At 44.3% G+C, this 57,671-nt stretch carries 50 protein-coding genes, 1 other RNA gene and 2 pseudogenes (1 of these 53 running past the window's edge); 25 read left to right on the top strand and 28 right to left on the bottom strand.

Going from position 1 to position 57,671, the window contains the following annotated elements:
- Together lgt and L2717_RS09220 are read right to left on the bottom strand one after the other, a co-directional pair.
- Positions 1 to 662 carry the 5' portion of a prolipoprotein diacylglyceryl transferase gene (gene lgt / locus L2717_RS09225; protein ID WP_220773865.1) on the bottom strand. 118 nt of this gene lie to the left of the window's left edge, so only the first 662 of its 780 coding nucleotides appear in the window; the start codon lies at positions 660 to 662; the stop codon falls past the left edge of the window.
- Between the two features lie 198 nt (positions 663 to 860).
- Positions 861 to 1,346, bottom strand: coding sequence for a cupin domain-containing protein (locus L2717_RS09220; RefSeq protein ID WP_220773872.1), 486 nt, complete (start codon positions 1,344 to 1,346; stop codon positions 861 to 863).
- A gap of 320 nt (positions 1,347 to 1,666) precedes the next feature.
- Here L2717_RS09220 and L2717_RS09215 point away from each other — a divergent pair, with 320 nt between their 5' ends.
- Entirely contained in the window at positions 1,667 to 2,575 is a 909-nt protein-coding gene (locus L2717_RS09215) for a GGDEF domain-containing protein (protein WP_220773864.1), read from the top strand.
- 133 nt (positions 2,576 to 2,708) lie between these two features.
- On the opposite strand, the gene L2717_RS09210 is transcribed toward L2717_RS09215, so the two are convergent.
- A complete protein-coding gene (locus L2717_RS09210) occupies positions 2,709 to 4,898 on the bottom strand; it encodes an OsmC domain/YcaO domain-containing protein (protein WP_220773863.1) in 2,190 nt (729 codons plus the stop codon).
- A 508-nt stretch (positions 4,899 to 5,406) separates the two neighbouring features.
- Here L2717_RS09210 and L2717_RS09205 point away from each other — a divergent pair.
- Entirely contained in the window at positions 5,407 to 5,592 is a 186-nt protein-coding gene (locus L2717_RS09205; RefSeq protein WP_076498836.1) for a DUF6435 family protein, read from the top strand.
- A 57-nt stretch (positions 5,593 to 5,649) separates the two neighbouring features.
- Here the strand turns inward: L2717_RS09205 and L2717_RS09200 are convergent, their stop codons facing one another.
- Together L2717_RS09200 and L2717_RS09195 are read right to left on the bottom strand one after the other, a co-directional pair.
- Complete coding sequence (locus L2717_RS09200; protein WP_220773862.1) at positions 5,650 to 6,816, bottom strand: methyl-accepting chemotaxis protein; 1,167 nt, start codon at positions 6,814 to 6,816, stop codon at positions 5,650 to 5,652.
- Between the two features lie 489 nt (positions 6,817 to 7,305).
- On the bottom strand, positions 7,306 to 7,536 hold the full coding sequence (locus L2717_RS09195; RefSeq protein ID WP_076498840.1) for a hypothetical protein: 231 nt from the start codon (positions 7,534 to 7,536) through the stop codon (positions 7,306 to 7,308).
- Positions 7,537 to 8,085: 549 nt separating this feature from the next.
- Here L2717_RS09195 and L2717_RS09190 point away from each other — a divergent pair.
- Positions 8,086 to 8,892 carry a sulfite exporter TauE/SafE family protein gene (locus L2717_RS09190; RefSeq protein WP_107883879.1) on the top strand — a complete coding sequence of 269 codons (807 nt, stop codon included), beginning with the start codon at positions 8,086 to 8,088 and terminating at the stop codon, positions 8,890 to 8,892.
- Positions 8,893 to 9,042: 150 nt separating this feature from the next.
- Here L2717_RS09190 and L2717_RS09185 read toward each other — a convergent pair whose 3' ends face one another.
- Entirely contained in the window at positions 9,043 to 9,450 is a 408-nt protein-coding gene (locus L2717_RS09185) for a ribosome recycling factor family protein (RefSeq protein WP_076498845.1), read from the bottom strand.
- Positions 9,451 to 9,656: 206 nt separating this feature from the next.
- On the opposite strand from L2717_RS09185, the gene L2717_RS09180 reads away from it, so the two are divergent.
- Positions 9,657 to 9,902, top strand: a complete 246-nt coding sequence (locus L2717_RS09180; RefSeq protein WP_076498848.1) for a DUF3297 family protein — start codon at positions 9,657 to 9,659, stop codon at positions 9,900 to 9,902.
- Between the two features lie 174 nt (positions 9,903 to 10,076).
- Here the strand turns inward: L2717_RS09180 and L2717_RS09175 are convergent, their stop codons facing one another.
- The 3 genes from L2717_RS09175 to L2717_RS09165 form a co-directional block, all read right to left on the bottom strand.
- Positions 10,077 to 10,268, bottom strand: a complete 192-nt coding sequence (locus L2717_RS09175) for a CsbD family protein (RefSeq protein ID WP_107883881.1) — start codon at positions 10,266 to 10,268, stop codon at positions 10,077 to 10,079.
- 690 nt (positions 10,269 to 10,958) lie between these two features.
- A complete protein-coding gene (locus tag L2717_RS09170) occupies positions 10,959 to 12,008 on the bottom strand; it encodes an NAD(P)-dependent alcohol dehydrogenase (RefSeq protein ID WP_220774750.1) in 1,050 nt (349 codons plus the stop codon).
- Positions 12,009 to 12,023: 15 nt separating this feature from the next.
- Positions 12,024 to 13,256, bottom strand: coding sequence for an MFS transporter (locus tag L2717_RS09165; RefSeq protein ID WP_220774751.1), 1,233 nt, complete (start codon positions 13,254 to 13,256; stop codon positions 12,024 to 12,026).
- Positions 13,257 to 13,394: 138 nt separating this feature from the next.
- Here L2717_RS09165 and L2717_RS09160 point away from each other — a divergent pair, with 138 nt between their 5' ends.
- A complete protein-coding gene (locus L2717_RS09160) occupies positions 13,395 to 14,285 on the top strand; it encodes a LysR family transcriptional regulator (RefSeq protein WP_220774752.1) in 891 nt (296 codons plus the stop codon).
- 1,053 nt (positions 14,286 to 15,338) lie between these two features.
- Complete coding sequence (locus L2717_RS09155; RefSeq protein WP_246611792.1) at positions 15,339 to 15,899, top strand: nuclease-related domain-containing protein; 561 nt, start codon at positions 15,339 to 15,341, stop codon at positions 15,897 to 15,899.
- Here L2717_RS09155 and L2717_RS09150 read toward each other — a convergent pair.
- Positions 15,896 to 17,055, bottom strand: a protein-coding gene (locus L2717_RS09150) for an IS3 family transposase (RefSeq protein WP_220774753.1) whose coding sequence is annotated in 2 segments (ribosomal slippage) — positions 15,896 to 16,794 and positions 16,794 to 17,055 — 1,161 coding nt in all. Because the reading frame shifts where the segments join, the coding sequence is not laid out codon by codon here. The genes L2717_RS09155 and L2717_RS09150 overlap by 4 nt on opposite strands.
- 67 nt (positions 17,056 to 17,122) lie before the next feature.
- On the opposite strand from L2717_RS09150, the pseudogene L2717_RS09145 reads away from it, so the two are divergent.
- Positions 17,123 to 17,512: pseudogene (locus tag L2717_RS09145) on the top strand (nuclease-related domain-containing protein); the annotation flags it as partial.
- A 95-nt stretch (positions 17,513 to 17,607) separates the two neighbouring features.
- Positions 17,608 to 19,533: an NACHT domain-containing protein gene (locus L2717_RS09140; protein ID WP_248938034.1), complete on the top strand. Its 1,926-nt coding sequence runs from the start codon at positions 17,608 to 17,610 to the stop codon at positions 19,531 to 19,533.
- Positions 19,534 to 19,993: 460 nt separating this feature from the next.
- Here L2717_RS09140 and gcvP read toward each other — a convergent pair whose 3' ends face one another.
- From gcvP to L2717_RS09110, 6 genes are all read right to left on the bottom strand, one after another.
- Complete coding sequence (gene gcvP, locus L2717_RS09135; RefSeq protein ID WP_220773815.1) at positions 19,994 to 22,882, bottom strand: aminomethyl-transferring glycine dehydrogenase; 2,889 nt, start codon at positions 22,880 to 22,882, stop codon at positions 19,994 to 19,996.
- Positions 22,883 to 23,004: 122 nt separating this feature from the next.
- Positions 23,005 to 23,394: a glycine cleavage system protein GcvH gene (gene gcvH / locus L2717_RS09130; protein ID WP_076498877.1), complete on the bottom strand. Its 390-nt coding sequence runs from the start codon at positions 23,392 to 23,394 to the stop codon at positions 23,005 to 23,007.
- A gap of 25 nt (positions 23,395 to 23,419) precedes the next feature.
- Entirely contained in the window at positions 23,420 to 24,514 is a 1,095-nt protein-coding gene (gcvT, locus tag L2717_RS09125; RefSeq protein WP_220773814.1) for a glycine cleavage system aminomethyltransferase GcvT, read from the bottom strand.
- Positions 24,515 to 24,767: 253 nt separating this feature from the next.
- Positions 24,768 to 25,991 carry an FAD-dependent oxidoreductase gene (locus L2717_RS09120; protein ID WP_220773813.1) on the bottom strand — a complete coding sequence of 408 codons (1,224 nt, stop codon included), beginning with the start codon at positions 25,989 to 25,991 and terminating at the stop codon, positions 24,768 to 24,770.
- 99 nt (positions 25,992 to 26,090) lie between these two features.
- Positions 26,091 to 27,350 carry a 2-octaprenyl-6-methoxyphenyl hydroxylase gene (gene ubiH, locus L2717_RS09115; RefSeq protein WP_220773812.1) on the bottom strand — a complete coding sequence of 420 codons (1,260 nt, stop codon included), beginning with the start codon at positions 27,348 to 27,350 and terminating at the stop codon, positions 26,091 to 26,093.
- A gap of 179 nt (positions 27,351 to 27,529) precedes the next feature.
- Positions 27,530 to 28,105 (bottom strand): UPF0149 family protein, encoded by a 576-nt coding sequence (locus L2717_RS09110; RefSeq protein ID WP_076499054.1) that lies wholly within the window; start codon positions 28,103 to 28,105, stop codon positions 27,530 to 27,532.
- 234 nt (positions 28,106 to 28,339) lie between these two features.
- On the opposite strand from L2717_RS09110, the gene L2717_RS09105 reads away from it, so the two are divergent.
- From L2717_RS09105 to L2717_RS09095, 3 genes are all read left to right on the top strand, one after another.
- Complete coding sequence (locus L2717_RS09105) at positions 28,340 to 28,642, top strand: cell division protein ZapA (RefSeq protein ID WP_076498889.1); 303 nt, start codon at positions 28,340 to 28,342, stop codon at positions 28,640 to 28,642.
- A gap of 128 nt (positions 28,643 to 28,770) precedes the next feature.
- Positions 28,771 to 28,952: non-coding RNA, 6S RNA (ssrS, locus tag L2717_RS09100), on the top strand.
- A gap of 8 nt (positions 28,953 to 28,960) precedes the next feature.
- A complete protein-coding gene (locus L2717_RS09095) occupies positions 28,961 to 29,623 on the top strand; it encodes a 5-formyltetrahydrofolate cyclo-ligase (RefSeq protein WP_220773811.1) in 663 nt (220 codons plus the stop codon).
- Positions 29,624 to 29,648: 25 nt separating this feature from the next.
- On the opposite strand, the gene folM is transcribed toward L2717_RS09095, so the two are convergent.
- Complete coding sequence (folM, locus tag L2717_RS09090; RefSeq protein WP_220773810.1) at positions 29,649 to 30,395, bottom strand: dihydromonapterin reductase; 747 nt, start codon at positions 30,393 to 30,395, stop codon at positions 29,649 to 29,651.
- 272 nt (positions 30,396 to 30,667) lie between these two features.
- Here folM and L2717_RS09085 point away from each other — a divergent pair, with 272 nt between their 5' ends.
- Positions 30,668 to 31,066, top strand: coding sequence for a thiol-disulfide oxidoreductase DCC family protein (locus tag L2717_RS09085; RefSeq protein WP_076498897.1), 399 nt, complete (start codon positions 30,668 to 30,670; stop codon positions 31,064 to 31,066).
- 95 nt (positions 31,067 to 31,161) lie between these two features.
- On the opposite strand, the gene mdh is transcribed toward L2717_RS09085, so the two are convergent.
- Entirely contained in the window at positions 31,162 to 32,097 is a 936-nt protein-coding gene (mdh, locus tag L2717_RS09080) for a malate dehydrogenase (RefSeq protein WP_076498899.1), read from the bottom strand.
- Positions 32,098 to 32,391: 294 nt separating this feature from the next.
- Here mdh and argR point away from each other — a divergent pair, with 294 nt between their 5' ends.
- The gene (gene argR / locus L2717_RS09075) at positions 32,392 to 32,862 is read left to right on the top strand and encodes a transcriptional regulator ArgR (RefSeq protein ID WP_076498902.1); all 471 of its coding nucleotides are present in this window, start codon (positions 32,392 to 32,394) and stop codon (positions 32,860 to 32,862) included.
- Positions 32,863 to 32,952: 90 nt separating this feature from the next.
- Here argR and L2717_RS09070 read toward each other — a convergent pair whose 3' ends face one another.
- Positions 32,953 to 33,888 carry a Dyp-type peroxidase gene (locus L2717_RS09070; protein ID WP_107884190.1) on the bottom strand — a complete coding sequence of 312 codons (936 nt, stop codon included), beginning with the start codon at positions 33,886 to 33,888 and terminating at the stop codon, positions 32,953 to 32,955.
- A gap of 228 nt (positions 33,889 to 34,116) precedes the next feature.
- Positions 34,117 to 35,829, bottom strand: coding sequence for a gamma-glutamyltransferase (ggt, locus tag L2717_RS09065; RefSeq protein WP_220773809.1), 1,713 nt, complete (start codon positions 35,827 to 35,829; stop codon positions 34,117 to 34,119).
- Between the two features lie 238 nt (positions 35,830 to 36,067).
- Here ggt and prmA point away from each other — a divergent pair, with 238 nt between their 5' ends.
- The 6 genes and pseudogenes from prmA to L2717_RS09035 all read left to right on the top strand — a co-directional run bounded on the left by prmA (position 36,068) and on the right by L2717_RS09035 (position 42,106).
- Positions 36,068 to 36,949 carry a 50S ribosomal protein L11 methyltransferase gene (gene prmA, locus L2717_RS09060; protein WP_115406812.1) on the top strand — a complete coding sequence of 294 codons (882 nt, stop codon included), beginning with the start codon at positions 36,068 to 36,070 and terminating at the stop codon, positions 36,947 to 36,949.
- A gap of 173 nt (positions 36,950 to 37,122) precedes the next feature.
- Complete coding sequence (gene dusB / locus L2717_RS09055; RefSeq protein WP_076498907.1) at positions 37,123 to 38,091, top strand: tRNA dihydrouridine synthase DusB; 969 nt, start codon at positions 37,123 to 37,125, stop codon at positions 38,089 to 38,091.
- A 16-nt stretch (positions 38,092 to 38,107) separates the two neighbouring features.
- Positions 38,108 to 38,413, top strand: a complete 306-nt coding sequence (fis, locus tag L2717_RS09050) for a DNA-binding transcriptional regulator Fis (RefSeq protein WP_006083371.1) — start codon at positions 38,108 to 38,110, stop codon at positions 38,411 to 38,413.
- Between the two features lie 416 nt (positions 38,414 to 38,829).
- Positions 38,830 to 39,573, top strand: coding sequence for an iron-sulfur cluster repair di-iron protein (gene ric / locus L2717_RS09045; protein ID WP_107883917.1), 744 nt, complete (start codon positions 38,830 to 38,832; stop codon positions 39,571 to 39,573).
- 728 nt (positions 39,574 to 40,301) lie between these two features.
- Positions 40,302 to 41,354: pseudogene (locus L2717_RS09040) on the top strand (FHIPEP family type III secretion protein); the annotation flags it as partial.
- 248 nt (positions 41,355 to 41,602) lie between these two features.
- Complete coding sequence (locus tag L2717_RS09035) at positions 41,603 to 42,106, top strand: AlbA family DNA-binding domain-containing protein (RefSeq protein WP_107883950.1); 504 nt, start codon at positions 41,603 to 41,605, stop codon at positions 42,104 to 42,106.
- Positions 42,107 to 42,178: 72 nt separating this feature from the next.
- Here the strand turns inward: L2717_RS09035 and L2717_RS09030 are convergent, their stop codons facing one another.
- From L2717_RS09030 to lptM, 7 genes are all read right to left on the bottom strand, one after another.
- Positions 42,179 to 42,757: a HupE/UreJ family protein gene (locus tag L2717_RS09030; RefSeq protein ID WP_076499014.1), complete on the bottom strand. Its 579-nt coding sequence runs from the start codon at positions 42,755 to 42,757 to the stop codon at positions 42,179 to 42,181.
- A gap of 189 nt (positions 42,758 to 42,946) precedes the next feature.
- A complete protein-coding gene (locus L2717_RS09025; protein WP_220772204.1) occupies positions 42,947 to 43,678 on the bottom strand; it encodes an HAD-IA family hydrolase in 732 nt (243 codons plus the stop codon).
- A complete protein-coding gene (gene xerC, locus L2717_RS09020) occupies positions 43,678 to 44,598 on the bottom strand; it encodes a tyrosine recombinase XerC (protein ID WP_220772202.1) in 921 nt (306 codons plus the stop codon). Before xerC ends, L2717_RS09025 begins: the two co-directional genes overlap by 1 nt.
- A gap of 59 nt (positions 44,599 to 44,657) precedes the next feature.
- Positions 44,658 to 45,287, bottom strand: a complete 630-nt coding sequence (locus tag L2717_RS09015) for a DUF484 family protein (RefSeq protein ID WP_076499023.1) — start codon at positions 45,285 to 45,287, stop codon at positions 44,658 to 44,660.
- The gene (gene dapF / locus L2717_RS09010; protein ID WP_107883959.1) at positions 45,284 to 46,111 is read right to left on the bottom strand and encodes a diaminopimelate epimerase; all 828 of its coding nucleotides are present in this window, start codon (positions 46,109 to 46,111) and stop codon (positions 45,284 to 45,286) included. The genes L2717_RS09015 and dapF overlap by 4 nt, the downstream gene beginning before the upstream one ends.
- 75 nt (positions 46,112 to 46,186) lie before the next feature.
- Complete coding sequence (gene lysA / locus L2717_RS09005; protein ID WP_076499029.1) at positions 46,187 to 47,431, bottom strand: diaminopimelate decarboxylase; 1,245 nt, start codon at positions 47,429 to 47,431, stop codon at positions 46,187 to 46,189.
- Between the two features lie 42 nt (positions 47,432 to 47,473).
- Positions 47,474 to 47,665 carry an LPS translocon maturation chaperone LptM gene (gene lptM, locus L2717_RS09000; RefSeq protein ID WP_248938033.1) on the bottom strand — a complete coding sequence of 64 codons (192 nt, stop codon included), beginning with the start codon at positions 47,663 to 47,665 and terminating at the stop codon, positions 47,474 to 47,476.
- Positions 47,666 to 47,744: 79 nt separating this feature from the next.
- On the opposite strand from lptM, the gene cyaY reads away from it, so the two are divergent.
- A complete protein-coding gene (cyaY, locus tag L2717_RS08995) occupies positions 47,745 to 48,074 on the top strand; it encodes an iron donor protein CyaY (RefSeq protein WP_076499034.1) in 330 nt (109 codons plus the stop codon).
- A 107-nt stretch (positions 48,075 to 48,181) separates the two neighbouring features.
- Here cyaY and L2717_RS08990 read toward each other — a convergent pair whose 3' ends face one another.
- Positions 48,182 to 50,593, bottom strand: a complete 2,412-nt coding sequence (locus L2717_RS08990; RefSeq protein ID WP_220772201.1) for a class I adenylate cyclase — start codon at positions 50,591 to 50,593, stop codon at positions 48,182 to 48,184.
- Positions 50,594 to 50,788: 195 nt separating this feature from the next.
- Between L2717_RS08990 and hemC the strand changes: the two genes are divergently transcribed.
- The 5 genes from hemC to L2717_RS08965 all read left to right on the top strand — a co-directional run.
- Positions 50,789 to 51,721 (top strand): hydroxymethylbilane synthase, encoded by a 933-nt coding sequence (hemC, locus tag L2717_RS08985; RefSeq protein WP_076499039.1) that lies wholly within the window; start codon positions 50,789 to 50,791, stop codon positions 51,719 to 51,721.
- A gap of 4 nt (positions 51,722 to 51,725) precedes the next feature.
- Positions 51,726 to 52,466, top strand: a complete 741-nt coding sequence (locus L2717_RS08980; protein ID WP_220772199.1) for a uroporphyrinogen-III synthase — start codon at positions 51,726 to 51,728, stop codon at positions 52,464 to 52,466.
- A gap of 60 nt (positions 52,467 to 52,526) precedes the next feature.
- Positions 52,527 to 53,711 carry a uroporphyrinogen-III C-methyltransferase gene (locus L2717_RS08975; RefSeq protein WP_220772197.1) on the top strand — a complete coding sequence of 395 codons (1,185 nt, stop codon included), beginning with the start codon at positions 52,527 to 52,529 and terminating at the stop codon, positions 53,709 to 53,711.
- Positions 53,708 to 54,874 (top strand): heme biosynthesis HemY N-terminal domain-containing protein, encoded by a 1,167-nt coding sequence (locus L2717_RS08970; RefSeq protein ID WP_220772195.1) that lies wholly within the window; start codon positions 53,708 to 53,710, stop codon positions 54,872 to 54,874. The genes L2717_RS08975 and L2717_RS08970 overlap by 4 nt, the downstream gene beginning before the upstream one ends.
- 428 nt (positions 54,875 to 55,302) lie before the next feature.
- Positions 55,303 to 57,671: retention module-containing protein (locus L2717_RS08965; RefSeq protein ID WP_248938032.1), on the top strand; the 2,369-nt coding region annotated here is incomplete at its 3' end.

The following is a 57,671-nucleotide window of genomic DNA, read 5'->3' as shown; positions in this document are numbered from 1 at the left end:
TTAATCGACTCAATCGCAATGCGCGCACTAAATACCAGCACCAAAAACAAGCCAAAAATCGCCCCATGCCGTTGTTTAATTTGGGTATATTGATACAGAGCATACAGACCAATAAAGATAGCCAAATAGGTAAACGCCTCATAGAGCTGTGCCGGATGTCTTGGCAACATATCAACACGGGCAAATATAATGCCCCAAGGTTGAGTCGTTGGGTCGCCTAAAATCTCTGAGTTGGCAAAGTTCGCCATCCGTACAAAAAAGCCAAAAATGGCGGTGGCAATCGCCAGTCTATCCAACAAAAATAAGAAGGGTAGCTTCACTTTACGTTGGTAATAATACAGCGCAAGAATCGCACCTAGACCACCACCGTGACTCGCTAATCCCCCTTCCCAAATCGCCAAAATCTTCAGCGGGTGGGCAAAGTAATAATCCGGATCGTAAAAAATACAATGGGCCAAACGGGCACCGACGATAATGCCGACAACACAATAAATCAGTAGATTATCGAGTGACTCAACATCAAGATTTTCTTTAGTATAAATTCGCTTCATCACCTGAAAACCCGCGGTGATAGCGACAGCAAATAATACGCCATACCAATGTATTTTGAGCCCCATAAACGAGACTAATACAGGATCGAGTTGCCACACTAAGTGTTCCAAATTCAATTACTCCATAACACTGGGTACATGAGCTACGCCAAAAAATATGTTTTACGTGGTTAATACCGATTAAACAAGGCCTGTCGTGCAGAACACTTTACATCGAGCACAATTGCTTAAATTTAAAGCGTTTTCAGTGCGATTGACGCCATCGATATTGCATTGCGTTATCGGCTAATCCTGCAGACGTTAATAAAATTAAACCTCGGTTTGTTTTCGGCTTAATCGTTGGATAATATCGCTATGCTGCGGATATTGTGCTAACAGTGACTCTTGGCTAAATAACTCAAAATCGTCGAAGGTAAAACCAGGCGATACCATGCAGCCCACTAATGAAAAGCCTGCTTGGTTTAGCGCTGAGCCAAAAATACAGCCCTTAGGCACTAAAAATTGTGGCCGCTCACCGGCTGCTAAATCGAGCCCTAACTGCGCGGTGGTTAATACTCCTTCAGGATCAATCATATAAATCGTTAGGGATTGTCCAGCTTGGAAATACCACATCTCGTCGGCAGTCAAGCGGTGGAAATGAGAAACCTCATCTGTGCGCAGCAAAAAATAAATGCTGCTCCATAACACCCGAGTTGAGTCAAAAGACGCCTCAGAGCGGTAAGAAGATCGATAGTAACCACCTTCAACATGCGGCTCTAGTGCTAAATGTTCAATAAAATCATCGGCGGTTTGCATAGTAAGAATACCTGTATCAGTCAATTGGCTTCGCAATTCAAGCCTGTGAGTGTACTCGAAAAACAGTCACTCTCTAAGTGCGCTGATAGCATTTTATGATTTAGGCCACTACGGCAATATGACTAATACAGACTTAGTGCAGATTAAATCAACACAGCTACGATTTTATTTACTAACATAAACAGTAAGATAAAAGTGCTGGCTATAACTCAAAATCACTAAATTAATCTGCATTAGTAAGATTTATTTGTCGCTATCACTGATGGCAACTAAGATACACACACTGCTGGATAAGCTGAGTTTCCACAGGGAACCTATAAATGATCAACATTGAACAGATGGCGTTAGTACTTGATGCATTGCCAGACCCTACTTTTGTATTGTCAAAAAGTGGAAAATATATCGCCGTATTTGGCGGTAAAGATGGGCGTTATTACCATGATGGCAGCGGCTTAATCGGCTTATACCTTGCTGATGTGTTAAAAACAGACAAACTCAATTACTTTTTAACGACGATCGAGATGGCATTGAGCAGCCATAAATTGTTGATTGAGGAATATGAACTCAGTAGCAAAGATGTCAAAGGCTTACCCGATACCGGGCCAGAACACCCCATTTGGTTTGAAGGTCGAATTCAAGCGCTGGATTTTCTTGTTGATAACGAGCCCGTTGTACTTTGGGTCGCGAGTAATATCTCACAACGACACGAACTTGAAATCCAACTACGCCAGTTTAGCGATACTGACCAACTGACCGGATTATTTAACCGCCGCAGATTAGATCAAGATTTAACCGAACAATTTGAGACCTATCAGCACAATCATACTTCGGCCTCCATTTTGGTCCTCGATCTCGATCATTTAAAAGCCATTAACGACAATTTAGGCCACCATATCGGTGATCAAGTAATTATTGCAGTGGCTGATACCTGCCGAAAACAGCTAACAGCAATAGACAACGCCTATCGTTTTGGCGGCGATGAGTTTGTTATTACCCTTCCAGGGCAACAACTTGAGCAGGCTTTGGCCTTTGCAGAGCACCTCTGCCAATGTTTATACATTGAATTACAAAAGCATATCGTTGATGGGGTATTTGCGACGATGAGCATAGGTGTAGCGAGTATCAATCCGCGCGATAAATCCTATGAAGAAACATTAAAACGCGCCGACGCCGCTCTCTATCAAGCCAAACGTAGCGGCAAAAACCGAGTGATAGCAAAACATATTTAAATACTGCCTGCTAATACCCAAGATAAAACGTTAATATTTGCGTTAAAAAATAGAATAATGCCGAATAAAAAAGCGAGCCATAAGGCTCGCTATTAAAGTGGTTCGATTACATCAAGCTATTAAATTAACATTATCACTTCGTTTCAGCAGCGGCTTTACGGGCTTGATGCAATTTTTTATAGCTTTCAATTAATCTTAAATGCGGCTCAATCCCCTCAAGCTGCATGCTAGTCTTCGTTAGACCGTAAAAACGAACTTTACCTGTAACTGAACCAACAACATTCTCCATCACTTCGACGCCAAACATGCGGTTGAAGTTGTGCATAAAGTCATCCAGCACTAACTCGTCATCTAAGGTGATTTCAAGCACAGCATTAACTGCTTGATAAAACAAAACACGCTTCACAGTGTTGTCGTTAAATTGCAGGAACTCACCGACCAACTCTATTGCATCTTCATGTGCGCCTAATGCCAAATAAATCAAAATCTTAAGTTCAATGATCGTTAGCTTACCCCACACAGTATTTTCATCAAATACAATGCCAATCAGGGTGCGGATATCCGTGTAATTATCGAGCTGGCTTTCTTCTAAGCGATTGACCAAGTTGACTAACTGCTTTGTGCTCAACGAGTGTAGATTTAAAATATCTTCACGATAGATAAGTGACTTATTGGTGTTGTCCCAAATCAAATCATCAACCGGATAAACCTCAGAGTAATCAGGTACTAAAATTCGGCATGCCGATGCACCTAAAGAGGTAAATTCAGCAATATACACCTCTTTACCTAGCGTTTCTAAAATACCAAACAGGCCGCTGGCTTCTTGCTCGGTTGTACCAGAGAAATCCCATTCACAGAATTCATAATCGAATTTACAGCTAAAGAAACGCCATGAAATCACCCCTGTTGAATCAATAAAATGCTCAACAAAGTTTTCAGGCTCACTCACCGCCATGCTGTTAAAGGTTGGCTTTGGCACATCGTTTAAGCCTTCAAAACTGCGGCCTTGCAGTAACTCAGTTAAGCTACGCTCTAATGCCACTTCAAAGCTTGGATGCGCGCCAAAGGAGGCAAATACACCGCCCGTTTTCGGGTTCATCAAGGTTACGCACATCACGGGGAATTGACCGCCGAGTGAAGCGTCTTTTATCACCACAGGGAAACCTTGTTCTTCTAAGCCCTTAATACCGGCAAGAATGCTTGGATACTTTTCCAACACCTGCATAGGTACATCTGGCAGCACAATTTCTTGCTCGATGATTTGACGCTTCACCGCGCGCTCAAAAATTTCTGACAGACACTGCACATGCGCTTCTTGCAAATTATTGCCCGCACTCATGCCGTTACTTAAAAATAAGTTTTCAATCAGGTTCGATGGGAAGTAAACCGTTTCACCGTCGGATTTACGCGTATAAGGGATGGCGCAAATACCGCGAGCTTTGTTACCTGAGTTGGTATCTATCAAGTGCGAGCCACATAGCTCATCGTCTGGGTTATAAATCTCTAAACAATAGTCATCTAACATACCCGCTGGCAGGGCATCGTCTTCTTCTAACGCAAACCACTTTTCATTGGGATAATGCACAAATTTGCTATTGGCGATTTCAGTCCCAAAGAATTGATCATTATAGAAAAAGTTGTTATTTAAACGCTCAATAAACTCACCGAGCGCCGAGCACAGCGCACTTTCTTTAGTCGCACCTTTACCGTTGGTAAAACACATTGGCGAAGCGGCGTCACGAATATGCAGTGACCAAACATTGGGTACGATATTGCGCCATGAGGAGATTTCAATCTTCATCCCAAGGTCAGCCAACATACTCGTCATATTGGCAATCGTTTGCTCTAGCGGTAAATCTTTACCCAAAATAAAGGTGCTAGAGGCATCCAACGGCTGCCCCATCAACATCGCATTGGCATCTGCATCGAGGTTTTCAACGGTTTCAATCTTAAATTCTGGCCCAGTTTGTACCACTTTTTTAACGGTACAACGGTCAATTGAGCGCAAAATACCTTCGCGATCTTTAGCCGAAATATCATCGGGTAGCTCAACCTGAATCTGAAAAATCTGGTTGTAGCGATCTTCTGGATCGACAATATTATTTTGCGACAGCCTGATATTATCCGTTGGAATATCGCGAGCTTTGCAATAGACCTTCACAAAATAGGCCGCGCAAAGTGCTGATGATGCTAAAAAATAATCGAACGGACTAGGGGCAGAACCGTCACCTTTATAGCGGATCGGTTGATCGGCGGTAACGGTAAAATCATCAAACTTGGCTTCAAGTCTAAGATTGTCGAGAAAATTAACTTTGATTTCCATTGAATATGATTTCCACTAAATAGGCGAGTCTGTAGCCGCCCAGTTACCAAGGCACGTCATTGGTAATGAGTCGTTAGGGGGGAATTATCGGTGTTTTTAGCCCATTAGTCTTGGGTTAATTATGTTAACAACGACAATGTTGGCATTTGTAGCGCAAGTTATGCTTTTAGTCAGCACCTTAGTAAACCAAAAAACGCGCAACAACGTATCATACCAATCGTATTAACTATCTGTTCATTCAGCGGGAGTTCAACGCGCTTTAGACAAGGCGAAGGATTGAAGACATAGTGGTGCTCTGTCGAAAGCCTTAAACGCAGTATAAAGCGCGTTGAAACCCGCCCTTCGGGAGCCTCACAGGCATCTCACTCCTGTGTTGCATTGACTTAAAAGGGAATAACCATTTCTGCATCAATGCGCCTCGGATTGAAATACCTGTGAGGCTCTGAACTGATTAGATAGTTAATGTGATTGGTATTACACATAACTAATCAACTGAGTAGAAATTACGATGTTTTCAATATTTAAATCGAACCCGTTAAAAAAGCTCAACCAGCGTTATGCCGCCAAACTTGAACAAGCTATGCACGCACAAAGAAAAGGCGATATTAGAGCTTATTCAATGCTAACAGCTGAAGCGGAGCAAATTGAAAATCAAATAAAGGCAGTAGAATTAACTAATAAATCAGGCAGTTAATACTACCTGATTATTATAGTTACCCTAAACCACGGCTCAGTATTTGATGAGTTGTAATTACTGGGTTTTAAACATGCCGAGTTGCACGACTATTTTTTCTGTTACTTGGCTCAAATGCTGGCCCTGCTGCTCAAGCTCAGCGCAGTCATTTGCATTAGAGCTTGAGAGTTCTTTTAATACCTCAATTTCTTTTGCGACATGGCCAACAAGTTGGTTAATATATTGAATATCAACATTATCATTTTTATTGCCCTGCCCGATAAGCGTTAATATCCCATTGATATTCTCACAGGCTAACGCTAATTCTGACTGACTTTCGGTGGTGTAATCCGACAGTGAAGTGATAGCAATTGATTGCGATCGCATTTGTTCACCGGCATCCAGCACAGCCTCAGTGATGCCAGCAATAATTTGGTTAATCTCATCAAGACTGGCTTGGGTCGATTTAGCCAGATTTCTCACTTCGTCGGCAACCACGGCAAAACCGCGTCCATGCTCACCCGCTCTGGCTGCTTCAATCGCGGCGTTTAAAGCCAGTAAGTTAGTTTGATCAGCGAGATTGTCGATAACTGACACTACGGTTTCAATTGATTTTGTCTGTTCCGACAAGGCATTAAACTTATTTTGCAGCCTATCATTACTCTCAATATATGAGCCTAAATCGGTCACCATTCGGCCCATAGTGTGGTTAGAACGTAGTAAACCCGCTTGGGTTTTTTCAACCTGTGTACGGGTTTCTTCGGCTTTAGATTGTAACGTAATCGACGTTCTATCGAGGTTTTCAACTTGATCGGTTAAAAAGCTGACCCGATTATCTTGCTGCTGAATTCTGCGAGAAATATTTTGAGTCTTAGCTTTAAGTTGAATAGAAATCTCGTCGGAGGCGCTGGCTTGCTGCTGAATATCAATCAGCGCTTTTTTCACATTCTCCCGAAAGGCGTTAATCACGCTCAATACTTTGCCCATCTCACTGTTGTATTGGCTATTAACTTCACAGGGAACCGACAGATCTTTTCTTTCAAAATGTTTCATATAAAGAGTGACATTTTTCAGTGAATCTACCCCCCAAAACTTTTCATCAATGTCATGGATAATTAAGAAAGCCACCACAATAAACTGGATAATCTGTGAGAATAAGGTATCAGTAAAAAATGCCGCATTAATAAAAAGTGCAATGGCGCCTAACCAGTGGATAAACCTCATTCGAATAAAGAGTGAACGCATGTAATTTGCCGCCTGTTAATTAAAAGTGAATGAATTAAGCTGAATATCAAAATTTAGGCTTACAATCTGAGCACACCCTGTTAAAAAGATCCCTTGTCATCATCGCTCATAAAGAGATAACTATTTATGAGTAGATTTACGGCCTATTTTTTTATAAAAAATACTCATCAGAAAAATAGCGCATCTCGCATATTCTTTAAATAAACCGTAGCCTTACGTAAAGAATCGCGTGCACCTTATTATACCTTTTTGCTCCCTGATGTTGCACTACAGCCCAATCGTTATGGAATGAATGGTGAGTTTAAACGAGGTGATGCCAGTAATAAAATCGATAGAATAACAATTCTTATCAGCCACTTATAATTAACTAAATTATTTACAAAAAATAATCAACATAGTTAACTTCTGGATGAAAACTCAAAAGAGATTTAGGTGCAAAAAAACCTAACGCCTCACCAAACTGACCATAAATCGAATAGCTTATACGAGCTAATCATGGTGCTCGGTTTCGCGAATAACGAGCAGATATGTGAGATACATTTTTGTTGGCAATGACAGCACCATACCCAAAGCGACACATGCCGCACTAATCATTATGCCCTTAACACCCATGGCATCAATCGTTTCACTATAGTTATGTAAATAAATACCAAGTAATATCAGGCAAATGCCTATAGTGATGCAGATTTTTAAGATGAAAATTAACTTTTTATCCGTCATGGTTAGCACCTTAACTAGCAGAATAATCGACTCACAGATGAGCCAATAGATCCCTTTGGTTTGCTCATAAACTGGCTATCACCATAACGGTATCACAAATGTACAGTGCGCTATATTAAGATATGCTAAAGCTAAACGGCTATTGCGTTGCACAATATTGACAGCGGATAATCCAAAGGCGTCCGATTAACCCTTGTACCATTAAGTAAATAAATACACATAATGCGGGTGAGTGAAATTGAACAGCTTGGTTGTCACATTACAGCATTGAATACCTTACTGGCACCTCTTGCCGAGTTGCCCCCCAAAGAGGTATATCGCATATTTTGAAATCTTCGGAACATCAATCACATCCTTTTAAGTAAGCAAGCTGATAACATAAACAAGGCTTAGCACATCAAATTAATAACAACTTTATTGAGTCGTATCATTAAAATTATGACTAATTGATAGGCTTTTGATGACGACAAATGAATAATAGAGTCACATCTCGCGGAAAATAGTCATAGCGACTGCATCACAAAAAATAAACACATTAAGGTAGAAAAAATGGAAATTGAATGGGTGTTGGCGTTTGTATCCTTAGGGCTTTTTGCCGGCTTTATGGCGGGGCTACTCGGCATTGGCGGCGGCGGAATTATGGTTCCTATACTTACCAGCATATTTTTGGCGCAAGGCATAGCGCCGCAATATGTGGTGCATTTAGCACTGGGTACCTCAATGACATCGATTGTGATGACGTCAATATCGAGTACGCGGGCGCATCATGCTAGAGGCGGTGTGTTATGGCCCATTGTTAAAGCCATGGCGCCGGGCGTAGTGCTTGGCACCTTTTCGGCGACATTTTTAGCCGCGCGTATCAGCTCATTATATCTCGCCATCTTTTTTGCCCTCTTTATGGGTTACGTTGCGCTGAATATGCTGCGCCCCAAAAAAGCGGTTATCGTCCAGAAAAAAGACATTAGTAACACAGAACTGCTCGCCGTTGGCGGCGGTATTGGTGCGATATCGGCATTAGTGTCAATTGGTGGCGGCTCGCTAACTGTGCCCTATTTAAACTCGCGAAATATCGAGTTAAAACGAGCCATTGGCACCTCTGCGGCGGTAGGTTTGCCTATTTCAGCAGCTGGAGCAATAGGTTACTTAATCAATAGCCAACCCCAACTAGAGTTACCTTTTGCAGTGGGTATGGTTTATCTGCCTGGTGTAATTTTGATTTCTATCGCCAGCTTTTTAACTGCACCACTGGGCGCTAAGCTCGCACATAAATTGCCGGTCGCTATTTTGAAAAAGGTGTTTGCCGTATTGCTTATCTTACTGAGCGTCAAAATGATGTTGTCGGTAATATATGCCTAACTTCGATTTAGGCGGGGTTTAAACTGAAGGTTACGCGGTGATGTGGTTTAGGTGAGGGTTTGACCTAAAGCCTGAGCGAGTGCAATAAATACGCAAAATATTAGCCGCGTACTACTAAGTCTTACCGATGAATAGCCAATCAATAGCCGACTACCAAGAGTCGGCGTTAAAGCGTGCCAATCTGGCTTCTGTGATAGTGCATTGAGTCAACTGCATTAATTCACCCAAGGTGATTGCAGGGTTTTCAGTGATCAGTCGAATGAGCTTAGCCGCTAATGGCTCAAGTTTATCGGTATGTTGCAGCAGCGCCGTTGTCAGCTTTTGGATAAGGTAGCCAAACGCCCGCTCTGCTGTTTGGTTTGTTAATTGCTCAGCTTGTAGATGGGCGGTGCAAGATTGAATGTTAATCGCGCCGCCTACAATGCACCAATTCCTTGAACGACGAACGCGCTTAAGCTCGCAATCATATTGTTTGGCTATCGCTTGGGCTTGTTTAACTGTATCGCGCCCAATTCGATGAATAAGCGAAGGCAGCAAAATAGTAATATTGTCGGTCATGGAAGTATCGGTATAGCCTGCTCGCTAAAAACAATGCGCCAAAGTGTAGCCTGCCGTTAGCGGTTCTGAAACTAAAGAAAATAATCACCCCTCACACTATGACTAACACGGTTTATTTCGTGCAGTTAACGTCTTGAGCATCACGCTGCTATTGCCTACAATAGCGCACGCATTTTTTTCACGATAGATAACGACAGACCACGACTATGAACGACACAACTGCACAACCGACTTTACCCGATCGCCTTTCTGTTAACCCACGTAGCCCACATCATGTGGCTGAAATTTTCGAGTACGAAATTGGGATTAAGCTCAACGGCAAAGAACGTTTTGATGTCGAAGAATATTGCATAAGTGAAGGCTGGGTAAAAATCCCAACAAAATCATTAGACCGTCGCGGCCAACCACTAACCATGACAGTAAAAGGCACAGTTGAAGCGTTCTATCGCTAATACAAGTGTTATTACTGTTGATGTAGTGGCTAATAACATTAGATCACGGCTCTCAGGTTTCTCCAGCATTTTGGGCAGTCAAGTTTCACATGTAACGAGGGATTGGAGATATTAGGCGGGATTGATGAGGGGCCAAATAATAGCCCCTCGTTTTATATACTTACAATGACATAATTATAAGTGTGACTTTTCAAACTCTTTTTTCGCTTCATCTTTAGCCATGCCATACTTTTCTTGCATCTTGCCTTGAAACTTTTCGAGATTACCATCAATTTCAAGTAAATCGTCGTCAGTTAATTTACCCCAATTCGCTTTAAGCGTACCCGAAACCTGTTTCCACTTACCTTGCACTATATCGTTATTCATAATGTTGATTCCTTGGTTAGTTAGAAAAATGCTAATGTTACCTTGTACTAAACATTTACACCTAAAAGCTAATCAAGTCCCATGCCAAAACGTAAACCACAGATTTATATGTAAAAATTTTGGCAACGCGAAAATGTAAACCTATTTCACGGTAATGGTTACATACCGGTGGGTAATTGTTTCAAATAGTCATTTGGCAATGATTAGTGCTGCTCGTCATTAGTCATAATAATGTCATCTAACAACCAGCCACTTTGATTGCAATGGTTTTTATTGAGCCCATTTGATAACAGAAATATAAACTCACTAATATTATTTACTTTAGATCCTCACCGGCAGTGCTTACACAAAAAACCGTGGTGAGATGGTTTCAATGTCGTTAAACGGGTAGAAGTTCATAAACTTTATATTGCTGGTCAGCGTTGGGTGAGTGGTTAACAGTGGTGACGAGCTTGCTGGCGTATATTCGCCCCGTGGCATGCGATAAAAATGCGGATTTTTACTGCACTCTTTACTGCATTCTTTACTTCACTCTTTTTTGCAAGCGGCATAGTCATAGACTCATTGTATTGGCTCGCTGACGCAGAGGATGCGACCTCTATGCAGACCATTAACAGCAATAAAACCATGGGCATCCGTAAGATAAAAATGGTTAAACATCGAATACCCATAATCCACACTCAGGTTCAGCTAGCGCGCTAGCGTGGCGTTGTCGATAACAAACCGATACTTCACATCGCCCTTCAGCATGCGCTCATAAGCGGTGTTAATCTCATCAGCGCGGATCAGTTCAATATCCGACACTATGTTGTGCTCAGCACAAAAATCGAGCATCTCTTGGGTTTCACGGATCCCACCTATCATTGAACCTGCAAGGCTGCGGCGTTTCATGATCAGATTAAACGCATTGGGCGAAGGATGATTTGTTGCAGGCGCGCCAACTAAGGTCATAGTGCCATCGCGTTTTAATAGGCTTAAAAAAGCGTCCAGATCATGGGGAGCCGCAACGGTATTCACAATCAAATCTAAACTCTGCAGATGCTTCGCCATTTCATCGGCATTTTTGGAAACAACCACTTCGTCAGCACCCAAGGCTTTGGCCGCATCACGTTTAGATTCTGAAGTAGTAAATGCCACAACATGAGCCCCCATGGCATGGGCGAGCTTAATCCCCATGTGGCCAAGGCCGCCAATGCCAACAATACCGACTTTTTTACCCGGTCCCGCATGCCAATGGCGCAGCGGAGAATAGGTGGTGATACCCGCACACAGAAGCGGTGCTACTGCCGCTAATTGCGCTTGCGGATGACTGATACGCAGCACATAACGTTCATCAACCACGATTTGTTCCGCATAGCCACCAAGCGTATGCCCAGGCGCGTCGTGGGTTAGGCCGTTATAAGTGCCCACCATGTGATCGCAGTAATTTTCTTGATCATCACTACATTCATGGCAGTGCTTACAGCTATCAACGATGCAACCCACGCCAACCAAGTCACCGACTTTAAATTTTGAGACATGCCCGCCCACGGCGGTTACTCGCCCCACAATCTCATGCCCGGGGACGCAGGGATATAAGGTCCCCGCCCATTCCGAACGTACCTGATGGAGATCAGAGTGACACACGCCGCAGTAGTCGATACTTATCTGCACGTCATCCTCACCGGGTGGGCGCCGTGTAATCGTCATAGGTTCAAGCGATAAATGGCTGGCATGAGCGCCAAAGGCATTAATTGTCATAATAAAAGTCCTTAATTATTGAGTATGAAGCAGTGGCGCTAGCTCTGAACGTTTGGTCCAATAAGCCAATAAAGCTGCCGCTACCAATAAGGTTGCACTCAGCAAAAATGTGCTGTGGTAGCCATTAAAATCGAATAAAACACCCCCTACGGTAGAGCCTAAACCGATAGCGAGCTGGATAACAGCAACCATTAAGCCGCCACCCACTTCGGAGTCTTCCGGCATCGTTCGCGCAAGCCAAGTCCACCATGCAACGGGCGCCGCTGTGGCAACGCCGCCCCACAATACAAGCAGCGTTGTTACGGCAATACTGCTATCGCTAAACAGGATTAACGCTAAAGCAATTACCGCCATCACCAACGGAATAAAAATTAACGTGCGGTAGAGATTGTTTTTCAAAAATAAACTGACTAAAAGCGTCCCCACAAAACCCGCAACGCCCATCATCAGCAAAATTAACGATAAGCTATTGCTCTCCACATGGATAGCGGTTTCCAAAAACGGACGCACATAGGTAAACAGCGCAAACTGCCCCATAAACAACAACACAATTGCTAACATTCCCAATCGAACCAAAGGGTTGTTTAATAGGGAAAAGACATTCGCTGAGCCAACAACACGTTTTTCTGGTTTCATCGTAGGCAAACTAAACCACATCCACACAAAGGCGATCAGTGCGACGGGCACTAAACCGAAAAAGGCGCCTCGCCAACCGATATGCGCGCCAAGGTAACTGCCCAGCGGGGCAGCAATCACCATAGCCAGCGCATTACCACCATTGAATATTGCCAAGGCTTTAGGGATCTTTTCCGTTGGCACAAGACGAATTGCCGATGCGCCAGACAAAGACCAAAACCCACCAATCACAACGCCAATTAAGCAGCGGCCCAGCATATAAATTGAGTAGTTAGGCGCATAAGCAATCACAATGCCCGATACCAGCATTAACGAAGTGAGCCCAAGTAGAAGTGACCTGCGATCAGTATCTTTAGCAATTGACGCAATACTAAGGCTGGTTAACACCGCAAAAAAAACCGATATTGCAATGCCCTGCCCGACCAATCCTTCGCTGACACTCAAATCAGTGGCAATCGGTGTCAGCAAACTAACAGGCATAAATTCTGAGGCGACCAAGGCAAACACGCATAACGACATCGCCAGTACGCCACTCCAATTTGCCGTTTGTTGTTGACTTGCTTGTTGGATGGCACAGCGTGATTCTGACGTTTCGCATAGCTGAGTGGTCATTACATACCTATCAATGGTTAAAATTAAATCTGATTGACTTTGTAGTCGCTATTGTTTCAAATGCACTGGAACCTTACTAGCTAATGAATGCTTATAGAGCTTATTAGCTCAGCTAATTAAACTGGTGTAAAAAACAGTATGATGAAACGGAATCTGAACGATCTTTTGTGCTTCGTCACCGTCGCTCGCGAAGGCAGTTTTACCCGAGCCGCCGCCTTACTCGGTGTCACTCAATCGGCGCTGAGCCAAGCGATCAGTGGTTTAGAAACCCGACTTGAAATCAGGCTGTTAACGCGCACCACTCGCAGCGTATCGGCCACAGAAGCAGGCGAACGCCTGTTAAATGCGATAGGTAATAGATTTGATGAAATTGAATCCGAGCTGGATGTATTAACAGCCATGCGTGACAAACCTGCCGGAACAGTCAGGATCACCTGCGGTGATTTCGTGCTGCGAACCTTACTACTGCCAAAACTGTCGCCGTTACTACACAATTATCCCGATATCAAAGTAGAATTCGATGTGAATTATGGTTTTAGGGACATAGTGGCGGATCGCTTCGATGCTGGCATCCGTCTAGGCGATACCATAGATAAGGACATGATCGCGATCCCTATCGGCCCGCATCAAACAATGGCTGCCGTGGCGACCCCCGCTTATTTTGCACAGCATCCCATCCCCCAACACCCGCAGGATCTTATCGAGCATAACTGCATTAACATTCGCTTCCCGACCCACGGAGGTTTGTATGTATGGGAGTTTGAAAAAGACGGCAAGCAATTGAATGTGCATGTGGACGGCCAGCTTATCTTTAATGCATCGCACCATATCGTCGATGCAGCATTACAAGGCAACGGTATCGCATACCTACCAGAAGCAGAGTTTGAACCCCATATCAAAGCAGGGCGTTTAGTCAAAGTACTTGAAGACTGGAGCCTATCTTTTGCCGGCTATTATCTGTATTACCCCAGTCGCCGCCAAGCCTCCCCCGCTTTTACCTTAGTCGCCGACGCACTGCGTTTACGCTGAGATTTACCCCTTCTACAAGCGGTAAATCACAACAGCAAGGACGGTCACTAACATGACCGCTTAGCTTTTGTGTATCTCGACTAAGGACTAATAAGAGCAAAGAGAAGAGTATAAAACGCGGATCAAAAAACGACCTTAGCTATTACTATTAATGATTAAGCACTGTCATTCCAGTGACTCGGTGAATAGAAACCTCGGGGTTCTGAGCTTATGAACGAGAGCCATGGAAGGCGAACTGGCCGTTAAATAGGGATATTGTTCAAGTACTTCCCTGTATGCTCGAACGTGACATCCCTGTCACGGACGGTCACTTACATGACAGTGCCTAATCTTGCTTAGCTTTTGTATATCTGCGGGCTCGCAAGATCAAAGATAAGAGCCTGAATGACTCCTTTCCTAGTTTGCGCTATCAGTAATTAAGCACTGTCATTCAAGTGACTCGGTGAATAGAAACCTAGGGTTTCTGAGCTTATGAACGAGAGCCATGGAAGGCGAACTGGCAGTTAAATAGGGATATTGTTCAAGTACGTCCCTGTATGCTCGAACGTGGAATCTGCTGCACACGGAAGTGCGAATGCCGCGATCACAGTTCCAGACATCATGATGACATTTCCCATATCCCTATGGGTCAGACGTGAAAAAGCGGCCCTGCACGGACGGTCACTTACATGACAGCGCTTAATCTCGTTTAACTCTTGTGTATATCTGTGAGCTAGTAAGGAAAAGATAAAAACCTAACAAGCGACTCCACAAAGACATCCCAGCTGTTCTTTTCAACACAGCTACAAGTCATTATTTAAAATACGTATTGTGATAAACATCATTGATTTAACCGCATAGAGCAGGTTAAAGTGTGACCGCTAAAGGAAAATGCAGGGCAAACTCGAACTCCATCATCGAGCACGCCATTTAAGGAAGAAGAAGCCAATCAGCAATATGCGCCCAAACTCTTAGCAGTCTACTCTGCCACCACTTTCCAAAATAATAAGTGAATTTAATTAATAAGTTATGTCATAGAGTTAACTATTGACTCGCATTACTTCAGGGACGTAAATGACTGATTTCAACAACAGTATGTTATCCGTAGCGATAATACTCTCCAGCATGTTTGCCACTGTGGGTGTCATGTATGGCTTGCTGAAATATCGTGATGCCACCGTAAAGCTACCCGTCGATCGCGAACAACTCGCCCGCATTCCCGCCTATGGTTTACAGCAACAAATCCAAGATCTGCAAATGGACTTAATCGGAAGCATGCTGATGGGCGCGATGATAGTATCCCTGCCGTTTGCCGTCAGCAGCATTAAAGCCCACATCACAGTCGGTCAATTTCCGTGGATATCTGTCATAACGGGTTTAATGGGATTAGCTTATTGCAGCTTTAAAACATGGAAAAACTTTTCAAAGCTCACCAAATTACGCTTAGGTCATACAGCAGAAATCGCCACAGCCAATGAACTCATAGGCTTACAAGCATTGGGTTATCAAGTGTTTCACGATGTCCAAGCCGACGGCTTTAACATCGACCATCTTGTCATCGGCAAAAATGGCGTATTCGCCATTGAAACCAAAGGCCGCCATTGTAATGGTCAAGTTTTTCTGGAGGGATGTTAAGCCGCTTTTTTTAACTCATTATATTTTTGATGTGGCGTCTTATAATCTATTGCTGAATGCCTACGTTTGTAATTGTAAAACTGGATATATTGCTCAACCACGCTCACTACAGAGCTGTGATTGATAAAGGCTAAATGGTTTAATCGTTCAGTCTTTAAGCTCCTAAAAAATCGTTCCATCACCGCATTATCCCAACAATTTCCTCTACGACTCATACTTTGTTCAATGCCTAAGCCCCTTAGCTTTTCTCTGAACACCTTAGCAGAGTACTGGCAACCTTGGTCAGAGTGAAACATCAACGCCTGTGTATTTGGCCTCTGGCGTTGTAGCGCGTTATTTAAGGCCGCTGTCGCTAACGCTACATTGGGTTGGCTTGATAAGGCATACCCGACAATTTCTTTGGTGCCTAAATCAAGCACACAAGCTAAATAACTCCACCCTTGATGGGATTTTATGTAGGTAATATCACCCACCCAATGAGTATTATACGTCGTAGGGTTAAACTGCCGCTTGAGCAAATTAGGTGCGTAAACTTGCTCATCACCTGAGTTAGGATAGTAATGCTTTTTCTTTGGCCTAATCGCTATTAACCCCATACTTTTCATTATGCTAGCAATAGCGTAAACCCCTACCTTACAATCTAAATCGACTAAGTCTGCCTGTATTCGACGTTTACCATACGTCGAATTTGAGTCAGAGAACGCTTGTTCTACTAATTGTATCCGTGCCTGCTTTTCAGCGCTTTGGGGGATCGGTTTGTAATAAAAACTACTGCAACTGAGCTCGAATACTCGGCACAACTCACTCATTCTAAAGCCTAGATTTGCTTTCTTTACTTCGCGGATCATTTTAAGTTTTGATTGTCTCGAATGAAGAAAGCTGCAGCCTTTTTTAGGATGTCATTATCCCTCATGGCTTGTTTTAGTTGAGCTTCTAAGAGTTGAATTTTTCGTTGTTCTTCAGTGAATGCTTTGGCATTTTCTGGGGTTTTACCCGCTAATTCAGCCTGGTACTGGATTTTCCATCGAGACACCGCAGATTTACCTGCACCAGACATATCTTCAATTTGCTTGTTGGTGTAACCCTGTTCGACCATCAGCTTGGCATATTCTAATTTTCGCAGCGGGCTGACAGTGACTTTCGATTTTCTAATCATAATAAATACCTTTAAGATTTGGCTTATTTTAAGCTATAAATCTCTACAGTTTCATTAGACCATTACACATAAACGAAACAAAGACCTACTCCAAACCAATGGAACTGGCCCAAGCTCTGGTAAAAAAGGCTACCAAGTATTTTACAAAGACGGGCGATTAAACTTCCCCTCGTGGACAGAAACCAAACCAATCGAACAAGCGCAGCGCCAAGCCCAATGGGTCAGCCAGTGGTTAACCAAAGCCACAGGAACACCAGTCACCTCAACCCCAGTCCTAGTATTCCCAGGCTGGTATGTCACGAGTCAATCAAAACCACCGTTCCCGATCGTTAACCACAAACAATTAGTCGGCACTATCCCAACCCTGCGAACCCAAGCACTTACCCAGCAACAAGTAGACACCATCATCTACCAAGTCGCCCAAAGATGCCTGAGTAAAAGCGAGGTAGATAAATAGAGATAATGGAAACATTTTTACACTGAAAAATATTTTTTACATGAATTATTACAATACAATAGAACTACTAGTTCCAGAAAATTAAGGAAAAACTCATGAATGAAGTAGTTAGCTTAATATTAGCTTCTGAAGGTTCCAAAAAGATACAATCAAAAATAATTGAAAGTTTCGCAGGATTATTTAACAACCTAAATCACCATAGAGATACACAAGATATTTTATCAACACTTGCCCCTCTTGTTTATGAACATGAGGAAATTATATTGGGAAAAATAACCGATAGATACATGAAATTTAGAACGCTATTATCAAGATATGTTGACGTTCATATTGCAGATATATATCAACCATTAAAAATAAAGTCGCGCACTGATAAATCAGAGGTTAAAATAGATGACAACATAACTCTTCAGCTACCAAAAATAACATGCATAATAGGTAAAGCTGGGCAAGGAAAAACTACCTTATTAAAAAAAATATTCCTCAACACTATTAACCATAAACATGGTATTTTTCCATTAATAATAACATTGAGAAACATAAATTATGAAAAAACACCTAGTATAGAGGATATTGTCATTGATGAATTCCAATCAATAGGATTTGACCTATCAAAGGATCAATGTACTTGCCTACTTGCAATGAAGCGTATAAGACTATTATTTGATGGTTTCGATGAAGTACCTGACTCACATGGACAAAAAGCATTAAGCATTATAACATCTGCCTATTACAAATTTGGATTGGATTGCATAGTCACCTCGAGGCCAGGAACAGAAATAACTAGAGAACCAGGAATTAGTAACTATGATCTTCTTGATCTAAATAGAGATGATATCTTAAGACTAATAAAAAACCACCCGGAGATTCAGCCTTGTGATAAAGAAATATTCAATAATGTAATTGAAAACAAAATTTATATTGCTGAAATACTTATCACACCTATACTAGTAGATATATTCTGTAGCACATACAACTCTCTATCTGTAGACCCTAAGACTTTAACAGATTTCTATAACGAGTTATTTAAAGCACTAGCATCTACTCATGATAGATTAAAGACTTATTATGAAAGGCACAGTAAGACCGGCCTAGATAATGCAACACTTGAGTTAATAATGCATAGCGCTTCATTTAGGTTACTCGAGTTAAGGAATGATGTTACATTCAGAAGAGAAGAATTATCCAGCGCATTCAACTCCGCATCTGAAAGACTTCTAATAGATGTTAAAGATACACATATCGATATCATAAATAAAACATCCTTGATAAAGGATGAGGAGTTAACTTACTCATACCTACACAAGTCAATTATTGAGTTTTTCTCAGCGAAATATGTATCTCAACTACCTGACGAAGCAAAGAAAAAGTTCTATAAGCATGCGATAGATAATTACAAAGGCTCATATGAGAATGTACTAAAAATTTTGCACAAAATTGATTGTGAATATTTTTACTTATACTTTGCAAAAGATATTTATGACACCTTATTTCAATCTAAAAGTTTTTTAGAACTTAGCAAAAACAATAAAATAAATGACTTAGCCGTCACTACAATACTAAAAGTCAATACATTTGAGTGTGTAAGAAATTCATTTGGCATGAACACTGAAATAAAAGCATTTAAATCCGTTAACACTGGGAATGAACAAGATATATTTCTCGGACATAAATTAGACATACTATTGCAATCAACCGAGATGAATTATAGTAATGACAACATTAAAACTTTAGTATTAGACTTATTTAATCTAATTTCAAAAGAAGTCCGAAACAACACTGATATATTAAAGACAATATCAACGCACATCAAACATACATTGAAAGAAAGTGGCAATACTAGCACATACCTAGTAAGTGTAGAAAAATTAATTAATTCAAAAATATCAAGCGAATTAAAGAGTCAGTTTATTAACAATGCAAAATCAATAAACGACACCCTAAAAATTATTAATGACAATATCAATAAACATAAAATTACTCATGAAAATAAATCTTCACTAGATATGCTAAATTTGTAACAATTTAAGATGGATGGCACAATTTCCAATGTTAGATAACGAAAAAGGACAGGCATATCTCTCTACTCAACAGTTCCACCAAATTAGGCATTGTTGCACCAGTGACCTTCTAAAACATGGATGTTTTAGTAGAGCCTACAAGGATGTATCCACGGCGAGTCACTGGTGTAACAGTGCAAAAGCCTGCGGCAGGCAATTGGGAAATACCTTTGCCAGAAGCCACGATAAAGCCATTTCGCACCACTCAATTCTGCAGAATTAAAACTCAGGCAATAAAAAAGCGAACCGCTAAGGGTTCGCTTTTTAATGCTTCAAATTCGCTGAAGCTAACTACACCATAATTGCGTTGCTGGCGAAGCTAATGCAAGGCGGATTGAAAGCTTTCGCGCGGAGTTGACTCCTGTCAATGAGCACGAAAGCTGAGATTCAACGCCGCAGTAGCTAGCCTAAGCAGCAATTATTACTCGTAGTCTGATAATGGTGCACATGAACACATCAAGTTACGATCACCATAAACGTCATCAATACGATTCACGGTTGGCCAGAACTTGTTAGTGCGCACTGCTGCACTTGGGAACACGGCCACTTCGCGGCTGTATGGACGCGTATCAAACTCTGGGTCCATGATATCGGCCATAGTGTGCGGTGCGTTATGCAGCGGGTTGTTGTCCACTGGCCATTCGCCCGATTCCACTTTGGCGATTTCAGCGCGGATTGACACCATAGCGTCGATAAAGCGGTCAAGCTCCACCTTAGACTCAGATTCCGTCGGCTCTATCATCAGGGTTCCCGCAACAGGGAAACTCATAGTTGGCGCATGGAAACCATAGTCGTTCAAACGCTTAGCGATATCCATTTCGGTTACGCCTGAGGCTTCTTTCAGTGGACGCAGGTCGATAATACATTCGTGCGCCACGCGATCGTTACGGCCACGGAACAATACTGGGTAATGTTCAGACAGCTTTTTCATCATGTAGTTAGCATTTAGTAGTGCAGTTTGCGTTGACTGTTTAAGCCCCTGCGTACCTAACAGCTTAATGTACATCCAGCTGATAGGCAGAATGCCAGCACTACCGTAAGGTGCGGCTGATACAGCGCCGTTGTTATCGCTTATCTGACCCGGTTTAACCACCACATGACCCGCCACGAATGGCGCTAAATGGGCTTTTACACCGATTGGGCCCATACCTGGGCCACCGCCGCCGTGTGGAATAGCGAAGGTTTTATGCAGGTTAAGGTGTGATACGTCAGCACCGATAAAGCCTGGAGTCGTTAAGCCTACCTGCGCGTTCATGTTGGCGCCGTCTAAATACACTTGGCCGCCATGTTGATGCACTATGTCGCAGATTTCGCGGATAGATTCTTCATACACACCGTGGGTCGATGGGTAAGTGATCATGATGCAAGACAGGTTTTCAGCCACTTCGGCGGCTTTAGTCCTCAAATCGTCTAAATCGACGTTACCTTGCTTATCACACGCGGTCACAATCACTTGCATACCCGCAAGTTGCGCTGATGCAGGGTTAGTGCCGTGGGCAGATTGTGGGATCAAACAAATGTTTCGGTGCGCATTACCACGTGACTCATGGTATTTTTTGATGGCTAATAAGCCAGCGTATTCACCTTGAGCGCCTGAGTTAGGTTGAATACACACAGCGTCGTAACCTGTGATGTTCACTAACCAAGTCGACAATTCTTCAATCAGCTGAGTGTAACCTTTAGCTTGATCCAGCGGGCAGAATGGGTGCATGTTGGCAAATTCTGGCCAGCTCACCGGTATCATTTCAACCGCTGCGTTTAACTTCATGGTGCATGAGCCCAGTGAAATCATCGAGTAGTTAAGTGCTAAGTCTTTGCTTTCGAGACGTTTGATATAACGCATCATCTCGGTTTCGCTTTGATAGCGATTAAACGTTGGGTGACTTAAAATCGCATCTTGGCGCACTAATGCAGCAGGAATCGACTGGCTAGCTTGGCTAACAATTTGCGCGTCTAACGCGGCTACATCTAAGCCATGGTCAGCGCCTAAAATCACCTCAAACAGCGCTTCGATATCTGAGCGCAGTGTGGTTTCGTCAACACTCACGCCCACAATGCCATCGGCATCGAAACGTAGGTTCATTTCAGCAGCCAGTGCGCGTGCGTTCACGGCAGTAACATCTAAGCCTTTGATGCTGATGGTATCAAACCAAGTGCTGTTGACTAAACTCACGCCCTTAGCTTGTAAACCTGCCGCTAAAATGTCGGCAAAGCGGTTGATACGTGACGCGATGGTTTTTAGGCCATCTGGGCCGTGGAATACAGCGTAGAAAGACGCCATATTGGCTAACAAAATTTGTGCAGTACAAATATTTGAGTTGGCTTTTTCGCGGCGAATATGTTGCTCGCGAGTTTGCATTGCCATACGCAGGGCGCGGTTACCACGGGCGTCTTTTGACACACCAATGATGCGACCCGGCATTGAACGTTTGTGCTCATCACGGGCAACAAAGAAAGCTGCGTGTGGACCACCAAAACCCATTGGCACGCCAAAACGCTGCGCGCTACCAAATACTACATCGGCGCCCATAGAGCCCGGTGATTTCAGTAATACCAACGACATAATGTCGGCGGCCACAGTCACAATCACGTTCTTGGTACGTAAAGTTGCGAATAATTCGGTGAAGTCAGTGATTTGGCCTAAGCGGTTAGTGTATTGGAACAAAGCACCAAACAGCTCGTAGTTCACGGCATCCTGTGCAGGGCCCACGATGACGTCAAAACCAAAACACTCAGCGCGGGTTTTCACTACGTCTAAGGTTTGCGGGAACACATCATCGGCAACAAAGAAGGTATTCGATTTTTTCGCTTTCGACACCCGCTTTGCCAGCGCCATGGCTTCGGCTGCGGCGGTCGCTTCATCTAACAAAGACGCGGAGGCTAAATCTAAGCCAGTTAAGTCCATCGACACTTGTTGGAAGTTAAGAATGGCTTCTAAACGACCTTGGGCGATTTCAGGCTGGTAAGGCGTATAAGCCGTGTACCAACCGGGGTTTTCAAATACGTTACGCAGGATCACGTTTGGCACTTGGGTGCCGTAGTAACCCATGCCGATATAGCTTTTAAAGACTTGGTTTTTATCTGCTAGACCACGGATATAGGCGATACCTTCGGCTTCACCGCAAGAATCACCAATGCTTAAATCTTGGCTTAAGCGAATCGATTCGGGCACGATTTGCGCGGTGAGGTCTTCAAGAGACTCAGCGCCAACAAAATTAAGCATCGCTTGTTGTTGGTGGCTATCAGGGCCGATGTGACGACGTAGGAATAAATCGTGCTGTTCTAACTGAGTGAGGGTTTGCTTGGTCATGATAAACCTTGTTCCAGATTTGCCGAAACTCAGAACTGTAGGGTACTGATTAACGGACTGTTGTTATGTCAATCTTGTGCTAAAACAAACAAAGCCCCTCAGGGCTTTGTTAACACCGACGATTACTCTTCGTCGATTACCGCTTGGTAGCCTTCGGCATCTAGCAGCGCATCGATGTCTGATTCGTCAGAAGGCATCACGCGGAAAAACCAGCCTTCGCCGTAAGCATCACTGTTAACCAGCTCAGGAGAATCCTCTAGGGCAACGTTTACAGCAATCACTTCGCCAGAAATAGGCGCATAAATGTCAGATGCCGCTTTGACTGATTCCGCTACCGCGCAGTCTTCACCTGCGGTAACAGTATCGCCAACTTCTGGAAGCTCTACGAAAACCATGTCGCCTAACAGCTCTTGGGCATGATCAGAAATACCTACTGTGTAGCTACCATCGGCTTCTTTACGGATCCATTCGTGTGAAGAGGCGTATTTCAGTTCTGTCGGAATATTGCTCATTGTTATTGTTCCTTGTTCCGTTTTTTTAAAATGCTGGTTTACCGTTACGCACAAAGCTTGGCGCGACTACTTTAACAGCCACACGCTTTTTACGCATTTCAACTTCTGCCGTATCCCCAATTGCATTAGGGACGCGCGCCAACGCAATAGAATAGCCCAAGGTTGGCGAGAAAGTACCGCTGGTGATCACGCCTTGGTGCTCAATACCGGCAGTATCAGTGAAAAATACAGGCATATCATGGCGTAGCACGCCTTTTTCTTCCATCACTAGACCGACTAATTTGTCGGTGCCCGCCGCGCGTAGTGCTTCTAGGGCGCTACGGCCAATAAAGTCACGCTCGATAGGTTCCCATGCAATGGTCCAGCCCATGTTGGCGGCCAATGGGTTGATGGTTTCGTCCATATCTAAGCCGTAAAGATTCATACCGGCTTCAAGACGCAGAGTGTCACGCGCACCCAGACCACAAGGTTTAACCCCTTGCTCTAACAGTGCTTGCCACAAGGCCTCAGCTTCATCTTCTGGGACAATAATTTCGTAACCCGCTTCGCCGGTATAACCCGTAGTGGCAATAAACAGCGAGCCCGCTTGCTTACCGAAGAAAGGTTTCATGCCTTCGATAGCGGCGTTTTGCTCGGTGCTAAACACGGCAGCGGCTTTCGCTTTAGCGTTAGGGCCTTGTACGGCGATCATTGATAATTCAGGACGTTCAGTCACAGTGACATCAAAACCTTGGGCTTGTTTAGCAATCCAAGCGAGATCTTTTTCACGGGTGCCTGAGTTAACGACTACGCGGTAATGCGTATCGGTAAGATAATAGGTGATGAGGTCATCTATAATGCCCGCATTTTCATCTAACATGCCGGCGTATAAGGCTTTACCTGGAACTTTAAGCTTAGCCACATCGTTTGCGAGCAACTTACGCAAAAATGCACCAGCATCATTGCCCATCACATCAACCACTGTCATGTGGGAAACGTCGAACATGCCCGCGTCTTGACGCACGGCGTGATGTTCTTCGATTTGTGAGCCATAGTTGAGCGGCATGTCCCAACCGTGGAAATCAACCATCTTAGCGTTTGATTCTATGTGCTTGTTAAACAGAATAGTTTTGTTAGCCATTGTTATCCCTTTTTGCGGCCTTTTTCAGGTCTCTGCCTAGTGTAGGGTGTAGATACTAGGGTCTAAAATGCGGCGAAATTATACCTTGCGTCACAAATTTGTATACAGGATATTTTTCTAATCCGAAGTCACTGCCATTAGATTTTCTTATCTTAAACCTGTAATTTTTTTACATGCGAACGGCAGATTTGCGCAGCTTGCAAACAAATCGCTGATATTAGCAGCAATTCTGATCACATTAGCGCAACCGCGGCTAACGACATAACTTAGGCAGCGCCGCCTTATTGCCCATGGCCTGTTGTATGAACACTGTTTTCAGCCCAGCGACATTATCAACCAGATTTAACCCCAAATCGCGGATCGCTTTTTTAAGCGGGTTGCTGCCTTCAAAAAGTCGTTTAAAGCCTTCCATTGCGGCAATCATTTCCATGGCATCGGCTTTGCGCCAACGCTCAAGGGCGCGCAAATTGGCATAATCACCGATATCTTTACCCGCTTGCTGTAATTCACTGACCACTTCGATAATGCTGGCCGCATCTAAAAAGCCGAGGTTAATCCCTTGGCCAGCCAGTGGATGAATGGTGTGAGCCGCATCACCGGCTAACACTAAGCGATGGCGGGCAAAATGGCGGGCATAACGCATTCGCAGTGGAAAAGCTTGGCGCTCGCTTTCAAGCTGACATAAACCTAAACGGCCATCAAAGGCGGCGGTTAAGTGGCGCTCAAATTGAACGTTATCCATGGCTAATAATTCGTTGGCGCGCTCGGGCGGCACAGACCACACAATAGAGCACAGATTGTCTTTATATAAGGGTAAAAATGCTAACGGCCCGTCCTGTAAAAATACTTGGCGAGCGGTAGCAAGGTGCGGTAATTCAGTACGAATAGTGGCGACTAACGCATGATGGCCGTAATCCCAAAAGGTCAGCGGTATTTTACATTGCTCACGCACCCAAGAGTTGGCACCATCGGCGGCGATGACCAACGCAGCACTGACACTTTCTATTCCAGACTCGGCGCCATTAGCGAGGGTCAGCCAAGCTTCGCGCTCACCAAAGGCAATGCGTTCAATACGTTGGTTTTCGATATGAGTGATATTGTCAAATTCACTGGCACGTTTGGCGAGGGCGTAGCTGATGGCATCGTTTTCGATAATAGTGCCAAGGCTTGCTTCGCTGATGCTGTTGGCGTCAAAGGCAATTTTGCCAAAGCCGTCTTTATCCCACACGGCCATTTTTTGGTAAGGCGTAGCACGGGCTGTCTCTACATAAGCCCAAGCACCTAAATGTTCTAACAAACGCTGGCTTGCCTTATTGATAGCACTCACGCGTAAACGCGCTGAGCCGCTGACGGCTTCTGTCTGCCCGGCATCAATAACAACAACATTAAGATTAGCCTGTGCCAATCCAATCGCGGTGGCGAGTCCCACCATGCCACCGCCCACAATAGCAATGTCATAGGTTTGCGAACTTAACATGGGTACATCCTTTTCGCGTTGCGATACCAGTGAATAGCGTTGCTTTGCCGTCATTGCCTTACGGGCGATAGACGTTAGCGATATCAACGCATTCGAGTGTTATTTCCAGCCCATCGCTTTTTGGGCTACAGGCGTTTTAAGTGGCACAAACCAAGATAATGACCGCAAGCCTAAATTACGACCGAGCACCAAGGGCCAATACTGGTTTGAAAAACCACGGACTAAAAATTCAATATTACGGATAGTGCTGTTTCTGTCATGCTCACGAGCTTTTAGATATGCATGGGTTACGGCAACACTGCCGATATCATCGCCCTGCTCTAGCGCTGTTTTGAGCACCTCAAGCAAACTCACCACATCGCGAAGACCTAAGTTAAATCCTTGTCCTGCAATAGGATGCACCGTCTGCGCCGCATTGCCGATAAACACACATCTATGGTGGATAGGCCTTGGCATATACGATAAATCAAGCGGATACGCATGGCGCGTACTCACATCAACAAATTTGCCTGCGCGATAACCAAAAGCTTGCTGCAACGCCGCTAAAAACTCAGCTTTAGGCGCTGCTTGCATTTGCTTGGCACCTTCGGCATCGAGCGCCCACACCATTGATAATCGCGGCTGGCCTTGAATGTCGCCCATAGGTAACAGCGCTAAAGGGCCTGTTTGGGTAAAGCGCTCATAGGCCCAATGTTGGTGGGGTTTGTCGGTTTGAATATTGGCGATAATCGCCGTTTGTGCAAAAGCCACTTGGGTAATGGGCAAATTAAAACTGCTGCGAACTTTAGATTGCAAACCATCGGCGGCGACCACCAGCTTAGCTTGAATGCGCTCACCGGTATCGAGTAGCAATGTGTGGCTATCGATAGTGGCGTCGATTTGCACAAGTTTGGCGGGGCAAAACAGTTTTACATCGCTTTTAGTTAACTCGCTAAATAGCACTTGGCCGACACGTTCAAGCTCGACCACTTGGCCTAACGCATCTAAATGAAACTGCGCCGCATTGAGCTCTGTCATACCAAAATGGCCACGATCCGACACATGGATATTTTCAATCGCCGTGCCCAAATGGGCGAGCTTAGGCCATAAACCTAAGCGAGATAATTCGAAAATAGAGCCGTGGGCGATAGCGATAGAGCGCGCATCAAACCCGGGATGTTGTTTATCAGGGACATGCGCCTCAATTAACGCAATGGAAAGTGGTCTAGCTAATTTATGTGCGAAGGACTGTGCAGATAAGGACTGTGCCGATGATAAACGCGCTAGCGCTAGCGCTAAGGTCGCGCCCGCCATGGCGCCGCCAACAATAGCGATGTCGACGTTTTGAACTGAAGTATCCATGTGCATCGTGGTCGTCATGGGGATCTCATTCAAGCTATGGCATGGCGCACCTGCTATATCAACAGTTGCGACAATGCAATTAACAATACTGGTGTCATGGACGAAAAGGCCAGACGAGCAAGCCTTTTATATCAAATTAAATAACCATTATAAAAACTTAAACAATAGCGATTAGATTAACTTAATAATTGCGATGATTAGTGCACCGCTGCAATGTCGTCACTTTCGCCATGGGGAAGTTCGGGGCCAAATTCGGCGTAACACATAATCGCAGCTATCCGCACAAACTCGAGCAGTTCAGTGTATGCCGCCTCGGACTCTTCATCGTCGGCAACATCAAATTCAACTTGGGCAATTTCAGCTAAGTCTTTAATGACTTCACGCACCTCAGTCGAAGCCTGATTAAGTTTGGGCTGAATAATCGCCATACCAGTCAAAAAGCTTTGCGCCCACAAAGATAAAGCCTCAACACGCTGGCTAAGCGGTTCTTCTTCCTCTGGCAACAGCGGCATAAAGCCAAATTCAAACTCGGCTAAACGCGTTACTGAATCTTGGAACAAATCACACACCAGTTGATGTAACTGCGCTGGCAACGGCTGGCCGTCGTTCATCAGATCAAATAAAGGCTTGATCCAAGTGTCGCCAGTTTGCTCTACACCACCGCAAATTAAACCGACTAAAGCGCCGTGAACTTCAACCGGATGCTGACCAATTTCGGCCGCATCTAAGGCAATTTTTAAGCTATCGATTCGTAACGAAGGAGGGGTGGCCATATCAGATCCCAATAAGATTTTTTCAGCTGCAATGCTAGCAGAGATAAAGACTTGAACCAATACTGAATCCCGATAATGCGCAAATCCACAGGACTTAAGTTAATAATTTCAACAACTGCTCACACAAGCAGCAAACAAAACTATCCCGACAAATCCATTGGCGGCTTACCTTGCACTTTTAATTTTAGCCCTATATAGTCCGCTTCAGAGGTTAACGAAAGGATCCCCAGTTATATGAGTAATAGTGCAGTTGAAATTACCCTACTTGGGCGCACCTACTCTATCGCTTGCCCGAAAGGCCAAGAGGATGCCCTACGTACGGTGGCACTAGGTGTTGAACAACAACTTATTGCGTTAAAAAGCCGAACCAATAGCCTTAGTCGTGAAGAAATCGCAATTATGGCAGCGCTCAATATTGGACACGAGTTGTTCCAAGAAAAGCAAAAGAACAAGCATTACATGCAACAGATGGACGACCGAATCAGCTTGCTGCAGTCGACCCTCGAAAATGCCTTAGTTGAGCGTTCAACTAAATAGCATTAAAGTTTAACTGTGAAGCACGAGGGTTTAGCGCGATAACGCCGCTAAGTTAACTCTTTTGATACACAGAGAATGGCTAAACTGGCTTAAATACTAAGACAACTTTTAGCGATTCAGTACCGTTTTGCTCCCTGGGATGCATGCCAACTGGTAATGTCCCTGTGCCGATAATTTTGATCTTAGGGTGAATGCTTTACTGACATTGTGCATGCTCGGCTCGTACCGAGAAGCCTTAGGAGGTAATCATTTTCCCGCCTTGAACCTACGGTTCAAGGGCTACACCGGGTAGCGGCATTCTGGGGAGCATCTTAATTTATGTCTACATCTTCTACACTCAGCGACAATCTTCCTGCTAAAAGTAAAGCACCGCAAGCTGCGGTGCGCATCGATATCAACGCAAAAGAAAGTCGCCAGCAATTACGTAAAACCATCCGCTGTGCACGTAAATCGCTAACACCAGCTGAGCAAACCTTGGCAAGCCTTAATGCCTGCCACAAAATGATTGATGAGCTACAAGCTCAAAAAGCACAGCATGTAGCATTGTACTTAACCCATGATGGTGAACTTGCGACCGCGCCGCTTATTAATGCACTGTGGCAATTAGGCATTAATACCTACTTACCCAGATTGCACCCCTTCAATGCCGGACAACTACTTTTTTTGCGTTACACCGCTGACACGCCGATGCAGCCCAATCAATTTGGCATCTTAGAACCTAAATTAGCTGTGCGCGCCATCATCCCCGTGACTGAGTTAGATATTGTCATCACTCCCTTGGTCGCTTTTGATGCTGTGGGTAATCGCATGGGGATGGGCGGCGGCTATTACGATAGGACTCTGGCGAACTGGCAGCTTCAGGGCAAACCTTTACCTATGGGTTACGCCCATGACTGCCAACAAGTGCCGAGCTTACCCTGTGAGCATTGGGATGTGCCTTTACCGATGATCATCACCCCAAGCCGCGTGCTGACGTTCTAAACGATTTGATTTAATCATCAAAGCACTACTTTAACTGGCGACCGCCATCGACATTATGGCAACGACCCGTAACGTAGCGACTATTCAGTAAATATTGCACTAAATCGATAATTTCCTCATTGCCCGCCTCTTTTGGTAGTAACGCTTTAGCTAAGGTTTTTTGTTGATAGGCAATATCATCTTCTGCATTAAATAAAATCATCGCTGGGGCGATGGAATTGACTTTCACCTCAGGGGCAAGTTTAGCAGCAAAGGATAATGTCATATTGTGCAGCGCAGCTTTACTAGCAGCGTAGGCAATATGCTTCTGACTGCCCTTTTCAGCCACATAATCGGTAATATGGATAATATCACTCGCACCAATATTACCATCCGCTCCAGCGCGTAGCTGCGCTTCTAAGGCCAAGTTTAATTGATAGGGCACGCTCACATGCACTTGCATCATCCGCTGCAACACTTCGCTCGGCGCAAAAGTGGCGCTTTTTGAAGGCGCATTCTTGGTAAGCACAGGATCAGGCAGCCAATCGGACGCATTGTGAATAATAGCGCGAATTTGAGTCAGCTTAGCGAGCTCATCGATTAAGGATTGCACTTGGATATCATCGTAAAAATCACAGGGATACAAAGTCGCGCCTAAAGTCTTTAGCTCATCAATACTCGGATAGTGGCTACGATAGGTACCAATCACACTCAGGCCTTGGGCGAGAAAATGTTTGGCTAAGGCGTAACCAATACGCTTACCTACGCCAGTGATGATGATGGGAGATGTCATACTAATCCTGTTATTTTTAAAGCGATTATGGCTCGGTTTATGATTTATTGAATGGTAAATACACCTAAGACTCAAGCAAAACGAATCAACATCCAAAATCCTAGCGCATTTTTTTAGATTTAATCTAACTGGAAGGCTAATTAATAATGCTGATCACGTCTAAAATTAGATCCAATCTCGCATCAACTGCGATCTAAAATCATTGCTGCTGCGTATAAGATAAGCTAAAGCTAAGCTCACGCATTAAGATAAAATCATCTGAGGTATCCACGATGGAACTGCGAATTTTTTATGATGGAAACTGCCCATTATGTAGCGCCGAAATGCGTCAACTGAAAGCGCGCGATCCCGATAACTTAATTGCGCTAGAAAATTTAAATGCGCCAGACTTTAGCCAGCGTTTCAGTTATATCGATAAAAACTACGCTAATACTATTCTGCATGGCGAAACCGCAACCGGCGAAATATTACTCGGCTTAGATGTCACCTGCAAAGCGTGGGCACTTACGGGAACCCGTTCTTGGATACAATTATTACGCTTACCTATTATTAAACCTGTTGCCGATTGGCTTTACTTACGCTTTGCGAAAAATCGCTATCGCATTTCTTATTTACTGACAGGTAAAGCCCGCTGCGACGATAATTGCCAATTGCCCACTAAGCGCCGCTGATTTAGGTTTAGAAAGCATAAAACGCAGACATAAAAAAACGGAGCTCAAGGGCTCCGTTTTTAACTCGTTATAATCTAAAAAGATTATTCGAATAATTATTTAACGAAATCAACGCCTAGTTTGATATCGCCTTTCAGCGTATCTAACATAGAATCACGGGCGTTAGCTTCAAATGCACTCACTTCACCGTAAGGCAGTACTTTTTCAATACCGTTTTTGCCTAACAATACAGGTTGTGCGAAGAACTGGGCGTGTTCACTACCACCGTCAACGTAAGCACATTCAACGACGTTAGCTTCGCCTTGCAGACCACGAACCAAAGACAGACCGAAACGGCAAGCCGCTTGACCCATAGACAATGTCGCGCTGCCGCCACCGGCTTTAGCTTCAACCACTTCTGTACCCGCGTTTTGAATGCGAGTTGTCATGGTTGCCACTTCTTCATCAGTGAACGTCACGCCTTCAACTTGAGAAAGTAATGGCAAAATGGTCACGCCGCTATGGCCGCCGATCACATTCACTTTAACATCAGCAACGTTTAAGCCTTTTAATTCAGCAATAAAGGTTTCAGAGCGGATCACGTCCAGCGTAGTAATACCAAATAGACGGTTTTTATCGTAAACACCGGCTTTTTTCATCACTTCGGCTGCAATAGCCACAGTGGTGTTAACTGGGTTGGTGATAATACCGACTAAAGCAGTAGGACAAGTCGCAGCCACTTTTTCCATCAGGTTACGCACGATACCAGCGTTGATGTTAAACAGATCAGAACGATCCATGCCTGGTTTACGCGCAACACCAGCAGAAATCAGCACTACGTCTGCATCTACCAGCGCAGGCGTTGGATCTTCACCGGCAAAACCTTTGATTTCAACAGCAGTCGGGATGTGGCTCAAGTCAACCGCAACACCCGGAGTAACCGGTGCGATATCATATAGAGACAGCTTTGAGCCCGCAGGCAGTTGAGTTTTTAACAGTAAGGCAAGAGCCTGGCCGATACCGCCAGCAGCACCAAGTACAGCAACTTTCATAATGAACTCCGTTATTTCTCGGATATGTGTGACATGGATCTAATTTGCGTGTGCGTCACATTACTGGAATGTCGCAACAATTTCAATTATCCCTTAGTCGTGGAACAAAAGAATTTCGAAATAACTGATAGCTCACAAAAGAACAATGACTCGATTGCACATTTTAAGCCGATGATAATGACACTGAGTCTACTGCTTAGTGAATGTTTATTCAGCCAATTTGATTGTATGTTGACAATTTGTTTAAAAATATTCAAAATGGGCCTGTTTTTTTGAATAAAGAATAATAATATTATGCAGACGACCAAGAATCAGGATGACCTTGTTAGAGTTTTTAAGTCGATTTTAAAAGAAGAGCGCTTTGGCTCTCAAAGTGAAATCGTCATCGCCTTGCAAGCTGAAGGCTTTGGTAATATTAACCAATCAAAAGTATCACGCATGCTCAGCAAGTTCGGCGCCGTTCGGACTCGCAACGCTAAACAAGAGATGGTGTATTGCTTACCCGCCGAATTAGGCGTGCCAACCGCAGGCAGCCCATTAAAAAACTTAGTGCTGGATGTTGACCATAACCAAGCCATGATCGTGGTGCGAACCAGCCCTGGCGCAGCACAACTGATTGCCCGCTTATTGGATTCTATCGGTAAGCCAGAAGGGATTTTGGGAACGATTGCAGGTGATGATACGATTTTTATTTGCCCATCAAGCATCCAAGATATCGCCGACACCTTAGAAACCATCAAATCTTTATTCAATTATGCCGAATAAAAAAAGCACTTAATGCCTTGGCATTAAGTGCTTTATCAAAATGTAACTCTTACAACTCAACTACAACTCAACTTGGTCAGTCACAACAATTTACTCATCGAACTGCAGCATAAAATCTAAAGCGGGTACGAAGAAAGATGAACCCGTTAATGCCTTAGTAAAATGCATTAAATGATCATGATTACCTTCGCCATCACCAAATATCATACTGTGTAGCATTTTTTCAAAATGTTCGGGCGTACGACAGCAAGCAATAAACATCAACCCCTGCTCTTTAAGCGATCCGTAGGGCATGCTCTGACGTAGGATTTCCATTGAGTTTCCGTCAGCATCTTTAAGATTCACCCGTTTTATATGGCTGGTGAGTGGCTTATCCTTGGATTCATATTCGATATTATCTTGTTTAGTGCGCGCGAATATATCTTCTTGTTTTTTAATCGGTAAGCGGTTCCACTTACTTAAGTTATGGGCATATTTTTGTACGTGAACATAACTGCCGCCCTTAAATCCAGCATCCTCATCACCAACCAGTGTGACTTCTTGACGATGGCGTCCCTTTGGGTTTTCAGTACCATCGACAAAACCTGTCAGATCGCGACTATCCATAAATCTAAAGCCGCGTTCTTCGTCCACTAATTCCACCAAATCTTCAAACATTTGGCTAATTTCATTGGCGACTAAATGCAGAATATCGTAACGGTCACAGCGAATATGTACATACAAATCATATTCGATTGCAGGTGCATCAAGACTCCCAGCTTGTATCGCAGGGAAAGGCCTTAACATTTTAGGGCGGGCATCGGTATAGAGGCTATCCCAGTAATTAGCGCCGATACCGACAAAACCATTGAATGCACTGTCAGAATACTGATCTGTCAGTTCGTAAATATACTGCGCTACGTTGGCAAGGCAGGGACGTAACTGCGACTCCACATTATCATTTGCATTAAACATCAAGTAGATACTATGTAAGTTTCCCTCTGCACACACACCTAACTGTTCACGCGGCATATTTTGAATATCCATTTGGTTGTGACCCTGTTCTAAATTCATTTTCGGTAATATTATCCGCAACTTTCCCTAAAAATGACATTAACTAACGCACACTTTACTCGAGTTTATTAATGATAATGCCTATAACGAAGCGTTGTTGTGCTCAAGCTCATTGAAAAATGATGCAACGCATAAATTTCGCTAGCGAGTCTACCCCAATACAGTAGGCAAAGCTCACTAACGCCATGATATTTATTTAAACTAATACCCTGCAGCATGACCATCTTTACGACTCTCAGATGCACCGCGGTAAACGCCAGTTTCTGCATTAAAGCCAATCGCTTGATAACCACCAAAATCCCCTAAAGCATCACGCAATATATGCCCTTTTTTAATGAGCTCACGGCGCGTTTCAACGGGAAAGCCTGACTCTAGGCTCACATAACCGCCATCGGTCATCACCTCGCCAGTAGGCTCAGTAGAACCGCTATGTAAAATCCGAGGCGCATCGCCCGCTTCTTGTAGGTTCATTTTAAAATCAATGAGATTCATTAAAATTTGTGCATGCATTTGCGGCTGCGTTGCACCGCCCATGACCCCAAAACTAAGCCAAGGCTTACCTGCTTTAGTCACAAACGCGGGAATAATCGTTTGAAAAGGTCGCTTACCTGGCGCATAGGTATTGAAACGTCCCTCAGTTAAATCAAACATTTGCCCACGATCCTGCAACACAAAACCCAGATCGGCCGGCGTCATTCCCGAGCCCATACCACGGTAATTACTCTGGATAAGTGACACCATATTGCCGTCTTTATCTGCCGTTGTGAGGTAAACCGTATCCCCGTGCTGTAGGGCAGGATTACCTGCATCAACACTTTTGGCGGCTTTATTCGTGTCAATTAATTTAGCGCGCTCATAGTTGTAGTGTTGTGATATCAACTCGGTAACAGGGACGTTATTAAAGGCCATATCGGCATAAAATTTAGCTCTGTCGGCAAAAGCCAGTTTTTTAGCCTCTACAAATAAATGCACATATTCAGGGCTGTTAAAGCCCATAGCAGCGACATCAAAGGGTTCCATGGTTTTTAAAATTTGCAGTGCGGCAATGCCTTGTCCATTGGGCGGTAATTCCCACACATCATAACCACGATAATTGACCGAAACAGGCTCAACCCATTCGCTGGTATGACTGGCTAAATCTTCATAGCTTAAATAGCCCCCTTGGGACGCCATATATTTATCAATACTTTTAGCGATATCACCTTTATAAAATGCATCACGCCCACCCTTAGCAATTTTCTCATAGGTGTTTGCTAGGGCGGGGTTTTTAAAGATTTCACCTACCGCAGGTATCTTACCCGTTGGCATATAGGTTTCTTTAAACCCTGGGAATTTAGCCAGTTTTTTAGCACTGCTATCAAGATAATAAGCAATCAGCTCAGAGACCGGAAAACCATTGCGGGCGTAACCAATCGCGGGGGCAAGATTATCCGCCATCGGTAATTTGCCAAACTTATTATGCAACTCATACCAACCATCAACCGCGCCGGGAACCGACACAGGCAAAGGGCCAAGTGGCGGTAAATAGTCTAGCCCAAGGGATTTAAGCTTTTCTAAGCTCAATGACTTTGGACTACGGCCTGAAGCATTAAGACCATAAAGACGCTTATCTTTCGCGCTCCAAACGATGGCAAATAAATCACCACCTACACCCGAGCCTGTGGGCTCAACCAAGCCTAACATGGCATTAGCGGCAATCGCGGCATCTACCGCACTGCCACCTTGCTTGAGTATATCAATCGCGACTTGAGTTGCTAATGGCTGGCTCGTCGCCGCCATTCCATGTGTTGCATACACTTCTGAGCGGGTTGCAAAGGCTTTACCCGTAATTCTATCCATGGCCATAACTCCTGCAGACGATACCGCGGTTGCAACAATAACGAGGGTATAAATTGAATTTATTATTTTTAACATAACACCTCCTAAATAAGAGAGTTAACGTAACAAGGCTGAGCAAAGATATCACCAAGCAATAGCACTTAAACTCAAGTTAAACGTAAGTAAAAATGTCTTACTCTCGCTCACGTATCCGATGCTGGAGTGCTCTATAGCCTTGCCTAACATAGGTTAAATTACTGCTGGGCTCTGCATTTTAAGCAAGTTTACGTATACAATAGCGCGATATTTTGAACCCTTAGCCACAGGATGCCCCATGCCTTGGATCCAACTCCGTGTAAATACCAATAGCGATGATGCTGAAACCATTAGTGATTTACTTATGGAAGCCGGCTCAGTCTCGATAACCTTCGAGGATGGTAAAGATACACCTATTTTTGAACCTAAACTGGGTGAAACCCCGCTATGGCGTGATACCGTTGTCGTGGCGTTATTTGATGCCGAAACCGATCTAACGCCAACCATCGCGATGCTGAAAACCTTGCCATTTCTCGGTGAAAACTTCAGCCACAAGGTAGAACAAATCGAAGATAAAGACTGGGTGCGCGAATGGATGGATAACTTTCATCCTATCCTCTTTGGCACACGTTTATGGATCTGCCCAAGCTGGCGCGAAATCCCAGATCCAACCGCAGTGAATGTGATCCTCGATCCCGGTCTTGCTTTCGGCACGGGCACACACCCCACCACAGCGCTGTGCTTAGAGTGGTTAGACAGCTTAGATTTACGTGATGAAGAAGTCATCGATTTTGGCTGCGGCTCTGGCATTTTAGCTGTAGCTGCGCTGAAGCTAGGCGCGAAAAAAGTTACCGGTATTGATATCGATTATCAAGCCATTGACGCCTCACGTGCTAATGCTGAGCGTAATGATGTCGCCGACAAGTTGGCACTCTACTTACCAGAAGATCAGCCCGCTGATCTTAAGGCCGATGTACTGGTGGCTAACATACTGGCAGGCCCACTGCGCGAATTGGCGCCTTTAATCGCCGAACGCGTTAAAAGTGGCGGTAAATTGGCCCTTTCTGGTCTACTAAAAGAACAAGCCCAAGAAGTCTCTGAATTTTATAGCCAATGGTTCGATATGGACGAAGCGGCTCACAAAGAAGATTGGAGTCGCTTGACAGGCACACGCAAATAGCGCTAAAGGGTGGCGCAACGTGCGCCACCGTTGACTTCTCACAATATAGCCTCTGACTTCTTGACGATTAAATGTCAAGAAATAAAATTGCCTCTAGGTCATTTATTGACCTTTGCATCGCCAACAAAAAGGGCTACTATAGCGCCCCTTTGAAGAGCAAGGTGAAACATAAAATGCAAATTGGACCCTATCAACTGAAAAATCAGCTGATCGTGGCACCAATGGCAGGTGTCACCGACCAAGCCTTCCGTAATCTTTGTCTTCGTTATGGCGCTGCCTTAGCGGTTTCCGAGATGCTTTCATCTAATCCTGAGGTTTGGGATACAGATAAAAGCCGCCAGCGCATGACGCATTCTGGTGAAGAAGGTATTCGCTCAGTGCAAATAGCCGGAGCCGATCCTGATTTAATGGCGCAAGCCGCGTTGTTCAATGTTGAACAAGGCGCTCACATCATTGATATCAACATGGGTTGTCCCGCAAAAAAAGTGAATAAAAAGCTGGCTGGCTCAGCGCTGATGCAAAACCCGCCGCTGGTAAAAGAAATTTTACAAGCCGTGGTCGCCGCAGTGAATGTGCCTGTCACGTTAAAGATTCGCACCGGTTGGGAGCCAGAACACAAGAATGGTGTTCAAATCGCCCAGATTGCAGAGAATTGTGGCATCGCTTCGCTCGCCGTTCACGGCCGCACGAGGCAATGTATGTACAGAGGCAATGCCGAGTACGACACCATTAAAGCAATCAAACAGAATGTCTCGATTCCTGTCGTCGCCAATGGGGATATCGACAGTCCGGAGAAAGCCCGCTTTGTGCTGGAATACACCGGTGCCGATGCCTTGATGATAGGACGGGGTGCTCAAGGACGGCCTTGGATTTTCAGAGAAATCCAGCACTACTTGGAAACGGGTAATAAGCTAGCGCCCATTGAGGTTGCCGAACAGCGTCAAGTGATGCTGGAACACCTCACCAAACTGTATGATTTGTATGGTGAATATAAGGGTATCCGCTTTGCCAGAAAACATATGGGATGGTACCTAGACCAAGAAGCTCAGCGCCAATTTAGGGCTGACTTTAATCGGCTGGAAACCACTGCAGAACAGTATTCCCTCGTGGAATGTTATTTTGATGAATTAGTACAGAATTAATAAAGAGCAGAATAGAATGTTTGATCAGACAACTAACACAGAAGTTCACCAGCTTACCGTTGGCAAAATTGAAACCGCAAACGGCACTATCAAGCCCCAGTTATTACGTGATGCGGTCAAACGTGCCGTAACTAACTTCTTCGCACAGTTGGACGGTCAGGAAGCACAAGAAGTTTATGAAATGGTATTAAGCGAAGTGGAAGCACCTCTGCTCGACATCATCATGCAACACACTCGTGGCAACCAAACCCGCGCAGCAAACATGCTAGGTATCAACCGTGGTACTCTGCGTAAAAAATTAAAGAAATACGGCATGAATTAATCCGTAAGGATTAAGCTGTTGTATTTAAAAAGAAAAAGCCTGAAGTTATTCAGGCTTTTTTACGATTGAATACGCGCATAGTTACACAACTATTTACACCGTCATCTACATCAGCAATGCCATACTCAATTACGCCATCAGCTATACCACCAATAACACTCACTAGATTAAGCTGTTATCTACGCCATCAAAATATCGCTGTTAAATACCACTTTACCGTGCCGCTTAAAAGAGGCCCATCAACTCATCTACAAATAGCGATTACCTTACGATTGCTACAACACCTAACTAATGGTGGCTAAATATCAAATTGCGACCTAATTAACACTTTTAGAGATAAAAATACGCTTTGCTTGCTTACTTATTAAGATGCAAATAACATGCATGTAAATAAATTGCCGTATTGGAGCGTTTCCATGTCATCTGCTAATGCATCATCTGAATTATTTGCCCATGAAGAATCATCTCAATCTTGGTTGGATAGAAAAGTCGGAGAGCTAGTCGTCGAAGATTTCCGTCGTGCCCATGTATTTAGTCAATTTGGTATCGATTTTTGTTGCGGCGGTGGCAAACTATTATCTGTCGCCTGTGAACGCGCTGGCGCTGATACAGGAGCGGTTGTGGCGGCATTAAACTCAGCATCCCTGGCTAACGGCAAAGAGGATGAATCGAATCATTTACCGCTTGCAGAGTTGATTGATTTTATCGAATCGACCCATCATCAATATATACGCGCCAAAGGGCCTTTATTGATTGAATACTCAGAAAAAATGGTAAGAGCTCACGGTAAAGAACATGACGAAATCATTCCTTTTGCAGGTTTAGTACGTGCGCTAGTTGAAGACTTAATGCCGCATTTAATGAAGGAAGAAAAAATATTATTTCCAGCCATTCGCTCACTCAGTCAAGGTGAGCAAGTGAATGGTTGTTTTGGGCATATCAGCAACCCAATTAATGCTATGCAACATGAGCATGAAGAAGCGGGGGCCATTTTGGAGCAGCTACACCAATTAACCAACGACTTTACGCCACCACCGCATGCTTGCACCACCTGGCGCGTTTGTTATGCGACACTTGCAGAATTTGAGGCTGACTTACACAGACATATCCATTTAGAAAGTAATATTTTATTCCCTAAAGCACTCGTTTTAGCACAATAAGATTGATAACGAAAAAGGGATAAGCACATAGTTGTGCTTATCCCTGTTCTTAACTTTAGATGATCACTAAAAAATAATGCGGATTTAGCCTGTAGATTTAATAATAACCTCAACAAGACTTATCGACACAACTCCCTCTAATTTATGACTCTAAAACATAGCCCTAATACATAAATAATGATATTTGAAGCGCTTAATGTAAAAAGAAAAAATACACTACTAAGAAAAAAGAACTGAGCGCTCCAATAACAACGGGGTAAATAAGATAGGCATCCTGCGACCTTGCTGCACGTATATAGCATAAATGCACAAGAAAATAGTTGTAGATAAACATCATTATTAAAACAATAACGCCATGACTAAAACGTAATGTATTTATATTAATAGAAACAACGGTAAGTAACAGCAAATTAAGCAGGATTAAATAAAGAAAGACTTTCTGCAGTTTATCTGAACCGTTACGATTAACAGATGAAGCCATTGCATGCCCCTATGTTTTCGCCCGTAATTTAATCGCATCAACCAGCCGTTGGATGTCAATATTGTTATCTGATATCCAGCGCAGGGTGAGATTATGCTTTGTAAATTCTGTTAACATTTAGCTATTTTGTTCTTAAGTCGACTTAATGCGAGATTATTGATTGATATAAATCATCCATAATCGAATGAAATTCGTTCGACTGGATAGGTTTGTTAACCAATTTAACAATGTATAATCCGGCCCTGCTTCAGCTCCAAGCTGGGAGTCGTTGCCGTTTACCGACATTATCGAAGTCAGATTAGGCTATAGATTGGTGCACTTAGTTGAAAAAACTAAAGGAGCTGAATTACAAAAACGCCTGACAGGGATCAGGCGCACACTCTCAGAGCAAGTTGGTTTTTTATTATCAGAAGTCAGAGTACGCGATAACTTAGCGTTAGCACCACATGCATATCAAATAAATTTTATGGGAACTCAAGTCGCAATTGCCGAGCTCGAGCCTGACCTTTTATTAGCGATAAAAAGTGGCCCTGTATATGGCAAAATTGATGGTATTTTAACTAAAGAACCCGCTTACCAAATGGATGCCATTTGGATAGCACCAGATTTAAAAGCAAAGGCACTCAACTTAGGTTATTCCGTCGTCGATAATGCCACGATTATTGCTACTCATGTCAGTAAACTGCTACGAGAATCATTGCCAGAATTATTGCAACATGATGATATTATGCAACTCACTGACAGGTTAAGTAAGCAGGCGCCTAAGCTTGCAGAATCACTCAGTACAAGTTTAACAACAATACAGTTACTTAAAGTTTTCCGTCTGTTACTTAAAGAACAAGTACCGCTCAAAGATATACGCACTATAGCTACCACGCTATTGGAATGCAGTGAACAAACAAAAGATCCCGTCTTACTCGCTGCTGATGTCCGCTGTGCTTTACGCAACACCATATTGCATCAAATTGCCGGTAGCAGTTCGCAGTTAAACGTACTCACCCTGACTCCAGAGTTAGAGCAGACTTTAATGATTGCACTGAATCAATCACAACAGCAAGGCAAAGTCGCACTGGATAGCTTCCCCATCGAGCCGAATTTACTAGCACAACTGCAACAAAAAATGCCTCAGTTACTAGCCGAAACCAAAGAGAAGGGCTATAACCCAATCCTGCTAGTGTCGCCGCAGCTCAGACCTTTCCTAGCACGTTATGCACTCGCCTTCGCACGGGGACTCCATGTTTTATCCTATAATGAAGTCCCTGAAACAAAAGAACTGATGATTGCAGGACAACTCGGCTAGTCCACCGCTTTATTATCAGCATCTAATTAATAATTCGAGGCGCTAGGCGCCTCGAATTATTTGGCAGTGACCATAATAAACCTGAAGACAATGCATGAATTGTGTTATGTCATGCTTAACATCGATTTACTGTTGCCCATGACTGTATTTCAATAACCAGCTTTTGCCAGACCTGTGGATCCCTAAGTCTGGCCTTTCAATTATCGACGTGCTACAACAAGTCACGTGTCGCTGACGGATAAGCTGCCATGACATTTCAATCATTTGCACTCGATGATATCGACGATTTACATGAATCGGCCCAAGTAGAATTTAAGCTCGCCGGTGGCCGTGACGGACAAGGTCAATTGCCCGAAGATATTTGGGCAACCTATAGTTCCTTTGCCAACACGCTAGGTGGCGAGATTATCTTAGGTGTACGTGAAGAACATGGCCATTTCAGTATTGAAGGTATACCGAATCCCCTGCCCGTTTTGCAGGAGTTTTGGGAAATACTCGATAACCCTAGCCGCACCAGTCACAATATCTTGGCAATTTCGGATGTACAGATTATTGAAATTATGAATAAAAAGCTTATTCGTATCCGTATACCGCTGGCGCCAGAACAGCTAAAACCAATTTATGTGGGCGGGGATCCCTATACGGGAAGCTATTTTAGGGTAGGAGATGCCGACATGCATGCAAGTCGTCGGCAGGTCAATCTAATGCAACGCCGCGCCCATCTTTGCATGAAACAACTCAAGGCGCGTTAACTTACCGCTCTACAACCTGACTAATCCTATTATAAGTATAAGTATAAGCCTGCGATAGCCTTACAATCAGCCTCACAATCCTGCTAATAAATAGCCCCCCATGGCGGCAATCGCTGCGCCCGTGACACGCATTAAGTTGCGTTGCCCTGTCATCTTTTGCATCCCAAGACCTATCATTACGCCACCTAAATGGATAACCGCTGTACCAAATAAAAAACCTAAGGCGTACAGGACTGGACTTGCCAATTCCGGTATTTCTGCGCCGTGGGCATGGCCGTGAAAAATCGCAAATACCCCTACAAAAGTCATAGCAAATAACAGCGGGATTTGACGGTCAAAAGCGATAGCAAGCCCAAGCAGCAACACTGATAAAGCGATACCTATTTCAACGAAGGGAACGGCAACTGCGTATAAACCTAATATTCCACCAAACAACATAAAAACGACAAAGGCGAGTGGCACAGTCCAAATAGCGCGACCACCAAGCTGGGTACTCAACATACCCACACTCAACATCGCTAACAGATGATCAAACCCCAAAACAGGATGATTAAACCCTGACATGAAGCCGCCGCCTGAATGAATTTCATGGGCCGACACCGGCGCAATCCCACATAAGCTGAGCAGTAATAACAAACCAATACGCGCCATAAAATAGCCTTAGTCAGTGACTTTAGTGATTGATACCACGCTATCTGAAAATATAGTGTCAGATCGCTTATGGGCTTCAATTAAAGCTTAACTTTAGTGTAAATATGGTGGTAAAACCTTGATCTCAATCACCCTTAGATCAGTAAAGATGCAGGTTGAAAATGTACACTGAACTATTGTCACACTGAACTATTTTGCATCAATTGCTAGCACTTTTGCCAAAGCATCAAGGGAGGTAATTTCTAAATGTGGTAATAGAGTTGCGATAGGTAACGAATCGTTTCGGCCAAAACTGGGGTTCAACCATACAGATTGACACCCAGCAAGCCGCGCGCCACGAACATCGGCATTCATGTTATCGCCCACATGGAGTAAATGCTGCGGCGCAATATTTAACCGCAAACAAGCCAACTCGAACATGTCCTTAGCGGGTTTCATTTGCACGCCACTACCAGGGTGAAGCACAAATTCAAAAGCATCGCCTAAACCAATCCGCTCGGCATCCACATTACCATTAGTGATGCCGACTAATCTAAAATGCCCTGACAAGTGTTTGAGTAATAACAGCACTTCATCAGATATTCGAAAATTACTGCGATGAAAATAAAAACACGCTAATCCTTGCTCAGCGCCGCGCTCAGCCTCCATAGCCGAATAACCTAATTGAATGAGGCCGCAGCGCAGCGTGGCCAAACGGGCTGCGCTAGTGTCGTGGGCAAGTTCGCGATGTTGCTGCAGGAGTTGTTGTTTTAGACTGCGCCAATCATGGGGTTGCCATGCCTGCGATAAAGGAAACACCTGTTGTAAAAATATCGCCAGCTCAGCTTCAGCATTTAGAATATGCGGTAGATTGTCGTATAAGGTGTCATCGAGATCGAAACTGATCGCTTGAATATGTTGGGGTCTAAGATAGCAACGCATTATTTATCCTGTGGTTTTTTCGCTCGAGGATGGGCGTTATCATACACATTAGCTAAGTGTTGGAAATCCAAACTGGTATAGATTTGTGTGGTCGCTAGGTTGGCATGGCCCAATAATTCTTGCACCGCCCGCAGATCGGCGCTCGCTTCTAACATGTGAGTGGCAAAGGAATGACGCAGTTTATGTGGATGAACTCGTACCGATAATGCCTGTTCTTGTCCCCATTTTGCCATTCGTGCCTGAATACTGCGATGGGATAAACGCTTACCTTTTTCAGTCACAAATAAGGCGTTATCTTCGCAGGGGATTTGCTTTCGACAATTAAGCCAAGCCTGTAGAGCATCAATCGCCAAGCGCCCGACTGGGACGATACGCTCTTTATTACCTTTACCTAAAACTCGCATTTCTTTCACGTCGTATTGCACGCTGGATATATTAAGCGCCGCAAGCTCTGCCAAACGCAGGCCACTGGAATAAAACAACTCCATCATGGCTTTATCCCGCAGACTTAGGGGATCTGTGCCTTCAATGTCCAGCAAATGGGTAATGGCATCGATATCGATATTCTTCGGCAGCGGTTTGGCTTGTTTCGGCGCACTTAGACCTTTGGCAGGATTAAGCTCAATGACACCTTCGCGCAGTAGAAACTCACCCCATTGCTTTACCGCAGATAAACACAGAGAAAGGGATCGTGGGCTTAAACCTTGGCGATGTAATTTGGCTAATACTTGCTGCCAATGCTCACGGCTCACATTAAGTAGATGCACACTTTCAGGTAAAAGTGCACTGCCACGATTGAGCTCATATAGGTAATTACGCACTGTATAGGCAGACAACTGCTTCTCAGTACTCAAATAGCGTTCAAAGGTTTGTAACCATTGAGTATTAAGCGCCAACACTTCGCCTGTTTGCGTACTCATCTCGGTTTCCTCATCGGTTTACTGTAAAAACTAAGGGAGTAAATGCCACCCCATTGCTTTTACAGCTTAGCAAGCATATGCGCCAGTAAACGCTGCAATTGTTCCAGTAGCATGTTATCCATATCTGGGTGAAAATGGGTTGCATCTTGGCTGGCAATCGCAAAAATGACTGGGGTATCTTCGGACAATTTAGTCAGTGCCACCGAGCCCACTTCACTACCAAATAAACGTTTAGCTTCTTGCTGTGTTAAGCGACCAAAATAGTGACCTTTATGCAGCCTTTGATCCCATATTGCCTTCATATCGGCATCAAGAACGCTGATTAAACGCACATGACTAAAGTTAAACTGCATTTTCAAACTATCGGCTAAGACTTCCTTGAGTGAGATTAAATCAGCACAGTTCAGTAACTTAAATGATAACTCGGTATTGAATTGATAAATTTTTTCGTTACGCGTCGCCATCGTTAATAGGCTAGTGATCTCTTCTTCTAATTGGCTCACCCGCTGGCGCAGCATTTCTTGGCGACGTTCTACTAAGGATATCGCGCCACGCTCCATATGAGGTAAACGCATTGCTAGTAGCAGTTCAGGGTAACGATTAAAAAAGCTAGGATTATCGAGTAGATACTCACGAATTATCAACTCATCGAAGGGCACATTAGTCTGCGGCATCAAAGGCTCGGTCATAACTGAATTTGTCCATCGTAAACGTGCTGTGCAGGACCCGTCATCCACAAAGGCTTACCTTCACCTTCCCAGTTAATACTTAACGTGCCGCCGGGTAAATCTACCTGTACTTGTTTCCCTAACTTGCCTTGTATTTGGCCGACAACCACAGCAGCGCACGCACCTGTACCACAAGCTAAGGTTTCAGCCGCACCGCGTTCATACACCCGCAGTTTAATATGACCTGAGTTTACCACTTGCATAAAGCCTACATTAACCCCGCGCGGAAAGCGTTCATGTTTGGTCAACATAGCGCCAATTTCAGCGACAGGAGCGCTGGTCACATCTTCAACATCGAGCACACAATGTGGATTACCCATCGACACTACACCACATAAAAAGGTTTGTAGCGGTGTTTGCAGTAGGTAGGTTTTTTCGGGTTTCTTGGCTTTAAAAGGAATTTGACTCGGCTCGAGAATTGGCACACCCATATTTACGGTAACCGTTCCATCACGCTCCAAACGCAATGTCATTTTGCCAGATGAGGTGCTAACACGAATTTTATTCTTATTTGTCAGCCCCTTATTACGTACAAAACGCGCAAAACAACGCGCACCATTGCCACATTGCTCAACTTCACTGCCGTCAGCATTAAAAATACGATAATGAAAATCTAAATCAGGATCATAGGGCGGCTCAACTAAAAGAAGTTGGTCAAAACCGATGCCAAAGTTACGATCGGCTAGACGGCGGATTTGCTCTGGCGAAAAAAACACGTTTTGTGTGATCCCATCAACCACCATAAAATCATTGCCAAGACCGTGCATCTTAGTGAATTGGATCAAGATACTTATCCTTTAAGCCAAGGCGCGGCTCATAAATGATGAATCCAAGCGCCTGAATCAATATATTTTTCTAGTTTACGGCAGGAGCTGCTCACCTTGCCACAGTTGCGATAACTTTTCTCGCTCACGCACAAGGTAAGCCTGCTCACCATCGACCATAATCTCGGCCGCACGAGGGCGCGTATTGTAGTTAGATGCCATTGCAAAACCATAGGCACCACTGGAGCGTACAGCAAGCAAATCACCGGCCGCTAACGCAAGTTGGCGATCTTTACCTAAAAAGTCACCGGTTTCGCACACTGGGCCAACGATATCAAAATCATAGGCTTGTGAGCTTCTTGGCACTACGGGAATAATTTTTTGCCATGCACTGTAAAGCGCTGGACGGATTAAGTCATTCATCGCGCCATCGACAATCGCAAAACGCTTATCACTGTTTTCTTTAAGGTAAAGCACTTGAGTGACAAAAATCCCCGCGTTAGCGGCAATTGCGCGCCCCGGTTCAAAAATCAGTTTAAGTTGGCGGCTGCCTAAACGCTTAAGTAGAGCCGCGGCATACACATCAGGGTGCGGCGGGGTTTCATCATCATAAGTCACCCCTAAACCGCCACCGACATCGAAATGCTCAATAACAATACCTTGCTCTGCCAAGCGATCGATTAATGCCAGCATACGATCCATCGCATCAAGGAATGGTTGGATTTCAGTCAATTGCGAGCCGATATGGCAATCTACACCTTTAATATGTAGATGAGGTAAAACACGGGCACGGGCGAAAACGATTTCCGCCTCGTCCATAGCAATACCGAATTTGTTTTCTTTAAGACCAGTCGAAATATAAGGATGAGTTCCAGCGTCGACATCTGGATTTATCCGCAGTGATACAGGGGCAACTTTACCCAAACGGCCCGCAACCTGATTTAACTGCTCAAGCTCGGCGCTTGATTCAACGTTAAAACAGTAAATGCCCAGATTAAGTGCTTGCTCCATTTCAGCAACGGTTTTACCCACACCAGAGAACACCACTTTAGCCGGATCGCCACCGGCTTCGATGACGCGAGCGAGTTCACCGCCGGACACAATATCAAAACCACTGCCTAAACGTGCTAATACATTCAGTACCGCAAGGTTAGCGTTAGCTTTAACTGCATAGCAAATAAGATGTGGATGGTCTGCCACTGCATTATTAAAAGCATGCCAATGGCGCTCAAGGGTTGCGCGCGAATAGATATACAGTGGTGTGCCATAAGTTTGAGCTAATTCAGTAACCTGACAGCCTTCGGCATACAAGGTATTATCTTGGTAGAGAAAGTGATCCAATGTCTGATTCCTTACTGCGCGTTATCGCTGCAATGGTAATTGTTATTGTTGGTTTTTTTGTACTTCGATGGATCTAATTTCGGTCTTGATTTCTTCTGCCTCAGACGCCGCTTTAGACGCCTCGACGCTTTTAGGCTGACTAACCTCAGTGGCTGGTGAGCGATAAAGAGGGCCTTTCTGACCACATGCCGTAATAAATAGGCTACCAAGCAATAACAATAAAAACAGTCTCATTTTTCTCAACATCTGTGCATCTGATGGCTAATAGCCTTATAATCGCATCCATCTTGACGAAAGCAAAGGACAGAAATGCATGGCCATGACAGATACAGAATTTCACCAGCTCGCTGATGACATGTTCCAAGCGATAGAAAATGCGATTGAAACTGCGATTGATGAGCAAGATGCCGATGTCGATATCGATGCCAGTGGCAACGTATTACAATTAGAGTTTGTTGATGGCTCAAAAATTGTTATCAACAAGCAAGAACCTTTGCACGAGATTTGGTTAGCCACACGTTTTGGTGGGTACCACTTTGGTTTTGTAGAGGGTAAGTGGATTGACGGGCGTAGTGGCAACGAATTTATGCCATTCGTACAAGACTCTATCCAGCGCCAAGGTGGAATTAAACTCAGTTTTTAATTCAAACTGTGTATTGCGCAAAACAAAATGGGAGCTAAGGCTCCCATTGTTTATTTCCCATCACTTATTCTCAACCGACTGTATTTTCAACGCATCTAAAAGTAACGTTAAAATTCAGTATCTTGATCGGTAATGTCCATACCGAAAGGTGCCACGGTTAACTCGCCCATGACTCGTACTAAATGAAAAAACTGCGGAATATTAAACTGTGCACGTGAAGCATAGTGCTCGTCAAACACATAGTGATGACTCACTTTATTGACTAACTCGTCCATGTTGGATCCCGCCTGAACATAATGACTTAACTGGTTTTCTTCATCGAGAATAAATACGTCCAAGTTATCGGTTCGCTGGCGTAAAAAATACTGGATAGTACCTTTAGCGGCATAGTTTTGCACCACTTTAGGCATACTCGAAAAGGGATCATCGCCCAGCTCAGGGCGCGGCAGTTGCACTAAGTGACTACGAGATAACTGTTGATAAAAAGACTTAGCATCACTCAAGTCCTGATAGGCCATACCGAGTGGATTAAAAAAGATGCCATAACGGGTATGACGTATCTGCAGTGGCTGCACTAAGGTGCTCGATTGCTGCACTTGTTGGCACAGACGCACAGTTTGCCTCAGTAAAGTTTTGACGGCTAATTTAAGTTGCGGCCGTAATTTTTGCGAGCAGCTGATCACATCGATATCCACAGGCAAATTGGCACGTCTTAATCCAGGCGTGACAAAGGCTAACGCTTGCAGTACTGCGGTATCGCCTTCAAAGCGATGGCACTGCCACTCACCCCAACTGTTTAAACAAATCGCATCTAATGCACCGAGCATATTGGCTTTTTTACGTCCGAGTGAAAACACGTTCGCGTTCATCACATCGACCATCATTTCCTGTCCGAGCCATTCAATCGTGGGGTCGCAGTCTAAATTCAGCATAAAAATTAATTTACGGAAGTGCCAAGGCTTACATAAATCCAACTTTGACACGCGCCAATCGTGGCCAATAAAATTAAGCAGCCGTTTTGATGCTTCGGTAAGACGCCGCGATTTGGCTTTACTCTGACCAAACTCATGCCATTTGGTTTCAGGTGTAGAAACTCCGTTTAAACAGGCCCAAATCATCAAGGTTGATGGCGCCTTACCTTTACATATTGCCGATTCACCTAAAAGATTTTGTGGCTGTGGCCCTTGTCGATAAAGGTAGTACTCACGTACACGCGAGCTTGACACCATAGTGACTTCAGACTCAGCGACCGAAGCGCTCCACAGCAAATTAAGCTTGGCGATTTGATCTTCATCTTGGCTAAAATAGGTATGTAATTTTCGAGTCAGCATGCCGAGCTCTTCAATCCGCAAACCTTCATTTAATGCATGCGTCGATGCGAAACGCAGTAAGGTTTGGTAACTTGCCAATAATAGCTCGTTAAGCTGGTCGTTAAACCAATTGAGTTGACCACTGTGCCAATGCTCACAGTCGTCTAAAGTCGCAATTAAGCTATCGGGCCACTGCCAGTCCTGTACTAACTGTTTTAATTGAGCATAGCGCCAATCTTTCCCCTCTTGAACGCGGCTCAAATACAGACCACATTTCAGATAAAAACAGCGGCGTACAATCTCAAGTCGACGGGTATCATTTTGCTTAAGTAAATAGGCTTCAATGATCTCGTAAATAGAATAATAAGCATCATTCAATATCGAGAAATCTCCCGCTAAAGATCGCTGCCACAGGCGATCGCAAAGCAAGCTAGAATGTGGGTAATCGCTAGCATAAGCTTCAAGTAACAATACTTTAATCAAGGCTTTATGGGGTTTATCCAAACCTTTATAGAGCTGCCATAACGAAGCCCCAAAATACTCACTCGCGGGCAATTCGTGTACGTCACCTAAGGACAACAGTGCTGGATTGAGTTTTGCGTCTGGCCACCATGCAATCGTTTTACCCGCTAGCCGAATTTGGCTACGATAAAATTCTTCAAGTAATAACCAATGTTGAGCACTACCACTGTGTTCGTGGGCCATAGATGATTGACAGCCATGGATAGCTTGATCGCCACAAAACTGCTGCGGATGGACTAAGTAAAAATTAACCTCAAACTGATACTCGGCAAACCAAGCAGTCAACCTGTTGGTCTTAACTCTGATTAACGCTAAATCTTCAGCACACAAATCGGCACGGTGTATGAGCCAAACATCCACATCACTCTTATTGTTTTGGCCAAAACTACCGGTGCTCCCCATAGCATAAACGCCTTCAAACGCATTCACATCGGCCTCTTCAGTCATAAATGGCAGTGAAAATACGTCACAGGCTTGGGACTCTCGCTCATCAACAATATACTCATTAATGCCACAGGGAGTATTGGAGGCACTGTAACCGGGATACTTAACGCTATTGTGGTGAACGAGAAAGGGGATCAGATGAAATAAGTGCTTTTGCAGCGGGGGCAGCAATACTAAAGCACGCGCTATTCGCACTTTATTAAGCTTTTCGGCTATATCAGGAAATTGTATTTGCTGATCCATTCAAAAACACGGCGCATATGAAGAATGTTCTCATGTTAACACTTCTGTAAATTCGAGCAACCAAACGTGATCCTCATCACATTTACGTTTAACTCAGAACCTCGCAGACTTCAAAGAATCGACACTGCTTCCTTACATAAACGATGTGCCAATGTTAGCATTGGCGCAACTATGATCTTTGATGGAAACTCAAGCATGTCTCAAAATCACATTCGTATTGCTACTCGTAAGAGCCCGCTAGCCATGTGGCAAGCTGAATTTGTTAAAGCTGAATTAGAGCGTATTCACCCAGGTATTGTGGTTGAACTACTGCCCATGAGCACCAAAGGCGATGTCATGTTAGACACGCCATTAGCTAAAGTTGGCGGCAAAGGCTTATTTGTTAAAGAACTCGAAGTCGCTATATTAGAAGGCCAAGCTGATATCGCTGTGCATTCAATGAAAGATGTACCGGTCGAGTTTCCTGAAGGCTTAGGGCTTGAGATTATTTGCGAGCGCGAAGATCCACGCGATGCTTTTGTATCAAATTTATATAAATCCATCAGCGAATTACCACTAGGCGCAATCGTTGGTACTTCAAGTTTACGTCGCCAATGCCAATTACGTGCGGCGCGCCCTGATATTGTGATTAGAGATTTACGCGGCAACGTCGGTACGCGCTTAGCCAAGCTAGATAACGGCGAATACGATGCTATTATTCTTGCTGCTGCAGGACTTATTCGCCTCAAATTGTCAGCGAGAATTGCAAATTTCATTTCTCCAGAAGAATCATTACCCGCCAATGGCCAAGGTGCAGTCGGTATTGAATGCCGTACTAATGATGAGCGTGTTAAAGCCCTGCTGGCTCCATTAGAACATTTAGAAACGCGTTACCGCGTTATCGCCGAGCGTGCGATGAACACTCGCCTAGAAGGTGGCTGCCAAGTACCGATTGGCGCATTTGCTGAAATTGTGGGTGATGAAATGACGTTACGTGGCCTTGTTGGGAACCCTGATGGCAGCGAAATCATCGAAGGCGTGATCACCGGCCCCAAAACCGAATCAACGCAATTAGGTATTGCTCTTGCAGAAGAACTCTTAAGCAAAGGTGCAAAAAGCATACTCGACGCCGTTTACGCTAAAGCTTAAGCCGATGAAAGTCTTACTGACGCGTCCTGAAGGGCGCAATCAGTCTATGGTTGATGCCTTGAATGAACGAGGCATTGCCCACTGGGTCACACCTCTATTGTGTGTCCAAGCGATGCCCCCTATCGCAGCAAGTATCCCGCATCCACTGGCCAACGCCGATATGATTATCTGTATCAGCGCCAATGCGGTAACGTTTGCTGACGACGCTTTAACCGCTACAGATCCACAAACTCAAACATGGCCTCAAGCTCAATATTTTGCTGTTGGACACGCTACATGGGAAGCATTAGATAAACTCGGTATTGTAGCCCTTGAAGCCCCAGATGATTGTCAGCAGACCGAGGGATTACTCACACTCTCGCCGCTACAAGATATTAAAAATAAACAAATTATTATTATTCGGGGTGTTGGCGGCCGTGAAGCATTAGCCGAGCAATTAGTTGAGCGCGGCGCCAATGTTCGCTATTGGGAAGTGTATCAACGAGCTTGTCCACCGCTAGATGGACGACACATTGCCTTACAATGGCAGCACTGCGGGATAGACACTATTGTTATCACCAGCGGTGAAACTCTCGATAATCTGATTAATTTAGTGCCAAAAGAGTTATTTGCATGGCTGCGCGCATGTCATATCATAGTCCCAAGTCATCGAGTAGAAGCTCAAGCTCGCGCTTTTGGTATAACCCAAGTTACCAATGCTAGTGCAGCCAACAACAAAGCCGTGCTAAACGCCCTTAAACTCTAAGCGCTATTTAGCCCGATTTTACTCGAGTTTCGGCAGTAGCATGTTTTCAAGGACTGTTAAATGGATAACAATAAGCACGACGCAAAAAATACAGAATCAGAGGCTACTCCTGCTATTATTGCACCATCGATAATAACCGATGACACGCCCGCGACTTCAGCATCCTCCGCTGAAACTCAATCAAGTAAAGCCAAACCACAAAGCACTGCGCGCAAAACCACTGTCTCCACTAGAAGCTCATGGGCAATTCGTTTGGGGGTTTTATTAGCATTAGGCTTAACGGTATGCTGCCTTGGCGGCGGCTTTATGTTGTATCAACAGATGCAACAACAACTACTAACGCAGAATCAGAAAAATCTCGCCCTGCAAGAGCAACTACAGCAAGCACTGCTACAACCCAATCAACGTATTAGTCAGCTTGAGCAGCAACAGCTAAATGATGCTAAGACTTACCAAGAATTATCTAAGTTAACCGAAGAACAAAAGCAATTGCAGGATAGAATCAATAAACTCGCCCAGCGCAGTCCTACTCATTGGATGGCCTCAGAAGCCGAATATCTAGTAAATATGGCAGGTCGCAAACTATGGCTAGAGAAAGATCCCCGCACTGCCACTGATTTATTGAAATCAGCCGATGAAACCATCGCCGCGATGAACAACCCCGCGTTATTACCGATTCGTAAAGCACTGGCAAAAGATATCGCCGCCACGTCCAGCATAAAAACAACCGATATTGATGGTAGTGTGTTAGCTCTGGATACCTTAATTGAGCAACTCGATAAACTGCCACTTAATCGCACTGATGTAGAAGCCGATGCGCCGCAAGATACTGTGATTACCAGCGATTTAAATGATTGGCAAAGCAATTTAGGTAAAACCTGGAAAGCATTAACTGAAGACTTTATCACTATCCGCCATAAAACCGCTGATGCACCCGCCTTACTCGCACCAGAGCAACAGTGGTATTTAGTTGAAAATATTCGCCATAAACTATTGCAATGCCAACTTGCACTATATCGCTATGACAGAGCTTCGTATCACCAATCGCTTATGATGGCGCGTAAATGGATACAAGCCAACTTTGATATACAAGATCATAAAACGGTCGAAGCCATTGCCGAAATTGATAAATTAGCAACCTTAGAACTTGACCCTATAACCGTAAAATCCTTTGCCGCAAAACCTCTACTGTTACAGCTCACAAGTTATGGTGAACTCACCTCATTAGAGGGTGCGCCACTATGATTAAGATATTAATGTTGTTACTCATAGTGCTGATCGGTTTATGCATCAGCCCTTGGTTGGTCGGCAATACTGGGTATGTGTACATTGCGGCAGGTGATTATCAGATTGAAACCAGTTTAGTCTTTGGCATCATTGCTTTAATTATATTTTATGCTGTATTTCAAATACTGGAATGGATAGTAATTACTGCCATTAACCTAATGTTACGTAGCCGTTTTATCCCGCACCACTGGCGCCGACGTTCCGCTAAAAAACATACATTAATGGGCGCATTAGCACTGGCTGAAGAAGATTGGCCAGCAGCAGAGCGAGCGATGATCAAAGGCGCTGACAACGGCGAGCTACCTGCACTGAATTTACTTGCTGCGGCACGGGCTGCACAGTATCAACAAAAAATAGCCGAGCGTGACCAATATCTTAATCGCGCAGCAGCACAACCACTGGCAGCAAACGCGGTTACAACCACACGCACTCGGTATCTTTTAAAACAAGGGGAATTAACCTTAGCCCGCGTCGAGCTCGACAAGTTATCTCCTACAAGTAAAAGCAAAGCCCCAGTACTTAAACTTGCCCTTGAGCTACATCAAGCACAAGAAGATTGGGATGCGCTTAAACTATTGTTACCTATTTTGAAGAAACGCCAAATCCTTGATGATACTCAGCTGAATGAACTAAATATCGCCACTCACAGTGCTTTACTGCAAGCGGCAACCATTAAAGGTGAAGAAGCATTAGAACAATGTTGGCAATGGTTACCACGCAGCGAGCGTAATCAGTCTCAGTTTCTAGCGATTTATGCTATGGGTTTGTGTCGCTTTAATCGTAAAGATCAAGCCATGAAACTGCTCTCGAAAAAGTTACGCAGCTCTCCAGAACCCACATTGCTACAAGCTATCCCCGAAATTACAACAGCTCAAGATACCGAGATCCGTAAAGAGTTACTGAAATATGAAGTGACTCATGAGAATAATGCAGACTACCAGACCTGCCTAGCCAAGCTATATCAGCAAACCAGGGACATGAAAGAAGCAAAAATCTGCTGGCAAAATGTTTGTCGACTAGAACCGACTAAAGCCTCTTGGTTAGCCTTAGCTAGGATTCAAGAACAGTTAGGCGAGCAAAGTAACGCTAATCAAAGTTATCGTCAGGCTGCTAATCTATAACTCTATTCAATCCATCGATAAACGATGCCGTGATTTCTAAATAATGAGTCACGGCATCATGACTAACAACTCAGCAACGCCATATTCCCTGAAAATCCCACCTATTTGCTAATAAAAAACTATTTTTACAATTTACTAATCTCTAATTTAAGATTAATTTGTTATATATATGTTTTTTTATAGAAACCAAAGACACTAAATACAGCCCACTCTGCAAATTTAACCACTATATCTAGTTACACATCTAAATTTTGACACTATCGTACGTTTATCTTGCTCAAGCCCATTAAAACTAACCAGCGCAGCTGTGTCAATAAATTGACATCCGTCGTTCCATTAGCTAATATTTCGCCAATTGTATCGCGATCCAACACATCTGTTGGATTAATACTTTATGGATTAACACACTTGGCTGTTGGGAGCTTACTATGGGATCGGTAATTACATCAAAAAAAGGTTTGCTTAAGCTGGTAAATGGGCAAATTGATATCGAAGTTGATGGTTCAAAGCAACCCGCTAAGGATGGCGAACAACTCCCTAAAGGTGCTGTGCTCAATATAGGCGAAAACGCAACCTATGAGATCACCTTCGACGATGGCACTAAGCTATCTAACGAGGTTGAACCGAATACAACAGCTGCGGTTGCTCCCACGGCAAATAATGACGCTGCTTTTGATGAAATCCAAGCGTTACAAGATCTTATCGCATCAGGCGAAGATCCAACCAAAAACCTACCAGAGACCGCCGCAGGAAACACACCCGGTCGTGACGGTAACTCAGGCTATGTCACTTTAGCCCGTGGTGGTAGTGAGATAATAGCAAGCTCAGGCTACTCAACGTCAGGCCAATCATTCGCAGCGACAGTTATCAATACACCAGAACAAACAATCGCCACCGACTCTCCCTCAATCCTTAACAATGACAGTAATATTGTCGACGAAGATACTATTGCTTCTGGCAACGTTCTCGATAACGACAGTGATGTAGATTCAATTTTAAGCGTCGTTAGTTTCGAAATAAATGGAACAACCTACGCGGCTGGTACAGAAGTCGCCCTCGAAAGCGGCTCCTTAGTATTAAATGCTGATGGCTCGTACACTTTCACACCTAATGAAAACTGGAATGGCCAAGTCCCAGTCATTACCTACACCACTAATACTGGTGCAAGTACGACGTTAACGATTAATATCACACCTGTCGACGATCCTTCCATCATTACAAATGACAGTACCACAGTTGCAGAAGACACTGTAGCAACAGGCAACGTGCTTGATAATGACAGTGATGTAGACTCAACCTTAAGTGTTGTGAGTTTCGAAGTCGGCGGTACCACCTATGCATCAGGAACAGAAGTCGCGCTCGAAGGCGGTATTCTGGTTCTTAATACAGACGGATCTTATACTTTCACGCCAAATGAAAACTGGAATGGCCAAGTACCAGTCATTACTTACACAACCAATACTGGCTCTTCAGCAACATTAACCATCAATGTCACACCAGTCGCCGATGGGGGACCTAGTGTCACTATCAATACTGATACAAACAATGATGGTTTTATCAGTAACGAAGAGCTAGCTGGCAATACTGAAGTCAATGTCACTATTGGCTTAGATGGCACAGGTGCAAATGTAGGCGATACGCTGACTGTTAATGGTGTTGACTACACACTGACTCAGGAAGATATCAACAATGGCTTTGTGAATCTCAACCTTCTAGCTCCCGGTGAAGGCGAAACGATTACAGTTGTAGCGACGATCACAGACAGTGCCGGTAACACATCTCCTGAAGGCAGTGATTCAGCACTACTCGATACGACTGCGCCAACAATTACTGTTGATGCACCTGATGAAACCCAAGATACTACACCAACGATCACAGGTTCGACTGATGCACCGCCAGGTAGCACTATTACGATTGTTGTCACCGACAGCACAGGTGCAGAGCAGACTCTCACCACCACAGTAAACCCTGATGGTACCTATTCTGTCGATGTCATTAGCCCACTCGCCGAAGGCCCTATTACAGCAACAGCGACAGTTACAGATCCTGCAGGTAATACTGGCACAGCCACCGATGACGGTAATGTGGATATCACAGCACCTAATATTACTGTAGATGCACCCGATAATACACAAGATACCACCCCAACTATTACTGGTTCGTCAAATGCAACGCCAGGTAGCGCAATTACGATTGTTGTCACAGATAACACAGGTGCAGAACAGACATTAACAACGACTGTTAATGAAGATGGCACCTACGCAGTAGACGTCACAACCCCTCTGGCTGAAGGTGATTATACCGCTGTAGCAACAGTGAAAGATCCAGCTGGTAATACAGGTAAAGCCACTGATAATGGCAATGTAGACACCCAAATTGACCAAGATGGCGACGGCAACACCGTGGCGATCACCAGCATTACCGATGACACTGGCGCCTCGGGCAGCGACTTCATCACCAATGACAACACCTTAGTGTTCAACGGCACGGTCGATTTAGGCGACAACAGCACCTTGGCCGTCACCATCAATGGCGTGGTGTACACCACCGCCAACGGCTTAGTGATTGATGTCAGTGGCAACTGGAGCATCGACTTAACTGACAGCGAGCTGGCTGACGGCACTTACCCTGTCAGCGCCACCGTCACCGACTTGGCCGGCAACAGCAAAACAGTCACCCAAGACGTGGTGATTGATACCGCAGCGCCCAGCGCCACCATTACGGTGGACAACATCACCAGCGATGACGTCCTCAATGCCCAAGAAGCGGCTGGCGATGTCACCGTCACCGGTACCGT

Origin of the sequence: Shewanella glacialipiscicola (assembly GCF_023283485.1) — a bacterium.
Lineage (GTDB): Bacteria > Pseudomonadota > Gammaproteobacteria > Enterobacterales > Shewanellaceae > Shewanella > Shewanella glacialipiscicola.
This window is presented reverse-complemented; position numbering and strand designations above follow the sequence as displayed.

What these genes read in the sequence shown, in the direction of transcription:
- L2717_RS09220 (WP_220773872.1), bottom strand. Translation starts at nt 1,346, where the DNA reads ATGCAAACCGCCGATGATTTTATTGAACATTTAGCACTAGAGCCGCAT.
- L2717_RS09215 (WP_220773864.1), top strand. Translation starts at nt 1,667, where the DNA reads ATGATCAACATTGAACAGATGGCGTTAGTACTTGATGCATTGCCAGAC.
- L2717_RS09210 (WP_220773863.1), bottom strand. Translation starts at nt 4,898, where the DNA reads ATGGAAATCAAAGTTAATTTTCTCGACAATCTTAGACTTGAAGCCAAG.
- L2717_RS09205 (WP_076498836.1), top strand. Translation starts at nt 5,407, where the DNA reads ATGTTTTCAATATTTAAATCGAACCCGTTAAAAAAGCTCAACCAGCGT.
- L2717_RS09200 (WP_220773862.1), bottom strand. Translation starts at nt 6,816, where the DNA reads ATGCGTTCACTCTTTATTCGAATGAGGTTTATCCACTGGTTAGGCGCC.
- L2717_RS09195 (WP_076498840.1), bottom strand. Translation starts at nt 7,536, where the DNA reads ATGACGGATAAAAAGTTAATTTTCATCTTAAAAATCTGCATCACTATA.
- L2717_RS09190 (WP_107883879.1), top strand. Translation starts at nt 8,086, where the DNA reads ATGGAAATTGAATGGGTGTTGGCGTTTGTATCCTTAGGGCTTTTTGCC.
- L2717_RS09185 (WP_076498845.1), bottom strand. Translation starts at nt 9,450, where the DNA reads ATGACCGACAATATTACTATTTTGCTGCCTTCGCTTATTCATCGAATT.
- L2717_RS09180 (WP_076498848.1), top strand. Translation starts at nt 9,657, where the DNA reads ATGAACGACACAACTGCACAACCGACTTTACCCGATCGCCTTTCTGTT.
- L2717_RS09175 (WP_107883881.1), bottom strand. Translation starts at nt 10,268, where the DNA reads ATGAATAACGATATAGTGCAAGGTAAGTGGAAACAGGTTTCGGGTACG.
- L2717_RS09170 (WP_220774750.1), bottom strand. Translation starts at nt 12,008, where the DNA reads ATGACAATTAATGCCTTTGGCGCTCATGCCAGCCATTTATCGCTTGAA.
- L2717_RS09165 (WP_220774751.1), bottom strand. Translation starts at nt 13,256, where the DNA reads ATGACCACTCAGCTATGCGAAACGTCAGAATCACGCTGTGCCATCCAA.
- L2717_RS09160 (WP_220774752.1), top strand. Translation starts at nt 13,395, where the DNA reads ATGATGAAACGGAATCTGAACGATCTTTTGTGCTTCGTCACCGTCGCT.
- L2717_RS09155 (WP_246611792.1), top strand. Translation starts at nt 15,339, where the DNA reads ATGACTGATTTCAACAACAGTATGTTATCCGTAGCGATAATACTCTCC.
- L2717_RS09140 (WP_248938034.1), top strand. Translation starts at nt 17,608, where the DNA reads ATGAATGAAGTAGTTAGCTTAATATTAGCTTCTGAAGGTTCCAAAAAG.
- gcvP (WP_220773815.1), bottom strand. Translation starts at nt 22,882, where the DNA reads ATGACCAAGCAAACCCTCACTCAGTTAGAACAGCACGATTTATTCCTA.
- gcvH (WP_076498877.1), bottom strand. Translation starts at nt 23,394, where the DNA reads ATGAGCAATATTCCGACAGAACTGAAATACGCCTCTTCACACGAATGG.
- gcvT (WP_220773814.1), bottom strand. Translation starts at nt 24,514, where the DNA reads ATGGCTAACAAAACTATTCTGTTTAACAAGCACATAGAATCAAACGCT.
- L2717_RS09120 (WP_220773813.1), bottom strand. Translation starts at nt 25,991, where the DNA reads ATGTTAAGTTCGCAAACCTATGACATTGCTATTGTGGGCGGTGGCATG.
- ubiH (WP_220773812.1), bottom strand. Translation starts at nt 27,350, where the DNA reads ATGACGACCACGATGCACATGGATACTTCAGTTCAAAACGTCGACATC.
- L2717_RS09110 (WP_076499054.1), bottom strand. Translation starts at nt 28,105, where the DNA reads ATGGCCACCCCTCCTTCGTTACGAATCGATAGCTTAAAAATTGCCTTA.
- L2717_RS09105 (WP_076498889.1), top strand. Translation starts at nt 28,340, where the DNA reads ATGAGTAATAGTGCAGTTGAAATTACCCTACTTGGGCGCACCTACTCT.
- L2717_RS09095 (WP_220773811.1), top strand. Translation starts at nt 28,961, where the DNA reads ATGTCTACATCTTCTACACTCAGCGACAATCTTCCTGCTAAAAGTAAA.
- folM (WP_220773810.1), bottom strand. Translation starts at nt 30,395, where the DNA reads ATGACATCTCCCATCATCATCACTGGCGTAGGTAAGCGTATTGGTTAC.
- L2717_RS09085 (WP_076498897.1), top strand. Translation starts at nt 30,668, where the DNA reads ATGGAACTGCGAATTTTTTATGATGGAAACTGCCCATTATGTAGCGCC.
- mdh (WP_076498899.1), bottom strand. Translation starts at nt 32,097, where the DNA reads ATGAAAGTTGCTGTACTTGGTGCTGCTGGCGGTATCGGCCAGGCTCTT.
- argR (WP_076498902.1), top strand. Translation starts at nt 32,392, where the DNA reads ATGCAGACGACCAAGAATCAGGATGACCTTGTTAGAGTTTTTAAGTCG.
- L2717_RS09070 (WP_107884190.1), bottom strand. Translation starts at nt 33,888, where the DNA reads ATGGATATTCAAAATATGCCGCGTGAACAGTTAGGTGTGTGTGCAGAG.
- ggt (WP_220773809.1), bottom strand. Translation starts at nt 35,829, where the DNA reads ATGTTAAAAATAATAAATTCAATTTATACCCTCGTTATTGTTGCAACC.
- prmA (WP_115406812.1), top strand. Translation starts at nt 36,068, where the DNA reads ATGCCTTGGATCCAACTCCGTGTAAATACCAATAGCGATGATGCTGAA.
- dusB (WP_076498907.1), top strand. Translation starts at nt 37,123, where the DNA reads ATGCAAATTGGACCCTATCAACTGAAAAATCAGCTGATCGTGGCACCA.
- fis (WP_006083371.1), top strand. Translation starts at nt 38,108, where the DNA reads ATGTTTGATCAGACAACTAACACAGAAGTTCACCAGCTTACCGTTGGC.
- ric (WP_107883917.1), top strand. Translation starts at nt 38,830, where the DNA reads ATGTCATCTGCTAATGCATCATCTGAATTATTTGCCCATGAAGAATCA.
- L2717_RS09035 (WP_107883950.1), top strand. Translation starts at nt 41,603, where the DNA reads ATGACATTTCAATCATTTGCACTCGATGATATCGACGATTTACATGAA.
- L2717_RS09030 (WP_076499014.1), bottom strand. Translation starts at nt 42,757, where the DNA reads ATGGCGCGTATTGGTTTGTTATTACTGCTCAGCTTATGTGGGATTGCG.
- L2717_RS09025 (WP_220772204.1), bottom strand. Translation starts at nt 43,678, where the DNA reads ATGCGTTGCTATCTTAGACCCCAACATATTCAAGCGATCAGTTTCGAT.
- xerC (WP_220772202.1), bottom strand. Translation starts at nt 44,598, where the DNA reads ATGAGTACGCAAACAGGCGAAGTGTTGGCGCTTAATACTCAATGGTTA.
- L2717_RS09015 (WP_076499023.1), bottom strand. Translation starts at nt 45,287, where the DNA reads ATGACCGAGCCTTTGATGCCGCAGACTAATGTGCCCTTCGATGAGTTG.
- lptM (WP_248938033.1), bottom strand. Translation starts at nt 47,665, where the DNA reads ATGAGACTGTTTTTATTGTTATTGCTTGGTAGCCTATTTATTACGGCA.
- cyaY (WP_076499034.1), top strand. Translation starts at nt 47,745, where the DNA reads ATGGCCATGACAGATACAGAATTTCACCAGCTCGCTGATGACATGTTC.
- L2717_RS08990 (WP_220772201.1), bottom strand. Translation starts at nt 50,593, where the DNA reads ATGGATCAGCAAATACAATTTCCTGATATAGCCGAAAAGCTTAATAAA.
- hemC (WP_076499039.1), top strand. Translation starts at nt 50,789, where the DNA reads ATGTCTCAAAATCACATTCGTATTGCTACTCGTAAGAGCCCGCTAGCC.
- L2717_RS08980 (WP_220772199.1), top strand. Translation starts at nt 51,726, where the DNA reads ATGAAAGTCTTACTGACGCGTCCTGAAGGGCGCAATCAGTCTATGGTT.
- L2717_RS08975 (WP_220772197.1), top strand. Translation starts at nt 52,527, where the DNA reads ATGGATAACAATAAGCACGACGCAAAAAATACAGAATCAGAGGCTACT.
- L2717_RS08970 (WP_220772195.1), top strand. Translation starts at nt 53,708, where the DNA reads ATGATTAAGATATTAATGTTGTTACTCATAGTGCTGATCGGTTTATGC.